Source organism: Shewanella sp. 4t3-1-2LB, assembly GCF_017368415.1.
In the GTDB taxonomy this organism is placed as follows: Bacteria; Pseudomonadota; Gammaproteobacteria; order Enterobacterales; family Shewanellaceae; genus Shewanella; species Shewanella fodinae.
Genome location: NZ_JAFNJD010000010.1, coordinates 1 through 57,671, shown reverse-complemented (window position 1 = coordinate 57,671; position 57,671 = coordinate 1). Strand labels below are relative to the sequence as shown.

Genomic DNA, 57,671 nt, shown 5'->3' with positions numbered 1-57,671 from the left:
AACGCTGCCATTTTAGTACGCAACTTTAATACTCATTATCAATCTTTTTCTTTGGTATGAGACTGTATTACTGTCCAACGCTACCGTGCGTTAAATTCTGCCAGCAGTGCTTGCATCCGTGCTAAACATTCTGGTGAGCGGGCGCTACGGCTCCAGAGTGTTGCTTCAACAAAAATGTTGAACCACAGCTGTAATGCCTCAGCATTGGCTTGTTCACCCCAAGCATTAAGTGTCATGGCAGCGACTTCCGCAGTGCCCAACTGAAACTCCCGTTGTCCTTTGCGCAGTTGATACGATGCTAATGTCTCTGGATGAAACGAAAGCACTGGAAGTTGCTGCAGATAGGGACTTTTGCGGAACATCTTTACCGCTTCACGCCAACAGCCATCCAGCAGCACAAACAGCGGAATACGCTCTTTGGCGAAACGCAACGCCAATGGCGGCATCTGCGGCTGCACTTCAATTATTTGCTGTCCAGGTAAAGCGTAATCACCGGGGAACACCAAAAATGGTTGATATCCGGGATGGTTAAGTAATGCCAACAGTTGTGGATCAGGCTGAGTGCGCGACCATAAAAACGCGTGGGTATCGGGAATAAGATCCGCAATAAGCCGTCCGCTGTTACTGGGTTTCAGCACTTCAGTGTCGTACATGACCAGCGCAAATGCTGTCTGTGACGATAACAGTTTGCGGCTAGAACAGGTACAAATCTGTTGTGGCAACAGACAACTGCCACAACGAACGACTTTCATGCCCCGAGCCGCATAAGGCCGAGTGGCAATCGATTGCCGATAAGCATGCAGACGATGCACCGCATGTTGCACGGGTATCTTGTCAGAAGATGGTGCCGCAATTGTCATCAGAGGATCCGGCGTAGCAAGAAATCAGCGCGCAATCGCCGGATCCTGGTCAGAATTTTTTTCACAGCAAGCGGATAACTCTGCAGTGTTTCTAACTGACTGTAATGGGAGATCTCGCGCGTATATTGCAGCAACTGCTGCTGCTCTTCGCGGAATTTGGAGGCCAGTACCTGTTGATCATCGTGCAGTAAAATGCCGTTTTCCAAATCCAGCGCCCAGGCGCGAGGATTCAGATTACTGCCGGTCAGCAGATGTTTACGCTCATCCATGCTGATCCCTTTCAGATGAAAGCTATTACGCTCGTGATGCCATAGATGAATTCTTAACAACCCACTGTCAATCGCCCACTGCTGCTGCTTGGCAAATTTTCGCAGCGACTGCTCATACAGGTAAGGCAAGGCACCAATGGTAGAAAACGGCTGATCGCTCGGGATAAAAAAGTCATTGGCGGTTTTGTCACCCACCACAATGTCCAAACCTCGACCACTGCGCAGATGCTTTGCTAACGCCCGCATCAACAAATAAGGCGGATTGAAATAAGGTGTACAAACAAACAACGACTGCCGTGACTCTTTCACTAATTGCAGTACGGTGTTATTCAGAAGATTCTGCTTGCGACCCAGCCCGACCATGGGCGTGAGCCGCAGTGGCGCATGACCATCACGGAACCGATAACGGGCACTGCAGAGTTGTTGTTTCAAGGCCTTAATTTCGTGTCGTTCAGGCAGTTGCTCCTGCAGGCTACTCAAGCTGACAACCGCGCTATTTGACAAAATGTATTCATCAATCATGTTGCGCATGCTGGCGGCCAATTCTGCAGATTTCAGTAAGTAGTAACGGTCGAGCCGATAACGCTCCTGCTGCTGCAAATAGACATTATTGAGGCTTGCACCGCTGTATATCACAGTGTCATCAATCACAAAGCCCTTGAGGTGTAGTACGCCCAAAAATTCGCGGGACTTCACCGGCACCCCATAAATAGTGAACGGCTGTGCTGCATTGGCCATTAACTTGCGATAAAGCTGATAGTTACCACTGTCACCTTTATGCCCAATAAGCCCACGGCGCGCCCGGTGAAAATCGACCAGTACCTTAATATCAAGTGCTGGCCGACGGGCTTTAGCATTAAGCAACGCTGCCAAGACTTCGCGCCCAGCTTCATCATCTTCCAGATATAACGCCGCAATATAGATCACCCGCTGCGCAGCGTTAATGCTATCAATAAGGGTTTCTTTGAAATTTTTGGGGGTCAACAGCCACTGTATCGAATCAGGGCTTATAGCAATGCCACCTAGCTGATCCAGCAAGGCATCCTCCTACAACTCTCTATCCCGAAATCCCGAACCGCATGGTCCCTGTACTTTTGTTCAGGACGCCACGTGAAAATAGCCGCGGTAAAGTTGCGGCTGATTTAAGGCCATAGAACTTACTCACTTGTGACCAACGGAGCAAGCGTTTTCTCCCATAACGAGAAGCAGATGCATTGAAATTGTGCCTATTTTGTACAATTAGTGTGCGCTTGTGTCACTGTTCACAGTAAAATGATTGCAAAGATGACAAATCATACCAAAGATCCTCGGTTTATCATGTCACTATGACGGGCTCACCGCTGCGACAAAACAGGACTCAACATGAAGCGTAATATCTGGATACCACTGTTACTTACTTTGGCTGCGGCCTGGGGAATTTTCCATTTTAAAGATTGGCTCGGACCGCTGGTTTTGCCACTGTATATTGCCTTGGTTATCTTTGTCACACTGAAATTTTATCGGCTGATGGAAAAGGATGACCAATAAATTAGCTGATGTTAAACACTGGCGACAAAGGCTGATAAGGCTTAGTTGCTTGCTGTTACCGTTAACCGCCAGTGCCGCACCGCTGCCACACTGGTTGCAACCGTTATTGCCAACAGGTTCACAAACCGCCTTATGGGTCCAGGACAGCCATAGCGGCGAAGTGCTGATCAGCCATAATGCCGATGTGCTGATGTTACCTGCCAGTACCCAGAAATTACTCACTGCGGTGACTGCCTGGCAAGTCCTTGGCGAAGATTTTCGCTTTCATACTCGCCTGTTTACCACAGGGAATATCAAAAACGGCGTTATCAACGGTGATATCTATTTGCAGTTCAGTGGCGATCCGCGCCTGACGCGGGCACAGTTGGCGCAAATGGCCACCAAATTGGCCGCAACCGGGGTTCAAAAAATCGCTGGCAAGGTTGTACTGGTGGGCAATAATGATAGCCAGTGGCAAGCTCCGGGATGGGTGTGGGACGACTTAGGCATCTGCTACGCAGCACCGGTATCCGCCTTTGTGATAGATCAAAATTGTGTTAAAGCCGTGTTGCTGCAACGCGATAAGATAACTCAGGTAAAACCACTATTACCGGCCCCGATTTCTATTCGTTCCAGTGCGTATTTTGATCCCCAAAAACAACAGCCGTTTTGCCAACTGACGCTGCAACGGCAACCCGATAATCATTATCTGCTTGATGGATGCTACGGCGGTAGTGCCCCGTTGCCACTGGCGATTGCGATTAATAATCCTCAGCGCTATGCCGCAGATATCGTTGCGGCGGTCTATCAACAACAGTTTGCCTTTAACGGCCAGATAAGCTTTGCCAACACTGTGCCAGCATCGGCCAAGTTATTGCTGGATAACACTTCCGCATCGTTGAGCGAGCTGATCAGTGAAATGCTACTCGATTCCGACAATTTGATTGCCGATACCCTGCTCAAACAAGCTGGTCAGCAACGCTTTGGCAACACGGCCGGATTTGCCGCCGGGGCCATGACTGTGAAGGAAACTCTGGAACAGTTAGGTATTTCAATGACTAGCAGTAACCTTGTGGACGGTTCAGGTTTGTCGCGTTACAACTTACTCAGCGCCAGACAACTCGCGCAGTTGTTGCAGCAGATCCAAACTCGCCCGTCACTGCAATGGTTGATAGGTGTATTGCCAAAGGCGGGCATCAGCGGCACCTTGCAATATAAGCGCCCGTTTAATCACGGTCCGCTACGGGGCTCAGTGATCGCTAAAACAGGCAGTATGAGTGGAGTGCAGAATCTTGCGGGGTTTCTTTCAGGAGATGCCACGCAGGATAAGAACCGCTATCTCTTTGTGGTGCTGGAAAACGGCCTTAACCCTCAGGCAGAAAAAAATAAGCGTAGTTTCATGGCAGCGGTGATGCCCGCGCTACAACAGCAATTGCAAACAGAAGCTAACACAGCGTTATCTCAGCAAAGCAGCGCCCGCTGATGCGGGCACTTTTTCAAACGCTTTCTGACACGTTAGTGAACGACCTTATTAAAACCAATCAGCAGCAGGTTGCATGACGCTGTCATCTCCGGCGGCAACTACCGCAAGATGGGACGCCACTCTAGGTAACAGTTTCGCAAAATAGTAACGACATAATTGCTGTTTTCCGCTGACAAAAGCCGCAGGTAATGTTGTCGCTTTAAGCGCACGGTCTGCCATCATCAGCCAAAAATGGCCGTACAGTAGATAACCGAATGCATCCAGCGCATCCACAGCAACCGCATTTATTAATGCGGGTTTATCATGTTTCTGTTGATTAATTGAGGCGATAACATCCAAAAATTGCTGTTGCAATGTCTGTAACTGTTGCAACTCCTGCGCAAAAGCTGGCGCACATGATTGTTGCTGTTGCCGCAACATGGCAAAAAACTCCGTCACAGTGACCAAGTTATCACCAGCCAATTTTCGGCCAAGGAAATCAATGGCCTGGATGCCGTTGGTGCCTTCATAAATCTGTGCGATGCGGGTGTCTCGAACCAACTGTTCGACACCAGTTTCGCTGATATAACCGTGACCGCCAAAGACCTGTTGCGCCATCACACAGGCATCAAAGCCGCGATCACTGAGAAATGCCTTAGCGACAGGTGTTAACAGTGCCGCAAAGCGAGTGGCTTGCTGCTTATCTGCATCGACTGCGGCGTATTTAGCGCGGTCGAGTTGCATCCCGGTCATCATGGCTAAGGCGCGCCCTGCTTCTGTTAGCGCTCTGATATTCAGCAGCATGCGCCTGACATCGCCATGCACTATGAGAGGATCGGCTTGCGCCCCGGTTGGCGACCCTCCGGCCGCCAATCCTTGTAGTCGTTCCTTGGCATATTCAGCCGCCATCTGGTAGGCACTCTGGGCGCTGCCCAATCCTTGAATACCAATCGACAAACGTTCGTAGTTCATCATGGTAAACATGCAGACCAACCCACGGTTAGCACGCCCAATCAAATAGCCTTGCGCATCATCATAATTCATCACACAGGTGGCAGAGCCTTTAAGCCCCATCTTGTGCTCTACTGCGCCAACAGTAACGCCGTTAGCATCACCAAGATCTCCAGCGGCATTGACTTTGAATTTTGGCACCAGGAATAGAGAAATACCGTCGCTGCCTTGGATTTTCGCCAGCACCAGATGAATAACATTACTGGTTAGATCATGATCGCCACCAGTAATGAACATCTTGCTGCCGTTAATACGATAACTGCCATCCGCCTGAGGTACGGCGCGAGTGGCAATATTACGCAAGTCCGAACCCGCCTGAGGTTCTGTCATATCCATCGCCCCGGCCCATTCACCGGAATACAACTTGGGTAGGTATAACGCTTTCAGCTCTTCTGTGCCGTGGGCATGAATACACAATGCGGCCCCCGCCGTCAGCGCGCCATAAAGAGTAAAAGCGTTACTGGCGCTGTAACCCATTTCATCCAGCAACACGCCTAGCATTTTTGGCATGCCCATGCCGCCATATTCAGGCTCACCACACAGTCCGACCCAGCCGCCTTCGGCATACTGACGGAACACGTCGGGATACCCATCAGGCGTTTTTACCTGTGTACCGTCAAAACGCACACCTTGTTCATCGCCTGCGCGATTCAGTGGCTGGATCTGTTCGCCACAGAATTTTGCGCCCTCTTCTAGGATTGCAGCGGCAGTATCTAGATCGAGTAACTCGGCAATGGCAGGTAACGTTTGCCAAACATGGTCGGCTTCAAAAACCTGCTGCAGCAGAAAGTTCATCTCTAATGTCGGGGCTTGAATTGGGTTCATCAGTCAACAGCCTTAATATTTCAAACAAGTGTTTTAATTTATCCTGAAGCCCGCCATTTGGCAAACACCAAAAGCAAAAATAAGCGCACGGCTCACATTCACTATGAACAGAAGTACATGCCCATAAAAAAGCCGACACTATGGTCGGCTTCTATATCATCGTAAAATTTAGCAGATGCTCACCAAGTCACTCTCTGTATAGGATTTGGGTAAGCGCTGCATAGTTTGCAGCAATAGCGGATTGCCTAAAATATATCCCAGTTCTTTGTTGTCTAGGTTAGCCAATAACGCTTCTTGTGTTTGCGCTTCTTGCACTTTTACTCGGGCAATGGCATCCATCGACTCAATTTTGCCGCCTGGAACATGGGTTGGCAGCTTATCCATAAGTTGCATATGCAGTGCCATCAACTCGGGCTTATCCAGCAACATACGTACATCCCATACCTCTTTGAGCGCTGCCTCATATTGTTCACGGGCAGCAGCGGCGGCGGTCAGAATTTGCGGAGGTTCAATCTCTTCTGGCGTTGATAGCAAACGTTTAGCCCGGAACCATTTGCCCACTTTTTGTGATGCAGTAAAAGCCGACAACGGCACCGCAATCCATAAGCCGATAAGTGCGGGTGACATCCACGCAAGCAACGTCCAAGAATCCAGATAGGCAGCATATCCCAGCAGAATACCGGCCAAGACGTGATAGCGATGACGATAAATCACATCTGACCAAGGCAGACTGCCGTCATCACGACGTTGCGGTGCCCAACCACTATCCTTTCCCGAAATAATCGCAAATACAGCGCCGCAATGGATAAACATCATGATGGGAGCTATCAACGCTGACACCAGCACTTCCAGCAAAATACTGGCGCCGATACGTAACCTGCCACCAAGCACCCTGACATATTGTTTATCGGTAAGCAGGAGCAGCGAACCAAAAATCTTTGGCCCAAACAGAATCCCCATCGTAATGTAGAACAACCGCAGTGCGCGGTCGGAGTCCATCACAGGCCATTTAGGAAACAGCGAAAATTGGTCGGTGAAATATTCCGGACGAATATAGTGTGCCTGCAATGCCAGCAGCAAACCGGACAAGATCAACAACAACCAAAAGGGCGATGACAGATATGACATAATGCCGGTAACCAGATGCAAGCGGCTGATCCAATGTAACCCTTTTGCCGGTAGCACTCGGCTGTGTTGTAGGTTTCCTTGACACCAACGGCGATCACGCACTGCCATATCGATGATTGACGGTGGACATTCTTCAAATGAGCCAGGCAGATCTGCAGCGATCTGTACACTCCAACCGGCACGACGGATCAGCGCCGCCTCGACAAAGTCATGGCTCATGATATGCCCACCAAAAGGCGGCTTACCTTTGAGCACCGGCAACCCTGCCGCCTGCATAAATGCCTGCGTACGAATAATGGCATTATGTCCCCAGAAGTTCCCTTCCTTCTGCACCCACCATGCCAATCCGGTCCCGATTACCGGGCCATAGAATCTGGCCGCAAATTGTTGCAGTCGAGCCAACAAGGTGACACCTTTTACCAGATAAGGAATGGTCTGGATCAGGCCAGCATCGGGATCGGCTTGCATGCGCCGCCCAAGTTCCATGATACATTGACTCTGCATCACACTGTCAGCGTCCAAAACCAACAAACTATCGTAGGCGCTCCCCCAACGGGTACAGAAGTCTTCTACGTTGCCCGATTTGCGTGCCGTATTTTTACGACGCCGTCGATAAAACACTCGAGCGCGGCCCGCGAGCCGACGACGTAACAGCCAGAACGCCTGTTCCTCCGCCAGTGCAATACTAGGGTCGGTGGTATCAGAAAGAATAAACCATGAAAAACATTGGTGTTCTTTGCTGTCTTTGGTGTAATTCACCAAATCCAATGCCATGGTTTCCACCGCAGAGAATACCCGATCAGGTTGTTCGTTATAGGTGGGCATCAGAATGGCAACACTGTCTGTCAGCAGTTTAATCTGTGGGGCTTTTGCCCTTACAAAACGTTGTTTTATCAGCTCGATAAAACCCGCGACCCCACTGCAAAAAGCCAGCGCAATCCAACAAAAATTGACTGCAAATAACAGCAATACCAAGTATTCCAATGGCGTTACTGCTGCCACACTAAAGACCTGCAACATCTCGTAAATGGCAAATGCTGACAGCAGCAATGCAGAACCGACCACCATCACCCTTGGCGGCAGTTTAGAGGTAACCCCGCCAGGATTAGTGCTTATACGCGGAAAGCCCACCGATAATTCGTTGAGGCTTTGCTGTGGCATGGCGGCTGGCCGCTCCGGCGGCATGGCACTGTCGCCTTCTAACTGAGGATGCTCCTGAGCCAGCAAATTATCCTGCAACATCGGTTTATCCTTGCGATTCATTAACGTGACCAACGATATAACCAGGTTTCAACTTTTCCTGGCGCTGCAGCATCAACACCGGCCGCAGCATCGAACTGCAGCTCAGCACGTAGTTCAGCGACCTGAGCATCTTTAGGATCGAACTGGAATGTCAGACGATAGCCACCGTTATGAGGATTTTCACGGATTTCAACATTGTCAACACTCCCTGATGAGCTCTGCACCTTAGGCACAGGCATCACCGCTGGACGCTTACCATCGTTTAGCTGGTAATCAATAACAAACAGGCGCTTAGCCGTAGGTTTGGAAATATCAGCCCGACCGCTGGCGGTACGAGCCACTGTCACCGTGCCTGGCTTCACTGCAGGTTCTTCACCCCAACTCAAACGATAAGCGAAACGGTATTGGCTACCGGCTCGAATTGGTTCTATTGGTCGCCAAAACACCACGATATTGTCATGGATCTCTGATTGAGTTGGAATTTCTGTGAGAATAACCGAACCCTGGCCCCAATTACCTACGGGTTCAACCCACAGACTGGGATGCGTCTGATAAGGGGTACGCAAGTCTTGGTAGGCACTATAGTTACGTTGCCGCTGAATCAAACCGAAACCTTGCGGGGCATTATCCATAAACGCACTGATCTGCAAAGTTTTCGGGTTAGCCAAGGGGCGCCACAGCCGTTCACTGCGACCATTCAACATCAACAGGCCATCGGAGTCATGCACTTCTGGCCGGAAGTCATCGGTATTTTGGCGACCATTGAGCGAATGCATATACATACTAGTGCCCGGTGCCAGTCCGACTTTGTCGAGATCTACGCGAGGAAATAATGTGGCTTCGACGTCAATCTGAGTATTATCACCAGGACGGACGGAGAAACGATAAGCCCCGGTGACACTGGGACTGTCCAGCAACGCGTGGATCACCAAAAGATTCGAATCATCATGAGGTTCTTCAATCCAAAACGCCTTGAAAAACGGAAATTCCTCCCCCATCGGATCGGCAGTTCTTAACGCTAAGCCACGAGCAGAAACACCGTAGTTATTGCCCTTTCCTAACGCACGGAAATAGGTCGCGCCCTGGAATACCAGTAATTCATCAAAATAATCCTTACGATTCAAAGGATAATGTAGACGAAACCCCGAATAGCCAATATCGCCTTGGGGTAAAGGTTGGGTAACCGACTTACCGGTCTCAAAATAGTCAGGGTTATAGGCTAAGTGACTCGCCTGATTGCCCCGTACCAACGCTAGCTCCACCAGTTGCTTGAAATAAAACCCGCGGTGAAACAACTGCAACTGGTAAGGTAAGTTCTGATTCTTCCAAATAGCCGCATCTGGCCGAAAACGGATATCTTTATACTGCTCTTGTGTCAGATTTTTAAGAGAATCAGGCAAAGATTCATCGGGGGCGACATAAGGTTTGTCCGCCAACTGTTTGGCCAGTTTAACCACAGAGTCCTGATCAAATATGCCACTTGTCGTAAATTTAGCATTGCTCGCTACCACCGGTTCCGGCGCTTTCTGCTGAGCTGCTGGCGGATTTTTATCCGCGAGTATGGCTTCGACTTTATTCTCTTGGTTTAGAGGTGTCTTAGGATCAGCTATCACGGCTGCAGATTGCACCAATGCAACTCCTAATAACACAGTCAGGCTAAGCGTTTTTCCAAATCGACTGAGCATGTAGAAACAACCTTATTTATCATTCAAGCAAGAAGCAGGGTTTATATTCAAAAGCTGAGCGCCGCTAAATTATAAACGTCTCTGGAAGGTAAGCTAATATGGATGAGGGCAATAAATTACTACTAAATTCATGACAAAGAAAGCCACTGTATCCATTGTTTTTGCAGCCATTGTTAGCTGTCTCGCGTATCGGATGAAAACTGCGCAGCAGCTTTCATATTTGCCATTGTATCTCTGCCGTTTTGGCCAGTAGACACTCCGCAGACATCGCTAATTTCCGTTCGACGATGAGGGTAAAGCCTATCGCGCTCAAACGTTTTGAACGTCACTTACCCTGTTGATAAAAATCATAATACAAGCATATGGTTACTTATGAAATATGGCAAAGGAAAGAGACTTGCCACGTGCCCACTGTAAGAAACCCAACCTTAATGGCACTTTAATGAGACTGCCTAAAGAATGGCGACTGCTCAATTATGCCGGACCAGGCTATTAAAAAACGCTAAGGATTAAACCCCATTATCAAAAAAGCCGGCAAATGCCGGCTTCAGATGAATCAAAAAATAGCTGTGATTACTGCGCAGCTTTACCCGTCCAACGATCCATCCAGCTTAACACCTTGCCATACCACTGTTGCAGGTTATCAGGATTGAGGATCCAATGGTTTTCATCTGGGAATACCAATAACTCAGAGGGAATATTGTTGCGTTGCATATAGGAAAATGCTGCCAGACCTTGATCATATGGCACGCGGAAATCCTGCTCACCGTGGATCACCAACATTGGCGTTTTCCAGTTTTGTACATAGTTAGCCGGATTGAATTTTTCATACAGATCTTTGGCTTGTTCATAAGTACCGCCAAACTCATGTTCTGGGAACCACAGCTCCTCTGTCACATGATACATTGAACGCATATCAAACAGCCCTGCGTGATCTACCAGACACTTGAAACCATCGTTCCAATTACCTTGGATCCAGTTCATCATGTAACCGCCGTATGAACCGCCCAACGCACAAGCATTTGACGCATCAATCCAAGGTTGCTGTTTGGCTACAGCAGCCAAGCCTTTTTGCAGATCTTCCAGCGGCTTACCACCCCAATCGAGGCTGATAGAATCGGTAAATGCCTGACCATAACCAGTAGAGCCATGGAAATCGACCATGACGACGGCATAGCCAGCACCGGCCCACAATTCAGGATTCCAGCGGGAACTGAATGAGTTACCAAATGAACCTTGTGGACCGCCATGCACCAAAAACGCTACCGGATACTTTTTACCTTCTTCAAAGTTAGCGGGCTTCAGCCAGTAACCGAACACCTCTTCGTTATTCCAGCCCTTAAAGCTGAACTGCTGGAAATCACCAAATTTGATTTTATTTAGCTTAGCCCGGTTAACGTCGGTCAGACGCTGCAGGTCCTGCCCATCCGCATTCATCGACCAAAGGTCACCAGGTTCCACCAATGAGGCATGTCTCACTATCAAGCGGTCACCGGCAAGGCCCACCAAGCTATTACTGCCATCATTGTAAAGGGTGCGTATATCACCAAATTGGGTGTTGATGGCAAACACCGACACTTGTCCGACATCTTGAGCGGTGACGTACAAAGTATTGTTATCTTTGCCAAAACTGAGCGATGACGGACTGCGATCCCATAAAGGTGCGACTTCTTTGGTCTGCCCGGTAACAGTATCGCGCAACATAATGCGGTAACGATCGGCTTCAAATCCCGGTTTCTTCATCGCCAAATAAGCGAGATAACGGCCATCGGCTGAATAGACAGGTTGGGCATCCCAAGCTTTGTTTTCCGCCGTTAGGTTAACGGTGTCACCGCCATTTACTGGCACTTGCCACAGATCATAGTTAGTCGTCCATGCTTGATCTTTGGCCGGAGCCTTGGCGCTATACACCACATATTTGCCATCGGGCGTAAAGGTAACTTCTTCCATACCGGAAAATGGTTTGGGTGGTGTTTCGGTATCCAGTCCTTTAGTGACATCGACTGTTTTACCCAACTGACCATGCTCAATAGGGGCAACAATCAGGTGATTACGAGCATGATCGAACCAAGTATCCCAATGTCTTACCATCAGTTGACTGTACTCACGCCCAGTGCTCTTGCGCGCTTTTTCCGCGTCAAATTTCTCCTTGGAGCACTCCAGTGTGTCACATTCAGGGAAAACCCGAATCGACATCACCACCTGTTTGCCATCCGCAGACAACTTATAGCCATCAATATCTAACGGCAGATGTGATACCTGCTGTGCTTCGCCACCGGTTAAGGACAAGCGGTACAATTGACTGCTGCCATCTCGGGCGGCCACGAAATAAATACTGCGGTCATCGGGGCTGAAGCTGACATCATGTTCGGTGCCTTTGGCGGTGGTCAGCTGCAGCGGCTTAGCGTCTTTATCTGTCAGATCTAGCAGATACAGATCGGAATCGGTTTTACCGTCTTCCGCAACGGTTTTAACCCCATAGACCAGTTTGCTGCCATCGTTAGACACTGCGGCAGAATGCAGCTTATTGAGTTTCACCAAATCCTGCACAGTAAACGGCTGCTGCTCGACCGCGAGCGCTGGAACGGCAATCCCTGTGGCCAACAGTGCCATACACAAAGTGTTTATTTTCATTTGTTGATCTTCTTTTGATATTGTTCGATGGTTCAGGTTGTCAATAACAAAGGGGCCATCACAGGCCCCTCTGGTAACGCTTACTCACGCTTCCTGCGCCTGCTGGATTTTCACTTTCCAGATTGCCGGACCGGTTTCGTGGGCATTCACCCCTTCGGAGTCAACCGCTACAGTAACAGGCATGTCCTTAACTTCAAACTCATAAATCGCTTCCATGCCCAAATCTTCGAAAGCGATCACTCGCGCTTTTTTGATGGCTTTTGAGACCAAATAAGCGGCACCGCCAACGGCCATCAGATATACCGCTTTATGTTGCTTAATAGAGGCAACTGCGGCTGGTCCCCGCTCCGCCTTGCCGATCATTCCCATCAGCCCGGTTTTTTCCAGCATCATGTCGGTGAATTTATCCATGCGGGTGGAGGTTGTGGGACCTGCCGGGCCAACCACTTCGTCGCCCACAGGATCTACTGGGCCAACGTAATAAATAAATTTTCCTTTAAAATCGACACCAGCAGGTAAGCCTTCACCACTTTCCAGCAAGCTTTGAATGCGTTTATGGGCGGCATCGCGACCAGTGAGCATCTTACCTGACAACAACAGGGTATCTCCGCTTTTCCACGTTTCGATCTCTGCCTGGGTCACAGTGTCCAGGTTAACCCGGCGGGTATTTTCACCGACGTCCCAAGTAATGGCTGGCCAGTCATCCAGTGAGGGAGGCACCAGCTCCGCTGGGCCTGTGCCGTCCAGATGAAAATGCACATGGCGGGTGGCGGCACAGTTGGGGATCATCACCACAGGTTTGGAAGCCGCGTGCGTTGGTGCAGTTTTAATTTTTACGTCAAGAACAGTCGTCAGACCACCTAGCCCCTGCGCGCCAATACCGAGATTATTCGCCCGGTTAAAAATATCTACTCGTAATTTTTCTTCTGTCGTTTCAGCTCCGCGAGCCAGCAACTCATGGATATCCACACTTTCCATCAATGCTTCTTTAGCCATCACCGCTGCTTTTTCTGCCGTACCACCGATACCGATCCCCAGCATTCCGGGAGGACACCAGCCCGCCCCCATCGTCGGTAAGGTTTTTTCCACCCAGGCGGCAATATCATCGGAAGGATTCAGCATCACCATCTTGGATTTATTTTCAGAGCCGCCGCCTTTAGCCGCGATTGCCACATCTACGCTATCGCCAGGGACAGAGACAATGTGCACCACAGCTGGGCTATTATCACGAGTATTTTTCCGCGTTCCAGCCGGATCCGCCACTATTGAGGCACGTAGCGTGTTAGTGGTATTGGTGTATGCACGGCGAGTACCTTCATCAACCATCTGCTGAATGGTCATATCGGTTTTATCCCATTGCACTCCCATACCAACATACACAAAGCAAGTCACAATCCCGGTATCTTGGCACAACGGGCGATGACCTTCAGCGGACATACGTGAGTTGATGAGGATCTGTGCGATGGCATCTTTAGCGGCCGGATTTTGCTCGCGCGCATAGGCCTCAGCCATAGCGTCGATGAAATCCTTAGGATGGTAATAAGAGATGTACTGCAGGGCATCTGCGATACTGTCGATAAAGTCAGCTTGCTTGATTACAGACATGTTTGCGCTCCAATTGCTCCCTGTCCCCGCGGTAGTGTTTAGCGCTTGTCAATTCACGCGAGATCCAACTACTGCGTCGATGCCCCCATGTGCACCGCAGAAAATCGCCATATTGCTCGATTTCACCTAAGGTCAGGCTGTTATGGTCATTTTTTGGTGGCAAATATGATAACCTTTCGCAGCTTTTGGGGCTACATCACATTTTTTGGAATAATTTGCTAAATGCACATTTCAAACTGCAGCCAGATTGCGCTGTGTGCGTTGGACTGGGACTACACGGTTCCGCAACTTTTTTCGCATTTTGCGGGGCTTCCTTGGGCCGTATTACTGGACTCTGCCGATGCAGCGCATCCCGATGCCAGATTTGACCTTATCAGTGCCTGGCCGTTAGCGACGCTGACAACTCATGGCGATACCAGTGAAATTTGTGATCGGCACGGGCAAAAGCAACTGTCAGCAGTTGAGCCTTTTCAATTGTTGCAGCAATTGCTGGCAGACTGTTTTCCCGATATCAGACCCACAACGCTGCCCTTTAGCGGAGGTGCCATCGGCTGCTTTGGCTATGACTTAGGACGCAAGCTGGAAAAATTACCGGCGCTCGCAGCAGACGATATTGCTTTTCCGCAGTTGGCGGTAGGTATTTACGATTGGGCGCTATTACGCGATAAGCAGACAGGACGCTGGCAGCTGATGCATTACGCTGGTGAGCAGGCGTTATCGGCCATGTTAGCGCGTCTGAATTCGCTGCTGGCAACACCTGCGGCTGCTGTCGGCCAATTTCGGCTTTGTAACGACTGGCAAGCGCAACTGACTAAACCGCAATATCTCGAAAAATTTCAGCGCATTCAGCAGTATTTGCATAGCGGTGATTGTTATCAAATTAATCTGACACAGCGATTCACTGCCGATTATCAAGGCGACGAATGGCAAGCGTATTGCGCGCTACGTCAAGCCAATGCGGCGCCATTCTCAGCATTTATACGGTTGCCTCAAGGTTGTGCTTTATCAATTTCACCAGAGCGCTTCATTAGCGTCAGCACCGATGGACAAATCCAGACAAAACCCATTAAAGGAACCGCGCCTCGCAGTGACAATACAGATGAAGATCTGCAATTGGCTGCGGAGCTACAACAGTCAGAAAAAAACCGTGCGGAAAATCTGATGATTGTTGACCTGCTGCGCAACGATATTGGCAAGGTTGCCGCGCCCGGTAGCGTTAAGGTGCCATCACTGTTTGCGTTGGAAAGCTTCCCGGCAGTGCATCATTTAGTGAGTACGGTGACCGGCCAATTACCGATAGACGTCCACCCCCTCACCTTGTTGCGGGCCGCCTTTCCTGGCGGTTCAATCACTGGCGCGCCCAAAATTAGGGCGATGGAGATCATTGAAGAGCTGGAGCCGTCAAGACGCAATCTCTATTGTGGAGCCATTGCCTATATCAGTCAGCATGGCACGATGGATAGTAACATTGCTATCAGAACACTTGTGGCGGCCGAAGGTAAACTGCATTGCTGGGCTGGTGGCGGTATTGTGGCAGATTCCGAAGGCACTGCCGAATATCAAGAGAGTTATGACAAAGTTAGCCGTATTCTACCGCTTTTGAGTCAATTCAAGGAGTGAACGTTGGATCTCACCGAACTGCGCTGGCGTTTTGAACTAGGCGTTGCCGCACCGCTACGGCAACCACCCGGAACACCGCCACGACTACGTAATGCGGCGGTGTTACTGGCCTTTCAGGCTGGCAGTAATGGTGTGGAGCTGTTGCTAACACAGCGTCCTCACCATCTTAAGGCGCATCCGGGCCAAGTTAGCTTTCCAGGTGGCAAGCAAGAGCCACAGGATCAAAGTCTATTGGATACCGCATTACGCGAAGCTTATGAAGAGATAGGTTTAGCGCCAACCAATGTGGAAATATTGGGAACATTGCCGCAACACCATACGATTACCGGCTTTAATATCATGCCGGTGGTGGGTATTGTGCAGAAACCTTTCAGAGCAATATTAGATCCTGGAGAAGTCAGCGCGCTGTTTACGGTACCACTAACGTTTTTATTGCAACAAAATAATCGGCACGTGATGCAAGTGCAGCGCCGTCAGCAGTCCCATCCGGTCACGTTTATTCCTTACGGTAACCGACTGATTTGGGGGGCCACCGCCGCCATTATCGATACCTTCTGCGCTATCGTCGGCAGCGACACTCAGAGAATCACAAAACGCAAATAAAGTCCGGCGGTAACCGAACTCAGTAACAACAAAGGGATGTTAAACCAGTAACCCATACGGTAATGATTGGCCAGATACCAGTTCAACGCCATACTGGCAAAACTCAGTCCGGCACATACCCAAATGATGTGTTCCAGCAACATGGTTTCTTGCAGATTCCAATTCATTCTTACCGGTGCACCGCGACTAAAGAAATAGCCAACGGCGCGATCCGGCCGTGCATCATGGAACACGGTCAGCGCGTACACGGCTAACGCCCACCCCGCAATTGATAAAATTGCCAAAACTATCTGTAAGAAACGCAGTTTTCTCATTTTTCCGCCTTTCCAATGCAGTCGAATAACAAGATTGGTTCCAGAATACCTTTTTCAACTTGAGAAAAGCCACCAGCAAGGTAATATAAACCTCCAAATTTTCTGTACGATCAATAGGGTCTGGCTGTTTAGGCCGACCAACTACCTTTACCTCTGGGTGTAAGTAGCAAAACGACGTTTCACTGGAGAACAAAGCAATAATGAGCATTGCATCTGTCGCATCTGTATTTAAAGGCGAATATGCGGTCGGTTCTGAAGTTACCGTCCGTGGCTGGGTCAGAACCCGCCGGGATTCCAAAGCCGGTATTTCTTTTCTTGCTGTCTATGACGGCTCCTGCTTCGACCCGATTCAGGGTGTAGTTCCCAATAATCTGCCCAATTACAATGATGAAGTGCTCAAGCTAACCGCTGGCTGTTCAGTGATTGTTACCGGTGACGTAGTTGAGAGTCCAGGTGCAGGTCAAGATTACGAATTGCAGGTCACTAAGGTGGAAGTGAGCGGTTGGGTAGAAGATCCTGAAACCTATCCAATGGCCGCTAAACGCCATTCTGTGGAATACCTGCGGGAGCTGGCGCATCTGCGCCCTCGTACCAACCTGATTGGTGCCGTCGCACGAGTCCGTAACTGCTTATCACAGGCTATTCACCGCTTTTATCATGAAAATGGTTTTGTGTGGGTATCAACCCCGCTGATCACCGCATCTGACACCGAAGGCGCTGGCGAAATGTTTCGGGTTTCCACGCTGGATCTGGAAAACTTGCCACGAACAGAAGCTGGCAAGGTGGATTACGATCAGGATTTCTTCGGTAAGGAAGCATTCCTAACCGTGTCAGGTCAATTAAACGGCGAAACCTACGCCTGTGCGCTATCAAAAATTTACACCTTTGGCCCCACATTCCGTGCCGAAAATTCCAATACCAGCCGCCACTTGGCAGAGTTTTGGATGGTAGAGCCAGAAGTTGCCTTTGCCGATCTGAATGATATCGCCGGGCTGGCGGAAGCAATGCTGAAGTATGCATTTAAAGCGGTATTGCAAGAACGTATGGATGATATGAAGTTCTTCGCCGAACGAGTGGATAGCGCTGTGATTGAACGTCTGCAGCGCTTTGTCGACAGCGATTTCGCTCAGGTAGATTACACCGATGCGGTTGAAATTCTGAAAAACTGCGGTAAAGAATTTGAATTCCCCGTTGAATGGGGCACAGATCTGCAGTCTGAACATGAACGTTATCTGGCGGAAGAACACTTTAACTCGCCCGTAGTTGTTAAAAACTACCCCAAAGACATCAAAGCCTTCTACATGCGCCTCAACGAAGACGGTAAAACCGTAGCGGCCATGGACGTGTTAGCACCTGGTATCGGTGAAATCATCGGCGGCTCACAACGTGAAGAGCGTCTGGACGTACTGGATCAGCGCATGGACGAGATGGGCTTGGCGAAAGAAGATTACTGGTGGTACCGTGATTTGCGTCGTTATGGCACAGTTCCTCACTCAGGCTTCGGTCTTGGGTTTGAACGACTGGTCTCGTACGTGACTGGGGTGTCCAATATCCGTGATGTTATTCCGTTCCCACGCTCACCTCGTTCAGCTAATTTCTAACTCAATACCCTTAAAAAACGCGCGATTAAGCGCGTTTTTTAACTGAATTTGAAGGCGGAACAGGCTTAAAGGGAGAGGACGCAGCGTCCGCGCTCACTTCCCCATGCTCCGCCATCGTTCCCCCGGGCTCACGTTCAATCAACACACTCAACGATGACAAGCAGATATGATGCGGCCGATATTTTTGTCACTAAAAGCAGCGGTTGCAGTTAAGCAATCTGAATATCAGTAAAATCTGAGAAAGCCGAGTTGGATCACGCCCAGATGAACAGTCATGGACAATTTGTAACAGGTTAATGTATAAGAATATTTATTCTGGCATTTGTTGTGAGGTTACATCATGAGCAATGATGAAACACTACGTTTTACCGTTTCCCTGCCCCAATCACTGTTTGAGGAAATTGAAGCCGACATTGAGGCTCGCGGTTATCAATCCCGTTCTGAATATATCCGCGATCTGTTTCGAGACCGTATTGTCGATAAACAGTGGAACAATAGTCTGGAAGATGTGGTAGGGGTACTTACCGTGATTTTTGACCATCACCAGCGCGGTTTATCTGAAAAGCTGATCGAGATCCAGCACGATCATCTCGTGCATATTCTGTGCAGCACCCATGTGCATATTGACCACCATCGCTGCCTCGAAACCATTATTCTCAAGGGACAGGCAAGTCAGGTGAATCAGTTGGTAAATAAAATTGCCGCACTAAAAGGTGTGAATCTGGCGCGGCTCAGCCGCGCAGGTATTGTTTGAGTAGTGCGGCCACGATTTAACGATGTTTGTTTGATTGTGGCAGTACTACCCGCACATCCAACCCCTTGGGTTTTCCCGGCTGAATAATCAAGCGCCCTTTGTGTAACCCCACAATATGGGCGCAGATAGACAGCCCCAACCCTGAGCCAGCAACATTTTCATTGGCGACCCGAAAGAAACGCTCTGTCAGCTGGCGACAATTCTCTTCATCCAAGCCCTCGCCGGAATCAATGATTTGCAATACCGCTTGACCTTGCTGTGGTTCTTCCCAGACATTAAGCTGGATTGGCCCTGCATTTCCCGAGTACTTGCAAGCGTTGTCGATAAGATTTTTTAGTACCAGTTTCAGATAAAACGCATCGGCATCCACCTGGATTTTTGCGGGTAGATGCAACTCCCACTGATAATCTGCAATCAGTGGCAGCATATCATTCAACACCTGCCGCACCAATTCACCTAAATCCACCTCGGCAACATTCAGTTGTTCTAGGGACTCAACGCGGGAGAGCAACAGCATTTGTTCAACTGTATGAGCGATTTGATCAATGCCTTTATCGATTGCCTGATGGTGTAATTGCAGCTCGGCAGGATTAGCTGATTCCAGCAGTCCCTGATGATGCAACTTGATCACCGCCAGTGGGGTTTTAAGTTCGTGTGCCGCGTCGCCACTGAATTTCCGTTCACGACTCATGGCGGCGGCAACTCTGGCAATATAGGCATTGATTGCATCTCTGACCGTCACTAGCTCTGATGGCAAGCGCATATGCAACGGGGTTAAATCACCGGGGTCGCGGCGTTTAAGTTTATCTGCCAGCGTTTGTAACGGCTCCAACAGCAAATAGGACAGAAAAATCATCAATAAAGCTACTAGCGGAAATACAATCGCGGGCGCAATCAAGCTGTTACCTATGATTTGATCCACCAGCTCTTTACGCACATCATCACGTTGTCCGGTGATGATCCACACCCCTTCCCCTTGTGAATAGTAGCTGTAAATATGCCACAGTCTGCCCTGATACACTTTACGGTGATACCCGACAACAAATTCAGCCATGGGTGCTTCAGCAGTATTAGCTGAACGTACCAATAAGTGACCGTCAGGTTTCCAGATCTGGAATGCCAGCTTTTGCTCATAGGCCAATTGCTCAGCATTGGCATCCTCATCAAAGGTTTCAACTTTGGCGGGTTTTATCTCCAGTAATAGCGGATGCTCAACCAGTAACTCCCGATGTTCCGGCGGTTGTGCGCCATAAAACATTTCAAGAATTTTGGCGCTCTGGAGCATCTGAGCGTCAAAGAGTTCTTCAATTTGCTTGTGGGAATCGTGAGTACTGAGCCAACTGGAAATACCGATTGATAGCGAGATGCCAAGCAGCATCACTCCCATCATTAACACCCGTAATGACATGGCTTACTCCACTTCCGCTAATGTATAGCCAATGCCACGCACAGTCTTGATAAGTTCCGACGCGGTTTTTCGTCGCAAATGATGGATATGGACTTCGATGGAGTTGCTGCCAACTTCATCCCAACCGTAGGTGAGTTGCTCTAGCTGCCCTCTTGTAAGTACCCGGCCATTTGACTGAGCCAGTTCCAACAGTAACTGAAACTCGCGCCGCGACAAGCTCACAGGTTCACCACGAAAACTCACCTCATGCACATTCAAATCCATGGTCAGTGCACCAACCACCAGCAGATTCTGGTTCAAACCATGATGACGACGAACAATCGCTTTAAGCCTAGCCACCAGTTCTCTGACATCAAAAGGTTTGGCCAGATAGTCATCTGCACCAAGATCCAAACAGGCAAGTTTGGTATCAAAATCCGTGTTAGCCGTTAGGACGATGGTGGGAATATCAATACCGCGCTGGCGCCACTGTTGCAATAAAGCACGGCCATTGCCGTCAGGTAACCCCAAATCCAACACGATGGCGCTAATGGTTTCATTGTGAATTGCCGCTTCTGCCTGTTTCACGGTAGCCACATGATCTACCTGAAAATCCAATTTCCCGAGGCTCAGTATGATGCCCTGTGCCAGTAGATCATTATCTTCAATTAAAAGTATGCGCATATAAACGTAATTTCTGCAGACCGCTGATAAGAGTCATATCCGGTAATGTGATAACTACAGGATCTTAATAGGTTGATTAATAATAACGTTTCTTTACTAACACTCGCTAGTGTTCTGACAGTATAGGTAGCATCTCAGTTCCTTTAGCGGCTAACCCTTTGAACAAAGTCAATATTTTGTTCATTTTTTGTACTGCGCACGCCACATATTGATTTAGATCAATTTTATGACCGCAATATTGCGTACGCTGTCACGATTTTCACCATTTAATGACAAACATCAATTTTTCAGCCTTTTTGGTAGACCACTCACACAAGGTGGCAGGGGTAGCGTTATCCGTTAACGCCCATATTTTAGGACACAACATTTAGGGTAAATCCATGGAGACTCATTCAGCTCTATATCAGCAAGGACAACAGCGGCTAGCTGCGTTACGACAACTACCCGCGCGCCAAGATCAATCATTGACGGAACGTATGCAGCAATATGGCATTAGTCGTCGTGATTTTATGAAGTGGAGCGCATCGGTCACGGCGTTACTGGCATTACCGCTGCCATTCAGCAATCTCGTGGCGGAAGCTGCCGAATTGGCGGATCGGGTGCCCTTGGTGTGGCTACATATGGCGGAATGCACCGGGTGTTCCGAGTCGCTAACACGGGCCGACACGCCCGATCTCGACACGCTGATTTTTGATCATATTTCGCTGGAATATCATGAAACCCTGATGGCCGCCGCAGGCTGGCAAGCAGATGAAAATCTTGAACACGCACTTGAGCACTATAAAGGCAATTATCTACTGGCGATTGAAGGCGCGGTACCTACCGCCAATAATGGTGCCTTTTTGACCGTAGGCTGCAAAGGCCACACCGGTTTGCAATCCGTGCGCGAAGCCGCCGCGGGCGCTGCCGCCATCATCTCTGTTGGTACCTGTGCTTCCTTCGGTGGTGTGCAAGCGGCGGCCCCTAACCCCACAGGGGCGAAAGGGGTTCATGAAGTGATTGATAAAACGGTTATCAATCTAGGCGGCTGCCCTCCCAGTGAGAAAAATATCGTCGGCACACTGATGTATTTTGTGATGTTCGGGCGGTTGCCAGCATTGGACATGTTTAACCGCCCCAAATGGGCCTACGGGGCTCGGGTACACGATAACTGTGAGCGTCGTGGCCATTTCGATTCTGGTGAATTTGTTGAGCAGTTTAGCGATGACAATGCCAAGAATGGTTACTGCCTATACAAAATGGGCTGTAAGGGCCCCTACACCTACAACAACTGTCCTACCGAACGTTTTAACAGCCATGTCAGTTGGCCGGTACTCGCCGGGCATGGCTGCATCGGTTGTTCTGAACCCAACTTCTGGGACGATATGGCGGATTTTGAGAAACCCCTTGGTCGCCAGTTATTACATGGGCTGGATGCCACCGCAGATACCGTTGGTGCCGTCATTTTAGGTGCGGCAGCCGTTGGTATTGGTGCCCATGCCGTTGCCAGTTTGTTTGTCGGTTCCAAGGAGGAGTAATCCATGAACCAACGTGTTGTTATTGACCCTATTACCCGTATTGAAGGCCATCTGCGTATTGAAGTGGAAGTGGATGAGCACAATGTGATTCAAAAAGCTTGGGCCTCCTCTACTTTATGGCGCGGTATTGAAGTGATCCTCAAAGGCCGTACTCCTATGGATGTCGGCTTATTGGTACAGCGGATCTGTGGTGTCTGTACCTTTTCTCATTACCGGTGCGGCACCGAAGCCGTCGAAAATGCCCTGGGTGTAAAAATTCCGTTGAATGCCCAGTATTTGCGGTCACTGATGATGACCGCCCTGCACTATCACGACCATATTGTCCATTTTTACCATCTGCATGCCCTGGACTGGGTGGATGTAGTATCAGCCCTGAGTGCCGACCCCGCCAAGGCGGCACAAGTGGCGATGAAATACAGTGATAAGCCACTGGCGGCAGGTGAAGGCGATTTGCGGGCAGTGCAGGAACGAGTTCAGGGATTTGTAAATAAAGGCAAGCTTGGCCCCTTTGCCAACGCATACTGGGGTAACAAGACCTATCGTTTCTCGCCGGAGCAAAACCTAATTGCACTGTCACACTATCTAAAAGCATTGGAAGTACAGCGTGTTGCCGCAGAGATGATGGCCATTTTTGGCGGTAAGCAACCACACCCGCAATCAGTCGTTGTGGGCGGTATGACAGCCGTGCGCGATCTGGTTAATCCAGCACGTTTGCAGGAATGGCAAGCCAAACACGACATCGTGACAGACTTTATTGAACGCGCCTATAAGGCTGATATCATCATGGCGGCTGATGCTTTTGGCAAAGAAGCTTCTGTGCTGGGTGGTGTTAATGTTCACAATTTTGTCTGCAGCAATGAATTTATGGGTGCTGATGGTCAATATATCTTTAAACAAGGTGTGGTTCTCAACGGTGATCTCAAGCAAGTCACCGATATTAATCCTGACTTGATTGCTGAGGACGTCACCCATTCCTGGTATAAAGCCGACAAGCCACAGCATCCTTACGTTGGCACGACCATCCCGGAATACACCGGCTTTGTTGAGCGCGATACTGTATACGGTAAATTACCGACAGTGGATGGTGACAAAAAATACAGTTGGGTGAAATCGCCTCGTTATAATGGTGAGCCAATGGAAGTCGGCCCACTGGCATGTCTGTTGGTCAACTATGCCAAGGGCAATCCATTGGTGGTAACTGCGGTTGACGATTTACTGAAACGCACCGGCTTACCGCTGGAGGCGCTGTATACTACCTTGGGACGCACGGCGGCCCGTATGTTACAGACATCAATCATCGCCAAAGAAAGCAACAATATCTTTAATGCACTGATCAACAACCTTAAAAGTGACGAATCTCTGTATCGTAAACCCGAGATAGACCCAAGCAAGGAATATGTCGGACACGCGATTATTGAGGCACCACGAGGCATGCTCAGTCACTGGGTACGTATTAAAGGCGGCGTCGTCGAAAATTATCAGGCAGTGGTGCCCACCACTTGGAATGCCGGGCCAATGGATGCTCAAGGCAAAATTGGTCCCTTTGAAGCATCACTGGTTGGCCTGCAACTGGAAGATCCCACCAAACCGCTAGAGGTCCTGCGGATCATCCATTCTTTTGACCCATGCATGGCTTGTTCAGTGCACATGATCGATTACAAAGGTCAGTCACTGGGTGAATTTCGTGTAGGTCCCAATGCCTGTTAAGGAGGGAAAACGATGACAACTGCCAATGTTGCCTACAAACAAGAGAAGGTCTTTAGTGCAGCGATCCGCGCTTTTCACTGGCTGAGAGCCTTGTCCATTGTGATATTGGTTGCCAGCGGATTTTATATCGCCTGGCCTTATCTGGTGGGCGCAGACTCAACCGATGTGCTGTTGCAAGGCTGGATCCGTTTCGTGCATCTTGCCTGCGGTTTTACCCTGTGTGCCATTACCATTTCTAGGGCATATCTGTTTTTTTTCGGCAAGAGTGATATTGAGCGTCGCTCTTTTCGGGATGTGATACGGCCTCAAAGCTGGATGGCACAGATTAAAACTTATCTGTGGATGGGCCATCTGGACAAAGCTGGCGTTTATGGCCCCCTGCAATTTATGACGTATTTTGCCATTTCTCTGATGGCAGCTTTGATGTGTATCACCGGTCTGGTGATGTATGCCAATGTCTTCCACCAAGGACTGGGAGGGGCGCTATGGAGTGCTGCCAGTTGGATAACTGAGTCCATGGGTGGATTGGCGATGGTGCGCCTCTGGCACCATTACATCACTTGGGGCTTTGTTATTTTCTTAGTGATCCATATATACATGGCCGTTTGGTATGGCATTCGCTTCAAACACAATGCAGTAGATGCCATTGTCTCTGGATATGACTATCATCCAGAAAAACACTAAATAGTATTGGTAGTATTGGGAAAGAGTATTGGGGTCTGTTTTACAGGCCCCTTCAAACGTGACGCAGATCTGATTTTATTGTTTGATTTAGTTGCCATTACACCAAGAAAAAAACGAAAAGCGGTATTTGTTAATGGTTTGTATCACCCACAGACGAAATATCGCTATCATTCATCATCATAAGTATTGAGAAGGTCACAAAACAGTAGCGAAAGATGCAGTTAAAATACCCTAAAATCTGAGCATTATAGAAATTTCAGGACAAATAGACAATTTGTCCAAGTCTTGGATTCAATATTTGATCGTCATCATATTGTGAAAAACTAATTAACTCCGGCTTCTCATCTTTCATTGAAAATTGATACACCTCAACATTTCAACCTTTCTATGACCCTACACTAGCGCTGTTAACTGTGTGAGCTTTAACGCAAATCGCCTTTTAAAAACAACATTAAGGTAAACCCATGGACACACATTCAGCCCTCTATGAACAGGGACGGAAACGGTTGGAGGAACTGCGCCAACTGCCCCCCCGTCAGGACAAATCACTGCAGGAACGCATGTTGGAACACGGCATCAGCCGTCGTGACTTCATGAAGTGGAGCGCATCGGTCACAGCTTTACTGGCTTTACCGCTGCCGTTCAGCAATTTGGTGGCAGAAGCCGCAGAACTGGCTGACCGGGTACCATTAATTTGGTTACACCTGGCCGAGTGTACTGGTTGTTCCGAATCTTTGGTTCGAGCCGACACCCCTAATTTAGATTCATTGATCTTTGATCACATCTCTCTGGAATATCATGAAACCCTGATGGCCGCTGCTGGCTGGCAGGCAGAAGAAAATCTGGAACATGCGCTGAAAACCTATAAAGGCAACTATCTGCTAGCGGTTGAAGGGGCTGTCCCTACCGCTAACAATGGCGCCTTCCTGACTGTTGGCTGTAAAGGTCATACCGGTCTAGAGATCGTTAAAGAAGCTGCTGAAGGTGCTGCTGCCATCATTTCTGTTGGTACTTGTGCCTCCTTCGGTGGTGTGCAAGCTGCGGCACCTAACCCAACCGGTGCTAAAGGCATCTATGAAGTGGTTGATAAAGCCGTGGTCAACTTGGGTGGTTGCCCACCTAGCGAAAAGAACATCGTTGGTACATTAATGTACTTCATCATGTTCGGTCGCTTACCAGCACTGGATATGTATAACCGTCCAAAATGGGCCTACGGTGCCCGTGTTCATGATAACTGTGAACGTCGTGGCCGTTTCGATTCTGGTGAATTCGTAGAACAGTTTGGTGATGAAGGTGCTAAACAGGGTTACTGCCTGTACAAAGTGGGTTGTAAAGGCCCTTACACCTACAACAACTGCCCAACCGAACGCTTCAACCACCATGTAAGCTGGCCAGTTTTGGCAGGTCACGGCTGCATGGGTTGCTCTGAACCCAACTTCTGGGACGATATGGCAGACTTTGAAAAACCACTTGGCCGCCAGTTACTGCATGGTCTGGATGCCACCGCCGACACTATCGGTGCTGTCATTCTCGGTGCTACCGTCGTAGGTATCGGTGCCCACGCTGTCGCCAGTCTGTTTGCCGGTTCTTCCAAGGAGGACTAATCAATGAATCAACGTGTCGTTATCGACCCTATCACCCGTATTGAGGGTCACCTCCGCATTGAAGTGGAAGTGGATGAAAACAATGTAATTAAAAAGGCATGGTCTGCCTCTACGCTGTGGCGCGGGATCGAAGTGATCCTCAAAGGCCGTACCCCAATGGACGTAGGTCTGATCGTGCAGCGTATCTGCGGTGTATGTACCTATTCTCACTATCGTTGCGGTACTGAAGCAGTTGAAAATGCACTTGGGATCAAAATTCCACTGAATGCCCGTTATCTGCGGTCACTGATGCATACTTCGCTGTTTATGCATGACCACGTGGTGCATTTCTATCACTTGCATGGTTTGGACTGGGTGGATGTGGTATCTGCACTGAGCGCTGATCCTGCAAAAGCTGCACAAGTTGCGCTGAAATACTCAGATAAGCCAATTGCAGCAGGTGAAGGTGAATTGCGTGCCGTACAGGAACGCGTTAAAGGCTTTGTGGAAACCGGTAAACTCGGCCCATTTGCTAACGCTTACTGGGGCAACAAAACTTACAAGTTTACACCTGAGCAAAACCTGATCGCGCTATCCCACTACCTGAAAGCTCTTGAAATTCAGCGTGTTGCTGCTGAAATGCTGGCCATTTTCGGCGGTAAACAGCCACACCCACAGTCTCTGGTGGTCGGCGGTGTTACTTCTGTACGCGACATGCTGAGTCCAGTACGTCTGCAGGAATGGAAGCAGAAACACGATATCGTAACCGACTTCATTGAACGCGGATATAAAGCTGACATAGTGATGGCGGCTGAAGCCTTCGGTGGCGAAGCCTCTGTGCTGGGCGGTGTTAACGTTCACAACTTCATGGCAACTAATGACTTTGTCACTGCTGATGGTGAGTACATCTTCCAGCAGGGCGTCATCATGAATGGCGATCTGAAGAATGTGACCGATATCAATCCTGATCTGATTGCCGAAGACGTTACTCACGCTTGGTATAAGGCGGATAAACCACAACATCCTTACGATGGCACCACTGTACCTGATTACACCGGTATGGTTGAGCGTGATACCGTCTATGGCAAACTGCCAACACTGGATGGTGACAACAAGTACAGCTGGGTGAAATCACCACGTTACAACGGCGAACCTGTTGAAGTAGGTCCATTGTCCTGCTTGCTGGTGAACTACGCCAAAGGCAATAAGGTTGTGGTTGATGCTGTTAACGGTCTGCTGCAACGCACTGGTCTGCCAATTGAAGCTTTGTTTACAACACTGGGTCGCACTGCCGCCCGTATGTTGCAGACATCTATTGTGGCTCAGGAAGGGGTTAAAACCTTCAACGCACTGCTGAGTAACATCCTGAGTGACGAGGCCACTTATGTGAAGCCTGTTATTGACCCTAATAAAGAATATGTGGGTCACGCCATGATTGAAGCACCACGCGGTATGTTGAGCCACTGGATCCGCATCAAAGGCAGTCTAGTAGAAAACTATCAGGCAGTGGTCCCCACTACCTGGAACGCAGGTCCTGTGGATGCCAATGGCAAAGTAGGTCCGTACGAAGCATCATTGCTGGGTCTGAAATTGGAAGATCCAACTAAACCGCTGGAAGTCATCCGTATTATCCACTCATTTGACCCATGTATGGCCTGTGCTGTGCACGTTATGGACTACAAAGGTCAATCACTGGGTGAATTTCGCGTTGATCCCAACGGCCTGTAAGGAGGAAGTGTTATGGCAGCAAGTATTGCCTATAAACAGGTAAAGATCTTCAGTGCCGCAATACGTATCTTTCACTGGCTGAGAGCGCTGGCGATTGTAATGCTAGTGGCCACAGGGCTTTATATCTCCTGGCCATATTTAGTAGGGGCTGACTCTACTGACGTATTGGTTCAGGGCTGGATCCGCTTTACTCATCTGATTTTCGGATTTGTGTTATGTGCGGTAACTCTCGCACGTGCCTATCTGTTCTTCTTTGGGAAAAGCGACATCGAGCGACGGTCCTTCAAGGATGTGATGAGCTTTAAAAGCTGGATAGCTCAGATCAAATCCTATCTGTGGATGGGCCATCTGGATAAAGCAGGGATATATGGACCGTTGCAGTTTATGACCTATTTTGCGATTTCGGTTGTAGCTGCTTTGATCTGTGTTACCGGACTGATATTGTATGCCAACGTTTATCACGAAGGCTTGGGTGGCGCGCTGTGGAGCACCGCATCCTGGTTGACTGAAGCAATGGGTGGCCTGGCCATGGTGCGTATCTGGCACCACTACATGACCTGGGTATTCATTATCTTCGTGGTAATCCACGTGTATATGGCCGTTTGGTATGGCATTCGCTTCAAGCACAATGCTGTGGATGCGATAGTATCAGGGTACGATTACCACCCAGAAAAGCACTAGGAGTCCAATGCGCCCAATGAAAGTATTATTATTGGGAATTGGCAATGTACTGTACGCCGATGAAGGTATCGGCGTACATTTTGTCAATTATATTCACGAGAACTACCGCTTCTTCCATCCTGAGCATGAGCTAGTTATGCTCGATGGCGGCACGCTGGCACAAGGTCTCACCCCTATTATTAGTCAATTTGATTCACTGATAGTGGTCGACACCATCAACGCCGCAGGCTGCGAACCAGGGGAAGTTTACTTTTTCGACTTTGATCGGGCTCCGCCTGAAGTTGACTGGCAAGGCAGCGCCCACGAAGTGGAAATGCTGCAAACATTGACAATGATGGAAATGTTAGGCGACCGTCCGCACACGATGGTGCTAGGGGTAACGCCAACCGTCATTGAACCTATGACACTGGGATTGACCGAGCGTATTGCCGCCGCTGTACCTCTGATGGAAACTGCGCTTCTCAAACATCTTGAAAATCAGGGATGGCAATGTGAGCGTATTTCCTATACCGACATCGCCGATCTTATTCCGCAATCCTACAAACCCCGTCTGTCCATGGGCGACAGAACCAGCGGCCACGCCCCGCGCCGGCAGGAAACGCAGGACACCGATTAATAATGAAATTGCTGAGATTCGAGTTTGACTGTTCTAAACAGGTGCCTTGGTATGGTTACTTATGCAATCAATACCTTAATTACCAAAAACTGAATTTAACCATAGGCTTGCTGGCTATCCGCCACCAGGCCGATAGCCATTTGGAGCAACAGAAAAAGCCGGTCATCACCTGGCGCTATTTGCTGGAAGCGGAAGGCGAGCAGGCACAACTGGAACAGTTAGCTGAGCAGATAGCCGCTGATTTTCTGATTAGCGTTAACCTGCTAGATTCTCGGATATTGCTCGCTACTGAACGTCTTGGTGATAACAAGCCTATTGACGTTACCTCGGCACAACTGCCCTTCTGCCAACACTGTCAGCCTCGTTTAGGTGATAACCAACATGCTGATTTTGCCAACCTGACATTGACATGTGAACACTGCCACGGTGAACAGGCGACAAAATCGCTCGCTAAAGTTGCGGGATTACAGCGTCAGGACATACAGCAACTGGCAATGCGTTTATTGGAAGGTGAAACGCTGTTCCTTGACGATGTCAACGGAAAGCTGGTTGTCAGTCGTCAAGCTATTGGCTCAGGACGGCAACAACTGTTGGTATGTAACCCCAATACGCTCAATAGTTTGTTCCAAGTCAGCGATAACGAAGTGCTGGCGTTATCTTCTATTGAAAAACCGCTGCTACTATTGCGTCCTACCGCAGCGGCCAAACTGCCAGCACCTTTGTATGAAGTGGGTTTCGCAGCATCGCGTCTGCAATTGGTGCTGACAGAGTTTCTCCGGGTCAAAGGCGTTGATGCTATCTATTGTCATCGGGAAAATCAGCAGGCGTTATATGCTCATATGCTTGGCATGGATATCCCTGTCCGCGCGCCGATGGTAATACTCAATCAAGCCAAACTAGGGCAACCGTTGCCAGAAACCCTGCATGACAGTGCCAGATTTGGCCAATATGTGGCAAAAGCAAGTGGTAAACGCCAACAGCAGTTGACCGTTAGCTTGAGTGACGATGAATCGATTTGGGATTCCACTGAAGCCAGCAACGCTGCACAGTGCGCATTGTTAGGTATTGCCGCTGAAGATGGCAGCAGTAACAATCTAGGATTACTCTATTTCAGTGACGAATATTGCTCTCAGTTGCTCACCTCTGACGATAAAGGCAATGTTAGCTGTTTTATGCAGATCCCCGAGTTACCAGTACATGGACGGGAAATTGTGGCGGCGTTAGAAGCCAGTCCACAACAAGGGGTATTTGCCAAATTTGCCGAGCAGTATCCAGAACTGTACCAACGGCTAATGCAGCTAGATCTCAGTGATTGCCCGAAACAGAGCCTTAAAACTTTATGGGTAGTGGCCGCGGTGATCATCGGTATTCAAGCTGATAGCAATGCGCAACTTGCTGATGCATTTGTGGCTGCCGCGATGAGCAATACCAGTGCCAATGCACCACGTATTGACTATCCACTGGTGTCCGGTGACAGCGCCAGTTTCAATTGGTGTAAGACTTTTGGCACCTTAATCAGTTTCCGTCTTGCCGGGGATGAAGATGCCGCCAAACTGGCTTTTGCCATGAATGACTCACTGGCGGATTTTATCGCAAACTGGATTGAACGGCTGGATCTTAATACCGCAATTCGCCGTGTTTATCTGGCTGGTAGTAGCTTTGCCAACCCAGTACTGGGCCGCCGCATTGCATTGAGGTTAGGGAAAAACTTCGCGCTTGGCGTTAGTCAAATGCAGGATCTCGACGGTGCGCTGTTAGCTGCTGGGGCACTTTACCTACGTCAACGCCGGAGATAGCTCATGAATGAAGCCGTCACATGTTCATCGGAAAACACTAACAGCAACATGCTGCTGGCCCGGTGTTACCATGTGACGGGGATTGTCCAGGGAGTGGGATTCCGCCCCTGGATTTATCAACTTGCTAAACGCTATGGTCTGTGCGGGCATGTACTGAATAACGGTGAGGGTGTAACCATTGCGGTGCAGGCGGATATGGCCGCACTGCAAGCGTTTGATCATGCTCTGCAGTCAGAACGTCCACCATTGGCACGTATCGATAGCCTGCATTTTGAGCCAGCCGCCGTAGATGCAGCGCTTAACGATTTCAGCATTCATAAAAGCACCGCCACCACCCAGGCGCTGGTTGCTGTGGGTACTGATAAAAGCTGTTGCCCGGAGTGTCTGAAAGAGATCCGCGATCCCAATAATCGTCATTACCACTACCCTTTTACCAACTGCACCCATTGCGGGCCGCGTTATACCATTATCAATAATCTGCCCTACGACCGCCATAACACTTCAATGGCCGCATTTGCGATGTGTGATGATTGCCGTCGAGCATATGAAGACCCCATGGACCGCCGCTATCATGCGCAGCCAGTCAGTTGCCCTAAATGTGGCCCGCAACTGCGCTTTGTCGATAATCAAGGCCATGAACTGGCGACACGAGAACAGGCATTTACCGCCGCCGTAGCCGCCATTCAGTCGGGAAAGATTCTCGCCATAAAAGGGCTGGGTGGTTTTCATCTAGTGTGTGATGCCACCAATCATCAGGCAGTCACAACACTCAGACAACGCAAACATCGACCCGCCAAGCCGCTGGCAGTGATGGTGGCTGACTTGTCTATGGCGCGGCAATATGCCGTTGCAACCGATGCCGAATGGCAACTGCTAAGCAGCCAGGAGCGGCCGATTGTCCTGCTGCAAAAATCAGTTTCTGCTGAGATCCCGCTAAGTGCCGCGGTGGCACCAGATATCGACCGCATCGGGCTGTTTATGCCTTACACACCACTGCACACATTATTGCTCGATGCCGTGAAAACGCCATTAGTGGCAACCAGTGCCAATCTTTCCGGTGAACCAATAATCACCGACGGTGAAGCAATTCTCGCACAGTTGGCTAATGAACATTTTAGGGTGATCGACGCCATGCTGGATCACAACCGGCCAATCCTCAACGGCTGTGATGATTCTGTGGTACAAATGTGCGGCGGTGAATTGCAAGTGTTGCGACTCGCGCGCGGTTATGCGCCGCTGAGTCTCCCCAGTAAAGTGTTAGCCAAACAAGCGTTGCCGTCAGTGCTGGCGGTAGGTCCACAGCAGAAAAACACTTTAGCACTGAATATTGGCAACACCCTGTACCTGAGTCCGCATATTGGCGATCTGTTCAGCATAGGTGCCGAAGGTTATTTCCAGCGCACACTGGCCAGCTTCAAGCGGATGTACCATGTTAATGCCGACTTAATCGTGCGTGATCTGCACCCAGATTACGCCTCTAGCCGTTGGGCACAGGAACAAATACAACCTGTCACCGCAGTGCAACATCATTATGCCCATGTATTAGCGACACTGGCGGCCAACGATTTTGATGGTAAGGTGTTGGGGTTCAGCTTTGACGGTACCGGTTTAGGCGCTGATGGCGAACTGTGGGGCGGCGAGTTGTTATTGGCCGATAGCAACGGTTACCAGCGCCTTGCCAGTATCAGTCCGTTTGCCTTGCTTGGCAATGAACTCGCCATCAAATCTCCGTTTCGCTTAATGCTGGCGCTATTGCTGCAGCAATTTAGTATTGACGAGATTATCGCCATGGAATTGCCAGCGTTGCGTGGTCACAGCCACGCGTTGCTGCGCAATCTGGCAAAAATTTTTGCCGCTGGCAAAATGCCAAAGTCCCACTCAGTTGGCAGACTTTTCGATGCACTGGCGGTATTGTTGGGCCAAATGCAAGATACGCAGTATGAAGGCCAGGCCGGAATTATTATCGAAACATTGGCTCGGCGTGCAGAAGCTGAGGGTAAAACCGAAGAAGCAAGCGCACTGCTGCTGCAGTTACCATTACGGCAGCACCCAGGGTTATTACTGGGACAATGGGATACAGTGGCGCTATTCAGTCAGTTGCTGCAAGCCAAGCAACAGCAACGGGATAACGGCGTTATTGCCATTGCCTTTATGCAGGCACTTGGCGATGCCATCTGCCACAGTGCTGTAAAAGCGCAGCAGCTTTTAGGAAGCGCACTACCCGTGGTATTGACCGGTGGTGTATTTCAAAACCGTTTTTTAACAGAGTATTGCTATCAACAACTGCAGGCGCGTGGCATACAAAGGTTGCCGCAACACTTGGTGCCAGTTAATGATGGCGGTATTGCCTTAGGACAGTTGTGGTATGGTCTCAAGCACGCCACACCGCTGCCCGACCCAATTTAAATCGGCTGACGCTATTGGCGCAGCCCACAGTCAAACCGGAGTTTGCTATGTGTAAAGATTGCGGTTGTTCTATTGCAGGACATGAACACAGCCATGATCACCACCATCATCATGAACTGTCTACTAACCCACAACTCAACGACAAGAAAACCTTGTCAGTGATCCATAAAATTCTCGACAAGAATGATGTTGAAGCCGCCCATAACCGTGAGCATTTCGAAGAACACGGCGTGATGGCGTTCAATCTGATGAGCAGTCCAGGTTCAGGTAAAACCACGTTGCTGGAGCATCTTGGCGACTACACCAGCAAGAAATTCTGTGTGATTGAAGGCGACTTGGAAACCTCACGCGATGCTGACCGCTTGAAGGCAAAAGGCATCAGCGCGGTGCAGATCCAAACCGGCAGCGCCTGCCACCTAGATGCCTTTATGGTGCATGGTGCCCTGCATCAGCAGCCACTGGATAACATGGATATCTGCTTTGTTGAAAACGTGGGCAATCTGGTGTGTCCAGCCAGTTACGATGTTGGCACCCATAAGAATGTAGTGCTGGTTTCTGTACCAGAAGGCGAAGATAAGATTGAAAAATATCCGGTCATGTTTCGTAAGGCCGATGTCGTCCTGATCACCAAATGTGACCTGCTGCCCTACTTCGACTTCAGTACCGAAGAGGCTAAAAGCCAAGTGCAGAAACTCAATCCTAATGCCAAGGTGATCTGCGTTTCCATCAAAGAAAAAGAAAGCATGCAGGAAGTTGCCCACTGGTTTGAACAGGAACTGGCGGCATTCAACGCAACTTTGGAGACTGTCTAATGTGTCTGTCTATCCCTTCGCAAGTTGTTGAGCTGCATCCAGAGACACAAAGTGTCACCGTTGATACGCTTGGCGTAAAACGCACTGTCAGCTGTCATCTGCTGGAAGAGCCATTAGCCATAGGTGACTATGTATTGATCCACATAGGTTTTGTGATGAATAAAATCGATGCTGCATCAGCAATGGAAAGCCTAACGCTGTATAAAGAGATCGTGGATAAAATGGAGGCTGCCGATGTCTGAGCTGCAACTCAAGCAGCTCTATGATGGTTTTCGCGACCCCCGTACTGTTGCAGAGCTAGCCTCACAAATCAAAGAGTTAGCAGCAAAGTTGACGGAGCCGGTAAACGTCATGGAGGTGTGTGGTGGTCATACTCACACCATCATGAAATACGGTCTATTACAGCTGCTGCCAGATAATATCGAATTTATTCACGGCCCCGGCTGCCCTGTGTGCATTATGCCCAAAGAGCGTATCGACCAGGCTGCCGCACTAGCACAGTTACCAGATGTCATTTTAGTCACACTGGGCGATATGATCCGAGTACCGGGCTCCGAAGGCTCCTTAGCGCAGTTCCGTGCTAAAGGCTGCGATATTCGTCCTGTGTATATGCCATTGGATGCTTTGAAAATTGCACAGGAAAACCCGGATAAAACCGTGGTGTATTTCGCCATTGGCTTTGAAACCTCCACACCCATGACTGCGGTGCTGCTGGAACAAGCTGAAAAACTCGGCATCCACAACCTGCTATTCCATATCAACCATGTACTGGTACCGCCCGCTATTGATGCGGTGATGGCTGATCCCGAAACTCGGGTAAATGCGTTTATCGGCCCATCCCATGTGAGCGTGATCACTGGCAGTCAGATTTATCAGCCAACAGTAGATAAATATCACACGCCGGTTGTAGTTTCAGGGTTTGAACCCGTCGATGTGATGCAGTCAATCCTGTCGATTGTCAAACAAAAGGTCGAAGGTCGTTGTGAGCTGGAAAACCAGTACGAACGTGCCGTTAGCTACAAAGGCAATGAAGCCGCACAGCGTAAGGTGGCTCAATATTTCACCGTGCGCCCTAGCTTCCGCTGGCGAGGGCTGGGGCCTATTCCTAACTCAGCACTCATGCTCAGGCCAGAATACCGTCACCGCGATGCCGAACTCAAATACGGCGAACGCTTACCAGTAAAAGAAATTGACGATCACAAAGCCTGCCAGTGCGGTGATATTCTGCGGGGCAAAGCCAAACCTCAGGACTGCAAAGTTTTTGGCCGTGGCTGCACGCCTCAAACACCACTAGGTAGCTGCATGGTAAGTTCCGAAGGTGCGTGTAATGCCTACTACCGCTATGCAGGAGTAAAATAACCATGTCGACCCCTAAACAGATCCAACTCAGTCACGGTGGCGGTGGCCGCGAGATGGCCGAATTGATTGGTAAACTCTTTTTTGAAGCCTTTGATAATCAGATCCTGCGCCAAGAAGAAGATGCCGCCAGCCTTAACATGACTGGTCCGATTGCCTTTACTACCGATTCTTTTGTGGTTTCGCCCCTGTTTTTCAAAGGTGGCAATATCGGCAAACTGGCCATTGCAGGCACGGTAAATGATCTGGCAATGATGGGCGCAGAACCGCAGTACCTCAGTTGTGGTTTTATCATTGAAGAAGGCTTTGAAATCGCGAGGCTCAAAGAGATAGTGCAAACCATGGCGGCTGAGCTGAAAAAAAGCGGCGCCAAAATTGTCTGCGGCGATACCAAAGTCGTTCCCAAGGGCTGCGCTGATGGGGTGTTTATTAATACCTCTGGCGTTGGCCGCATCCTCAAGCCGGGAATTTCGGTACACGCGGTACAGCCTGGCGATGCCATTATTCTGTCCCGCGACATTGGTTGTCACGGTGCCGCGATTCTGGCAGCACGTGAAGGACTGGAATTGGAAAGCGAACTGCAATCCGATTGCGCCACGCTGTGGCCTATGGTCGAACAACTGATTGCCGCCAATCTGCCGCTGCACGCTATGCGCGACGCCACCCGCGGCGGTATTGCTGCGGTACTCAATGAATGGGCTAAAGCTGCCAATGTTGGGATTGAGCTCAGCGAAGAAGCGATTCCAGTGCGCGATGAAGTGCGTGGTGTTTGTGAACTCTACGGTTTTGAACCTTGGGACTTAGCAAACGAAGGCACCTTTGTGATCGCCCTGCCCCAAGAAATTGCCGCTGAAGCGATCAACGTCATGCACCAGTTCTGCAATTGCGATCAGGCGCGGATTGTCGGTACCGTCACCGAAGCCAATGCTGAGAAAGTGATCCTGCATTCGCCTTGGGGCAGCAAACGCTACCTAGAACTGCCCGCGGGTGAACTGTTACCGAGGATCTGCTGATGCATGAGTTTTCCATTGTTAGCGCATTAATTGAACAGTGTGAACAGCTTGCGCTAGAGCATCAAGCCAAAGGTATAGCCAGAGTAGCGGTTAAAATTGGCGCGCTCAGTGGCGTTGAACCGCAACTGGTCAAAACCGCTTTTGATACTTTCCGAGAAGATGGCATGTGCAAAGGTGCTGAACTGGAAATGGATGTCGCACCGCTGGAGCTAGACTGCAAAGCCTGCGGCGCTCACTCGATTCCGGACGAAATCGCCTATCTGTGCCCGGTTTGCCAAAGTCGTGACATCAAAGTCAGCGGCGGCGAAGAGATGCTGCTGATGCAGTTGGAACTGATTTACGATTGAGCTTAAATAGTTAACGTCAAAACGGACTGTCGATCCCCGATCCACAGTCCGTTTTTTATGGCGTAAGCCGCTGTTGGCTCGTTATCTGCTAGAGTTAACAAGCGCTCATAAAATCCATAAAAGTGTTTTAAATATATTAATAATCAATAGGTAAGTTGATTTATGCGTTAAGTTATTTAGTATGTATCCAACTCACGTAACACACTTTAGCGGAATAAAAATCGGCTAAGAAGTGTAACCAATGACTTTGATGATCGGCCAGCTTATCGCCTGGACCTTTAACTTCCACAAACTGCGGCGCACCATCGGCCGCGAATAACAGCAGATCGGGGTGACCACTACGATAATGGGCGGGATCCCGCAATATCCGTTGAAATAACGCCAGTAAAAATTCTGTAGAAAAGGTGGTGATACAGCGTTTGAACAGTGGTTCGGTAAAAACTTGCCAATTGACCCAATCGTTCACCAACCCTTGTTTACAGACAAAATGCTGTTGCAGTATGTGCTTATCACCGCTAGCCAGCTGCGCCATCCGCTGGGTAATCAAAGTTTGTCGGCGCGTGACAAAGTCTGGCTGATACATATCCCGGGGCGCTCGCTGATACGGATTATCAAACACACCCGCGACTGGCGCGAAGATAATATCCCAAAATGCCAAGCCGAACAGGCCACATAACACACTGTTTTCACTGAACCAGGCATCATAACCTTGAGCTGCAAAATAATCTGCAGTCAGACGTTCCACACGCATTTCTGGCACTTGAGCTAATTCCAAATGGATTTCATCGGGTTTATACGGTTTTGTTATATCGAAAAGCGCCTGCAATGCCCCCGGTTCAGCGACGGTAAATCGTCTATTAAGTCGATTGCCGATCCTCACCACGGTTTGCTGCTGCGTTTCATTCTGGGCTTGTTGTGCAAGCGAGGTTAATACCGCCAGCGCTTGTGGTGGATTAACCTTTTCCAGACAGCGGCATAGACGTTCTGCGGCAACCCAACCGTGACATTGTTGATACAGTGACATTGCCAACGCTAGCTGTTGCTGCCGTTCGGCTTCTCGTCCCAATTGCAGCAGCAGTTTCTGCCTCCGCCGCTCCAAGAGCGGATTGTCTTGTGGCGCGGGTAATTGTGCCAACCAATCTGCCAGCACAATCGGCTCTTTTTGTTGGGTGGTTTGCTCCCAGTTATCGGCTAACGCCGCCAAGGATAAAGCCGTTTGTAGTTCTATTGATGACTGATAAGTTCGCCCTTCCCGGGTTAATGGGTAACTCTCAAACCGCTGCAAGCCAAGATCGCTTAACACAAACTGACTTAGATCTTGATAGCGATTGCCAAAATACAGCAACAACAGTAGATCCAGTAGCGGCTGACAATTGAGTTGCAGCCAAACCAGCCCCTGTTGTTGCTGCCATTGTGGCAGTTGCGTTTGCAACTCTGGTGTTGCCTGCAACAGCTGCCACAACTGTTGTTTGCTGTGCCAAGGACTAAGCTGTGGGTCATTGATATCATGCAGTAGGGTTTTCAGCTCCGCTAGCGTGACGGCGCTAAACCAGATCTCTAACGGCGGCAACGTTTGTTGCAACAGTTCCGTGTGAAGCAGGGGCTGCGCCGCATCCGCGATATCGCCGATTTCACTGTAATGCAGTTTATCCAGGCGAAACCACTCGCCTTTGCGGGATAATAACCGCACCAGCAACATTTTGCTTTTGTCTGGCAACGACCGATAACACTGTAATGCCCCTTGCTGCTCAGCGGGGAAAATATCCAGATAACGCTCTGCTACGCTCGCCAGCATCTTTTCAAAGTTTTGCAGATAATAATCGGCGGGCAATAGCGCTGTCGTAGCAGGTGTTTCAGCCATCAACTGCGATAAAGCGTCTGGATAAGATGAAACCCGAAGCGGGTTTTTACTGGGCCATGAATCGTAAGTAATGATTTTTTAAACACCACGTCATCAAAGGCTTTGACCATCTGGCCGGGACTAAATTCGCCCAGATCGCCACCTTGTTTTTTGGAGGGACACAGCGAATACTTTTTCGCTAATACCGCAAAATCTTCACCTTTTTCCAAGCGTTGTTTTAGCTTTTCCGCTTCTTCACGGGTCTTGACTAAAATATGGCGGGCACTGGCGCGGGCCATGATATTTCTCTCTTAATTGACACTATGATGACTGGCCGTCAGTTTATCACAGCCGCAGATAACGCTCATCTGCGGTTAATCTAATAGCACGATTTTGGGGTTATGCTATCCCCGCTATCATCAATCACGGCAAGAAACAGCGCAGAGGAATAGACATATGTGGCAACAGCAACTATTGCAGTTACGGGAAAGAAGCCGCGGCTTTCATCTTATCACTACCGACATTGCTGCCGCATTGGCACAGTTCAAGCCGATCAATATAGGGTTGCTGCATCTACAGTTACAACACACCTCAGCATCACTGACGCTCAATGAAAATGCCGATCCCACCGTGCGCGATGACTTTGAGGCTTGGTGCAATCATGCTGTAGCAGAAGACAGCGGTTATTTTCGTCATATCGATGAAGGTGGTGATGTACACTGTAGTTAATTCATTTTCTCCAATATTTGTAGTTCAAAAAATGGACATTTCTATAAGCTCGACTAAACTCTTTTTATAAACAGACCAATATGTGGGTTTCCAATGCCCGAAACATCAAAGTTTATAATCCGTAATCTAGAACTATACACACCCATCGTTAGCAAAAATCGCGATAGTGGAACATATTCAATTAGCAAACAAGAATCTGATCGTTTCCCCATAGACAATTTCTCACACTTCCCAGTGCTGATTGATGAAAAAGGTTTGCCTTGGCCCCCTGCAAATCTATATTTACTGAGTAAACTGGAAAATATAAATACACCAAACCCTAAAACTCTAGAGTCAATCGCTAATGATTTAGTGACTTTTCAAAGGTTTTTACTTTTTGAAAACCTTGCGTATGACTGTTTTCCTAAAAGAAAATTGAGCAGACCGACTTATCGTTATCGGGCATACTTAGTTGCGAAGGTAAAAAATGGAACGATGTCAGCTAATACGGCTAAAAGGAAGATTAGTAGTGTTGTTGGCTTCTATCGTTGGTTGCAAAATCAACCAAATATTAAACTGGGATATCCTGCATGGAATGAGTCAGAAAGGTTTATATCATTTCAAGATGAGTATGGTTTCACACAAGCTAAGCGGGTGCGACAAACAGACATATCATTAAATTTAATGTCCCCAAAAAACATTGAGGAAATAAACGATGGTGGCAAACTAAAACCGTTGACTAAAAATGAACAGCAACAATTGGCCTATGCGTTGAAAGCTATTGGCAACACTGAGATGACCTTAATTTTTTTAGTAGCCTTGACTAGTGGTGCAAGAATTCAAACCGTATGTACCCTTCGGTTCAGTATCCTAAACTCACATCAATGTCAGTCTGGACTATACATTATCCATGCTGGTGGAAAGACTCTAATAGATACCAAGCTCAATAAACCAATAATTCTCTTATTACCTGTTTGGGTAATGGATAAATTGAAAGTATATGCAAATTCACTCAGGTCAAAAAGAAGATGTGACCTATCTTCTCACTATCCAGACGACAAGCAGTCGCAGTATTTATTCTTAACAAAAAGTGGAAAGCCATATTATGTTTCAGAAAAAGACCCACAAATCAAAAGTTACCGCCACCCTCCTAAAGGCGATGCCGTAAGACAATTTATTAAAACCTCTATAGCTAGGGAGATGTCAAAATCAAAGCGAACATTTCAATTTCGATTTCATGATCTTAGAGCTACCTTTGGTTTGAATCTAATAGAAGACCTATTGAATCAATTAAATGGAGGCGATATTTCAAGGTTTGATTTGCTAATGATCGTTAAAGAGCGAATGGGACACAGCAGGCTTGAAACAACGGAGGGTTATTTAAATTATCGAATACATAACAAGTTGCTTATAGAAACTCAAAGTGAATACGAGTTGTTTCTGAAAGGACTGATTGATGGGTGAAAATTTACTCGTAAATAGAAAAACCATTCAAGTTGAAGTTGACTCCCTTTTAGAAGGTTTTCCAAAGGACAAACTTGAGCTTTTCGATCACTCATTGGTGACAGTCAAGTTTAATGAGCGCGTTTCGCCACTAGATATAGGCTCATGGTGCTACCTAAAAAGAGAACCTTCTGGTTATCGGGGGCAAAGAATTGTTCAACTAAGCAGTATTTTGGTAAAAAGAAAAAAAGCGGTTTCGAATGCTCTTGAACACATTGTATTAGAGCTTTCAACTGGTAAATCTGAGCCCTCTTTGCTTTTAGAACTAACTATCTTTGAACGTTTTCTGTCATGGTGTGATAAAAATGATGAAAGCAAAGTTCTTAACAGCCCCGTTGACGCAAGAAATAGTATCGTTTCATATATTTCGACACTAAAAAGTGAGATCAGGTCTCAATCTACAAGTACTCTTACCGCTGTATCTAAACAGAACTACAGCTTGAAATGGCTTGCATTATGTCTTGGCATCGACCAATCTCTGCTAATTGAGGGTATTTCTTTACTCAAGAAAAACATGAGCGCTGTTAATTCAGCGATTACGCCTCTGAACACAGAAGCAGAGTTACAGCTTAAATGTTACAATCAAATTTTCTCTCAAATCACCGATTTATTGACCAACTGTAGGCCTCTCCCTCATAAGTTACATATGCCACAACAAGATATTTGGCTTATGCCACAAAAAAGGGTTTTCGCGACCCCTAAAATGTTAAAGGAAAGAAGTGAGTGGAAGTGGCAATATCGAGCATTAGACTACAAAAACGGGAAAATTTATGATCCCAGTGAAATAGAGCAATTTTATAATGGTAAAACAAGCCATAACTCAGCAAACTCGGCCGTTATAAATGCTTTAAAACTTCAAGCAAAAGTGAACAAGAATCCAAGACATTTTATACGTATCTTTCTTTTCAACTATGCCCAAGCTGCGTTTTATAATCTCTTTCTAGCTAACACGGGCATGAACTCGAAACAAGCCTTTGAATTAGATTGGAATGACGATTTTAAAATAGATAAAGATATCCAAGGGATAAAAGTAATTAAATATCGAGCAAAAGGGAGATTACAGAAATTTCAAATATCCACAACCTTTCTACTAACCTTCAAGTTATTTTTAAAATTAAGAGAGTTTATATTAAACGGAGAAAGTTTCCCAAAACTATTTATTAGTCATCATAATGGAAAATTAAATATACAAACTCTTAGGCGGGATTATCTGACCGGATTAACTCGGAAACACTTGGGTCCTTTAATGGATCGAGTTCCCATTAGCCCGCGTGAATGGCGAGCTTATAAAGCAACAAAAATATTAGAGCAAACAAAAGGTGATATCCAAATCACTGCCGACCTTCTTCAAAACTCTACAACGACATTAAAGAAATCTTATGGGAATATTTCTCTAGAGATTGCTACTTCAGAGTTCAATTCATTTTTTGAACGGCTCAAGGAGCGATCCGAAATAGGAGTATCTAGCACTCCAGCCGGAGGCTGCGTTGATTTAGGTCAACCTATAACTAAACACTCTTCAGTGTCACCTAATTGTAGCATTTATGAACACTGCTTATTTTGTGAAAAATATGCATTCCATGCGGATAAAGAAGATGTCTGGAAGATACTCAGCATGAAATACGTAATCCTAGAAACGCAGTGTTTAGCTAGCTCTATTGAACACTTTAATCAGTTGTTTTCAGAAGTCCTAGGCAGGATTGAACATCTCATTAAGCTCGCTGTTGAAACAAATAAAATGACTATGAATGAAGTTAATAAGATAGAGAAGGAAGTTCAAGAAGAGGAACTTTCACCATATTGGAAAAATAAACTAAATTTGCTTGTAAACATAGGAGCATTGTAATGATAACCTATGAATCTGGAGTCTATCTGAACGGTTTTTCTCCTGATAAATATTCACCAGATAATTTTAATGATACTTTTCACGCGCCAGATGATAGTTTTGTTATAAGTAGAAACATACATGGTCAGCCTCTTTCTCTATATGGCAATGAAATATGGGATCTATCACCTTATAAACTCACCATAGTCGGCAATAGTAGAATTAATTTTTGCTCATGGATAAAAAATAAAAATAGAAACGATGAGGCTAATACCAAGATTTTTAAATGGATAATTTTCATAATTATTTATATAACCCCCAACAATGGTTATGATAGTGTTAAATCTGTAGGAACTATAATATCTTATTCAGTAATGATACGCCATTTATTGAAGAAAATTTCCAATGAAGAATACTCACTGAAAGAGTTCTTAGAATCTCAAACACTTATAAATTCAAAACTGAACCTTCTTTCAAAAGAGGCAATTAGAATTTTACCCTCACTACTAAGCTATTTTCTCTTACTAGGCAAGAAAAAAACTGGATTAACACCTGTTAATAAAAATTTTATTTATTCATTGTCACACTATATTTCAGGTGCTCAATTTACCTATGACCAGACTCCCGTCATTCCAACAAGAATTTACTCATCTATCATAAAAGTGTTACAAACAAATATTAGCTCCGTTCTAGCATGTAAAAGTATGTTGATTAAATTTTTAGAGCGGGTTCAAAAAAGTAAGACCTATGCAAGATCGCCTTATTCACAGAGAAACTACTGGAAATTAACTAACAAAAAACAGTTTGATAGTTATGATACTTTTTTCCCCGATGCTATAGATGAATTTGGTTTAACAGACCTATTTAACAAGTTTGAAATTAGATCAATAGTTAACTTACCTTCATTCTTAAAACTGATTCAAAATCTAGTAAGAGTCCAAATCCATCTGTATTCAGGGATGAGACGAAGCGAGGTGCTTAGTCTGAAGCTTGATTGCTTAAAAATTGACACATCAGCAGGTAAATCAATATATTACATTGATGGTGTTACAACAAAATTGACAAAATCAAAGAAGCCTTGCCGATGGATAATCGGTCCTGAAGCAGTGTCAGGAATCGAGCTATGTCAAGACATTGTATCAGTTATTGCTAAAACTCATAGTTTCAAAAGCCCCAATAATTTTTATCTATTTAGTAACATTGCACACATAGCCAAGGCAAACTTCAAACCCCAACCTGAATCAATTAGCAATTTTTTTATGGCATTCGATAACAATAAACTATTAAAGCTATTTGACTGTGAAACTCGCATCGATGAATGTGACCTTGAAGAACTGAGGATGTTATGCCCTGAACGAAATTGGGACGAAGAGCAAAAGTTTCAAAAGGGAAATGCTTGGCCAATTGCAACACATCAGTTTAGGCGCTCATTGGCATTCTATGTAGCACAGTCAGGACTCGTCTCTCTACCTTCGCTGAAACAACAACTTAAGCATACCACTAACTATATGTCTCTTTACTATGCTAAAGGTTCTGGAATGCAGCTAAACTTTTTTATGCAAGGTAATAAGGAACACTTTATATCGGAGTTGAATAAAGTTAAACCTGTTGCAGACGCTCTTGCTTTTATTAAATCAATTCTAGAATCTAATACCCTCCTTGAAGGTACCGGTGGGCGATATATTGAAAAATATACCAAGCCTCGAAATGACATGAATGTAAACCTAATTAGTAGAGAAGATATAATTAAAAAATTTAGAAATGGTGAGATTGCATATACGGAAACGCCTTTGGGGGCATGCCTTTCGGTAAAGCCTTGTGATAAAAAAGCGTTAAGAGCAGTTTCAGCATGCATTGATTGTGATAAGGCGGTGATCAAAACCCACAAACTAGACCATGTCATCCAATCAATGGAAATTTTCGTCCAGAAATTAGAACCTACCTCCATAGAGCATAAATTTGAAAATGAGCAGCTTCAAGACTTGATACGCATGCAGTGCAAGATAAGGAGACGTGATGAGTAATATTCTAGAATATTTTGAAGCATTAGAACGCCTTAAAAATGGTACTTCGGTCAATGTACCTAAAGGCACTAAAATTACCAATGATTCCGTAGCATTGGAGGCCGGAAGGAAGAAAGGAAGCATTAAGAAATCTCGTAAAGTATTTGCAAGCTTAATTGAAGAGATTGAAAAGTCGAAAGAGTTAAAATTCTCGCAAGTGCAAATATTTGAAGCTAAGCTACGCATAGAAAAGCAAAAAACTGAAGAATACAGAGATAAATACGAAGCTGTACTAGCAGAAAATCTAATGTTAATTAGTAAACTTAATAAGCTTATTTGAACCAGTCTCGGCTAATGTAATCCTTACGTCATATAACTTAGTTCATCATGCCAAGCGGAAAGTCTATCTGGTTGTAGTAACGCTTCAGCTAATACACTAAGAACTTCATATTGCGGTTCTCTTGCATTCAGATCGTCTTTCCATTGTTCAATATAAGAATGAATATCTTCGATCGTATGGCGATTTTGTCCATTATTTATTTTTTTTTGCTCTCTCCTTCTTAAAGTATCTTGGTGAGAGGTATATTTCGCCTTAAATGATCTCGTCCAGCGACTTGTTAAATTTAACAGCGAATCCAAATTATCTGCTTTTGATTGATCTGCTGTGTTTATTGTTGTGCATTTTACTGAGAGTGAAGGTAAATCGTAGGTAAGTTGTATCGTTCCATTTCCAGGTCTTAGATATGGGTGAAACCAATCTGCGAAATTGCCGACAGTATGGACTGGCTTGTCACCTTTGTTTGGCGATTCGTTACATACACTACAGATAAGAGTTAGGTTGTCTTGACACATACTCAGCAGAGGATAGGCGCTTTTAATAATCCAATGATCAACATGTGGAGTGTCTCCAAGTCTATCACCGCAGAGTACGCAAATTTCATATGCATCGGAGTGAGGATTTATACGGTGGGCATCACGGAAATCCTTTACATATTTAGCATACGTGACTCCCCCTGTCACAGTTGGTGCGCCATTGGGCAAAAAGGGTAACCCGCTGCGAAACCCTTTTTCATAAAAAGCTTCCAATAATACTTTAAATGCTTTCCATTCTGCTTCAGGAATTGGCTTAGTAGTTGGCCAAAGTCCAGGTACGGCAGAAAATTGATTTGTAAGTAAAGCAACTGAATTTACCCAATTAGTCAGTGCCGCCTTATTTTGACCAGACATGTTTGCGACAATTTGCGCTCGCTCTAACAGAGTGCTTTGCTTTTCAACGCGTTGAAGAAAGTTCCACAACCAATTAGCTTCAATAGCTGTTGCTAAAATAGGTGGTTGCAAACCTTGCTGAGTCACACTTACTGAAGTAATCGCAGGATCACAAAGCCAAAGTGCGAACTTTTTCATCAATTGCTGGCAAGCAGCCAGTGCAGGCGAACAGGTAACGCGATGAATAGGTTTAAGCATTTTCACCTCGCCAGGAATTCAATAAAGTTCGTAACTCACTACGATAAAAACCGGAGCCCATGCGTGATATTAGTTGCTCAAGATCTGATATTTCTTCTGGCGTACCTTTGACTTGTTTCAGTTTTTCCTCAATATATTCCTGTGCACGCTTCCCGATACTATCTTCTGCTTCAAATACTGTCATCATCAATGCACTTGGGTCAGTGGCGAAGGTAGGTTCATTAACTGGTATAACATGAGATCCTTTATCAGTTTTCTGCACCATAACAATTTCGTTATTAAACACGTCAGAGAGAACAATCGCTGAATGCGTCGAAATTAGAACATCATTAGATGTTCGACCTATTGCATCATCAATTATATCGACAATTTCCCGTTTCCATCTGTCATTAAAATGTGTTTCCGGCTCATCCAACAATAAAAGAGTATCCTGCTGGCCGTGAAACAAGTGAAACAAGGCCATTCGTCCCAGCACCATCTGTTCACCATCAGATAATTCTTCATAACGCAGAATACCAATGTCATCGTTTATGTCTTCATCATTAGGCTCTGGTGCAGTGTTGCGGCGTATACGCAATAAAACATCCTCAAATAAACCTGCTCGCTTGAGTTCTAACAAGTGAGTAAACACGTCAAATGGTTTCGTATTTTCGCCCGCACTACCGCCCAGCAAACTTAACAATGCTTCACCATGAGAGTCGCTATTTTTCAGTTCTCTTTGTGAAGCAGATACAAATGACACCCCTTGATTGTTAAAGGAATTATTAATATCAAAGTACAGTGTGCGACGTTGCTCAAACGGATGTGGTTCAGATACAACATCACTTGCACATAACCACCAATCATGAGCTGTCTCGCACAGAGATTCACTCCAATTATCTGTCTGAAGATGGCTACGGAATGCTACAGATATCAGCTTATGCCATCCGCCACTAGTGAGCAGGGTATCTAGGGAATTTTTGACATCACTTTGTACTTTGAAGGATTGGGAAAGTGATACGGCCAACAAGGCGCATTTAAGCAATGTGGTATCCAACAAAATGGGTCGTCGGAACTGTACAGTGTCTGCACGAATGCTACCAAATTGATCTCGGGCACTATCTTCAGAAGCTTGTTGAGATAGTTGAAAGCTTTTCTCTTGTTCTATCGTCCAACCTGCTGGTCGCTCATCGTTTAGTACATCCTCGCTGTTTTCTAAGAAGTCTTCGGAGTCTTGATTGCGGTTCCAAACTGAACGCCAGGGGCGTAAATCACCGGTAGTATATGCAAGTACTGCCGTCGGCAAAGCAATTTGTGGAGGGGTACTATCCCGTAGCGGCCAGTTTCCCGGTTCAATTAATGGGATGAATGCAGAGTCATTTGGTTTACCAGCTTTGCTCAGTTGTTCAAAGAAAACATCAAAAATATCTTGTTTTGTGTGATCTTCAAAAAAGAAACGTTCACGAATCCATAGGCTGGCCTTTTTTCGTCCGCCAGGACAATGTAACAGCAAGGTTCGATGATTCGTTTTACCTCGAATCCCTAGTTCATATACCAAATTGACAGGAAATGCAGATACACGTAAATCAGACAAAGCTAAAAATACCTCTGCCACAGCGCGTAATAAGTTGGATTTACCACTGCCATTAACACCAACAACAAAGCGAATAGCGCATTCACGAGCCAGTGGAGAACCACTGGCAAAGCAAACTTTAATATCATTAATTGGCGGGTAATTTTTGAGGTGTAAGTACCGTAAACGCATTATGCCACCTCCAGTTCAATTAATTTTGCGCTTACACTAAGCTTATCGGCGATATCACTTCTCAGATCATCAAGCGACTCATAATGCATCCCTTGGTCGATTAGGTGGGTAGTGTCTTTTCCGCTACTATCGGTGAGAGAAATAACCTGAAACATACCATCAGCGCCTGCGTTAGAAGAGGTTTCGTAATCAAGTTCAACCTCAAAATAAAGCGTATTTCCTTCGCTGTTTGAAAGGGATTTACGCAACTGTTGTAAATCCTTCATGCGAGTCAATTCTTCGGCACGCAAGGGGCGAAACGCTTTGAGGTATTCACGCTCGTCAGTTTCAGCATTTTGCTTAGGCAAAGTAATTTTGGCGATTAAACCGAGTGACGCCAGTTGGCTGAGTGTGCGCCGAATACGGTTACCGAGTGATTCTCCGAATTCCTGTAAGCTTTCGGAGACTGAATCGTCATCCAAAAATCGCGCAAAGACTTCAGGATCTTCGACTATCAATGATTGTCCGCTCTCTTGGCAATATCCTGTAAACAAAGTCAAAACTTTGCACTGAAACTTGCTGAGTTCAGCTTGTAGTCGGTGCTGAACTTTTCGCGCAGGGATTTCATTCTGAATACTATAAGTCGATGATATTTTGGGGCTGACACTAAATATTTTGGCGCCTTGTGCGCGAAGTAACGCATCTCGCGCAAATGCTTCTTCGGCAAGTTCTCGTGCATGCACTTCACGCCAACGGCTCGTTAACTGACCAATTAACGCCTGCCTTAAAATTAGATTACTTAATTCTGAATATCTATCCATCTTCGCAAGTATTTGAGTGCGAAGCTCTTCAAGCGACTGCACCAAATTTGCGAACTTCTCCTGTAACTCTAAAGGAGGCAAAGGAACCGTGATTCGACCTAAATCCGTAGGACTGACATTGGCCATACTCACTGCCTGTTTCGCAGAATTGAATAGGCGATATTTACCGTAAGCACTATTCAGTGTTGCCCAGAGATATTCTGACAAAATTTTTGGCTTAAGACGCAAGCGAACAAGATATGAGGCGTAACTGTATTGGCCATCAACTGGCCGCCAGATCGCACACTTTCCAACTAGCTCTTTGGAATTTGTTCGATTAAATAATAGATCACCATCCATTAGTTTGGTTGCCTGAATGTCTTTCTCAGACAAACTGGCGTATTTCAAATCGGATAAATCTATCCAACCGCTAGTAGTAATGCTGTTCATACGCAGCACAGCATGTGTACCGGTTTCTTCCATTGCCTCTGAGACACCATATTGAAAATCAGCTATGCAATCTTTAATTCTTATCGGGTCAACAAGACCATCATTTTGATACCAATCACTAAAGTATTGCCAATATGCTGTTTTTACAAGCTCATCAATCTTGTCACTGATTGATTGTTTGGTTTTATCTATTGACCTCACTTGTTGCAAAATCTGAACGATTTGCTGCTGTTCAGAAATTACAGGAAGCGGTAGTTTGAAAGACGCAAGCGTATTACTCTCAATCCCCGCCTGACTTACCCATCTTTTCGCACGAGTTTTTGAATAACCCATTGACCACAAAAAGTGAAGATTGCTTGCGAGATATTCGGGTGAAATTAGCTTGGAATTTACTTGTAAACGAGTCATGTGATTAGAAAAAACGAACTCACCTTCTTGATCAAAGACGGCCGATTTACCTACCCACTCCTCGCTATTGGTGTTGTTAAAAATAACATCACCAATCGATAGAGAATAGCGAGCTGTTTCTTTATCACTCGCAGTTATGTGCTTTATCCCTTCTAGGCTAATGTCCCCTTCTGGGGTGATATTGTGGGTGCGAATTTGTGGCGTTGTCCCTTCATCTTCCTCACCTGGCTTTTGTGCAAAGCCAGGTTGGATATCTAGAACTACTGCTCCTACCGTTGTTTGTACCCATGATTTAGGAAGGCTCATTCACGCCCCTCCACCATCGTCAGCAATCTATCCAAACCTTTGATAATATCTTGCTCGGTAGCTTTTAGTTCACCTATTAACTCAACGACACTTTTGTCACTTTTGATCTGGGTAAAATCAAACGGTTTGTATTGCCCAGCGGAGAGGTTCCAATCCCGAGCTTCAATGCAGTCAGGCTCCAGCAAGTCGTCTTTTAACTTGCCCTTATCGTCATAAAGGCCTTGCGCCAACATCTCTTCTATATAGGCGCTACGAACTAGTCCATCTGCATCGTGTGAGCCGACAAGCATACCGTCATCGCTGTGCCACTTTTCGTCGACTGCCCAAGCTCTTACCGGCACGACCCAATGTTTGGCATCTTTTAACTCTGTTTGTTGGTCAATGGCCAAACTGCGTAGTGTGACATCAAAGCCATCTATCTTCGCCAGCTCTCGGGCAATCGGCAGCATTTCAGCATCCAGATCACTGACCATGTTAGATTCGGTAATTTGTAGATTTTGCGCATCACGAATAATATGCTCGTAGAAGTTCAGAGATGCATTAAGTATGTCTTTAACAATATCTTTCCATAGAGGCAGTGCTGCGCCGTCTTCTGGTTCAAAAAATTTGTGTAACTCTCGAGCGCTGCGATTAAACGCCTGCTGTCTAGGTTTTATGGCTTTTAGCCATTCGCTGAGTGCTTTTTCTGAGTCAAATTTTTTCTTACCTTTACCGAATTCTCGCCATTTTTCCCATACAGGTATACTTGCCTGAGCAAAATAACGATTTGCCAACTCGCCTAATGCTTTACTGACAGTATTGCGAACTTGTTTTTCAGCTTCTTTTGGGTCTGAGGGCAGTTCTGGGAATAATTCGTGAATGGGCCATACCTGTCCATCCCACATGCCAGTATCTGGCAATGAAGTAAACGCTTCTCCTGCAGGAGTCAATTTGTCGGCGGTATCTCGTAGCAAAGCTTGGCGCCATCGCTCAGTGTGGAATTTTGGCTGGAAGTGTATTTTCTCGTTTTGTTTTGCGCCGGAGCGGCCCTGCTCGATCCAGGCTTTAAATTTAACCAATGCATCCCACAGGTCATTCTGCTGACCTGGGCGCTCATTCCGCTTAGCATCTTTGGTGTAGCCGTCTTCGTCAACTTCGTAAAACCAAATGTACTCACTGAGTGGGGCCGCATTGCTCGGCAGAGTTTGCTTATTGTCTCTGCGAGTTACTTTCCTGAAAATTAATATCGACGTTTTAACACCTGTATAAGGTTGAAATACGCCACCAGGGAGTGAGATAACACCTTCGACCACATGCTCAGCTAACAGCTCACGGCGTAAGCGCACGTGGGCATCGGTATTACCAAATAAAACACCTTCCGGGATGACGACCGCACAGCGCCCACCTATATCCAGTAGGTCTAGCATTAACCATAAAAAGAGCAGCTCGCTTTTATTGGTCACAGCGTCATCTTTTTTCTTGCCGCCCCCCCCCACGCGAGGAAAAAGCACAGAATTTGGTTCCAAATCACCGCTATCAACAGTGCCAGTGAAGGGGGGGTTAGCTAATACAAAGTTATAGGTTTCGGGTTCAAGCAGTTCTTTAAGGTTTTTCTTTCCTTCACGCTTACTGAGAGAGTCCCCTTGTATTAGATGCGGATCGGTAACGTCATGTAGAACGAGGTTCATCCAACCGATACGCGCCATAGTGCGGTCATTATCTAAACCGACAAAGTTGGCACCATTATGGATGGCGGTATATTGATCTGTTGTTGCCGCTGCACCGTCAGTATGGTGAGGAGTGCCATCCCACTCCAGAACAAGGTTTTCTTGTGTGGAGTATTTGCGCATTAAATGCTGTTGTGTACTAAACAAAAAGCCGCCTGTCCCTGCTGCAGGATCTATAACCCGCTGACCAGGCTCTGGGTCAAGTAACTCAACAATGAATCGAATTATATGCCTTGGGGTACGGAATTGACCGTTCTTCCCTGCCGTTGCCACTTCGCTGAGTAAATACTCAAAAGTGTCACCCATAATATCTTGTGCAGCTGAACCATCACCAGCACGGGCAAAAAGTTGGTCAATTGAGTCTATCGTATCTGAAAGAACTTTGCCTTTGTTAGGATCTAGCTGAAAATAAGCGTCGGCCATACGATTGTTTAAGCTGGCCAGTTCCGTGTCATCTTCGGTATTGCTGCTGAAGTGTTTTTCAAGTTCACGTAGCCACGGGAATACAACATCTATAAGGTGCGATGGATTGGTCTTTTCCTGGCGAATGTAGCTCCACTTGCAAGTCTCATGACCTGTGTAAATAGATGTGAAGCCACGTTGTTGACGTTTGAGATCGATATCTTCTAACCGCTTTAGGAAAAGAAGATAAGTAATTTGTTCAACGGCAACTAATGGGTTGGTAAGCCCTGCTGCCCAAAAACGGTTCCAAAGCTCATTGACTTTTTTCTTTATGTGTGGAACTAGCATTTAATATGTCCTGTTCGTTCTTAAACCGCTTCATCCAACAAATTGTTGGTAAAATTGATTAATTCTTCGATATTTTGAGATGGAAAGAGTGCCTCTACACGGCCAACCCTTGAGAGTGGTGGCTCGCTGAGTGTGGCACGAGTGATACGGCCGTGGCGCAACACTGCCGTTTTTACTGCGCGCAGAAAATAAAGTTGGTTGGCTCGAAAATATCCATGTTCGGCAATAAAAGCATCAAAGGCTTCATTGATACGCTGTTCTCTATTGGGTAGTTGAGCATCTTGGCAAAGTATATGCCTCAGAAAGTCAGCCAAGGACGCAGCAGGTGCTTCAAACGCTTTTCGTAATGAGTCTTCCGTGACAAATAGATCTGACTGGTTTAGCGTGTTACTGATTTGTTCAAGCTCTGTATCATTTAATGGCTCGCCTTGCTTGAGTTTTGCTAATTCTGGCAACTGGTCAGCTAAACGTTTAACCATTGCCTCGACTTGCTCGCGATAACTTTCAGCAAATGCACCTTCACCTGTTGGACCATAAATAATCCAGCTACGTTGGGTAATACTGTCTGGCAGATTTATCTCCACTGCTTTGTTTGGTGTGCTGGTGCGATAACGCATCAATGGAGCAAAAAGGGATTGAAGATTTTCCAAACGCTCCAGATTAATGTGTAACCAAAAGCCTTCGGTTAGAACCCAGGCTCGCTGCTCGGCTACTTCTTGAACTTCTGGAATATTCTCAGCAAGGGTTTTAATTACTTCCTGAATGCGTTCGCAGACTCTTGTCTGATCTACTGTATCGCTTTTGAGCCAAGCAATGACAAAGCGTTCACACCAGATCCGAAACTGGAGTTCATCCAACCCAGCCAATGGTGCTAGACTCATTAATGGTGCAATGGTTTTTGCAAGATATTCAATTGATTCATCGCTCGGATCTGGCCATTGTTTCACAAGTACATCAAGTTCATCCCAGTGCGGCCGTACGTTGATGCTTTGCCTTGGGAGTGCTTGTACCATTACCAATAGTTCTTTAACCGTAGTTCGTGAGTCATGCTGCTGGGCATGCAATAACTGCCATTTTTCTAAACGCAACCGAAACAGACGAACAGGAAGCGGTTCACTAGGATGATCTATCTCGCCATCTGGTTTTAGTTTGAAGTAAGCAAAGTTTTTCCAGTGGTCGATAATGAGAAAATCTTTTTTAATCGTGCCCGTGGATTTGTCGGTATAAAGGCGTGTTCCGCGTCCAATCATTTGCCAAAATTTAATCTTACTAAATACTGGCTTAGCAAAGACGAGATTTTGTATAGCGGGGACATCAACACCTGTATCTAGCATATCTACCGAAATTGCCACTCGTGGCATCGTCCGATATTTGAAGTCTTCTAGTGTGGAGTCCGCACGTTCCATATGACTATCTATAATTTCCGCGACACCCTGACGTTGTAACTCTGGATAAAGGCGATTAAACGCCTCGTAAAGACCTTTTGCATGAGCATGACTCACGGCGAAAATAATCGATTTGTGTGGCAGGCCACGAATATCTTTACGGCATTTTTCCAGGAACTCACGAACCATGGCATCATTAGTTCCCTGATTAATAATGCTTTTTTCTATATCGCTGCCATCAAAGTTGAGTTCATCTAATTCTACACCTTGGTCAGACGCCATTTGTTTTAGTGGCTCAGGAAGAGCATCACCTTGAATGCCTTTCAGTTGGAAATTTGTCTGTGCATCCAATACGCGATAGTTAACGAGATTATTATCGGCTATAGCTTGTGCATAGCTGTAGTAATAACTAGGAGCGCCATTTCCACAGTCAAATAGTTCGAAAGTGTTGTGATCGATATAATCGGTTGGTGTTGCTGTGAGACCTAGCTGTATAGTGTCAAAATGATCAAATATTGCTTTGTAACGATTATATATAGAGCGATGGCTTTCATCCGCCACAATCATGTCGTAATACCCAACAGACAGGCGTGAATACACCTGCATCATACTCGGGTAGGTTGAAAATTGGATTCGTGCCCCCGAGGTTTGACCGGACTCAATTCGATCTAGGCTCTCATTTGGCAGATGCGCTTTAAATTCCGACATGGCTTGGCGAACAAGTTCCCGTCTGTCCGCTAGAAATAGTACTCGCTGAACTCGTTTGGATCGCAGCAGAGCATCGACGAGAGCAATGGTAGTTCTTGTTTTACCGGTTCCGGTAGCCATAATCAGCAAGAATTTTCGTTTAGCTTCATCCATGCCTTCTGTTACACGACGTATTGCTTCGTTTTGATAGTCACGTCCTGCAATATCTGCATTAATAGAAATGCTATTCAGTGGTTGCGCATATTGACGTTGATGGCGTAAACGCTCTAGGTCATCTCTAGTATAAAAGCCCGATATTTTTCTGGGTGCGTATCGTTCCCGATCCCAAAATTGAATTTCTTTGCCGTTGGTAAGAAAAATAAATGGATCGCTATCGAACTTTGCTTTGATTAAGTCCGCATAGTCTGCCGCCTGTCGTTTTCCTGCAAGCTCATCACGTGAAGACTTCTTTGCCTCTACTATGGCAATTGGATTTCCATCTGAGCCTAAAAGGACATAGTCGGCAAATTGTTGGACAAAACCTTTGCTTTCTGGCTCGCTAGTTTTGAGCAGAAACTCTTCAATTAAGGTCCGGCGACTATTCGACCAGCCTGCATAAGCTAACTGTGAATCAATCAAGTCAATACGAGTTTGTGCTTCAGTTTGAAGTTCAGTCATGACATCCATTGTCCCCGTGATAAGCCGCACCTCCTTCGCGCACCCATTCATCTACTTCTGATAACTGAAACTTCCAAAGCCTTCCGATTTTGTGTGCCGGTAAATTCTTTCTCTCACGCCAGCGATAAACAGTATCTTTCGCTACACCTAAATGATGCGCCACTTCACTTGCGGTAACCCATTGTTCGGAGCTCATGAAAATTGAAATTCCAAAAGTCTAAAGTCGTCTAAAGTCGTCTAAAGTCGTCTAAAGTCGTCTATGATATTCAAAAGTCTACCTTATAAATTCAAAGTTGTCATTTTAACCTACAAGGAAATTACGGAAGATGGCTAGTAAAAGTGGTGTGCTGATTGAACAATTTAAGGTGCAGAGATTGAATAAAACTTGCGATTAACACATTGAAAAATTTAGTTTATTCTTTAAATTTTCCGGCTTATTAGTATTTACAGTATTAGACTCCGTTCATAGTTATGAACAATTTTCTATTTCCCCCATTATTACGGTGTTCCCCTAGATATATGCCTTGCCAACAACCTAGTTTAAGCTGACCATTTTGAATTGGAATATTAACACTGCAGCCTATAACACTGCTTTTAACGTGAGCGGAAAGATCATCGGGACCTTCATATGTATGCAAATAGTATGGCTCGTATTCAGGAACCAAACGTGAAAAATAACTTTCAAAATCATGTCTAACTGTTGGGTCAGCGTTCTCGTTAACACTAAGCGACGCGGAAGTATGTAGTAAAAACATATTACACATACCCATCTTGAATGAGGTGATATCATATAATTGTTTTAAAATCTCATCCGTGACCAAGTGGAAGCCTCTTGACTTGGCTTTCAACGTAATTTCTTTCTGAACCCATTTTGACATGATGCTGATCTCATTAACTTTTATGGTTTTCTTTCTTAACCTTTTCTATGAGTTCACGCTGCTTCTCTTCGCTAAGTGAATCGAAAAGAAGAACAAACTCTGCCATTATGTCAGTTTCACAAAAAAAATAGTTTAATGGAACGTCGAGTTCCTCAGCCAAGCGCTTCAACGTTGACACATCTGGAACGTGCCGACCTTTCTCATAGTGATTCATGCGTCCACTCGCTGAACTTGGTTCCATCCCAATTCTAATGCCAAGTTCTTTTTGAGAGATTCCAGCTCTAGTTCGAGCACTTTTAAGACGCTCTGGAAAAGGGTTTGAAAATTGCAAAATTTGCTAATCATCATCAAGCTCTATCATACTTAGATTGTCTAAGTTTTATAGTAACATGTATACTTAGGAATACTAAGCATCATTGCTAAAGTCATAAGTTTGAAAGCCATATGTATAAGCTATATAACGATAAAGAAAAGCAAAAGTTGATACGCGAAGTTATTGCAAAGGGTAAGTCAGTAGCTGATGTAGCAACTTCCAATGGAGTCTCAGTTAGCACTATTCATAGATGGGTAAAGGATGCGCAATCATTTAAGCAAGAACAGAACTCCGATAAGGTTTGCAATCAACTTGAATCAGAAATAAAGGTTCTTACTAAAGAAAGAGAAACCCTCATGCAAGCGATGGCCATTTACATAAGGGAATTCAACAAATAGATTTTGCATTTATTAGTGCACCAAGAAAAATTTTAGATGGGCTTAGGAAAGCAAAATGTCAATTTTTTCACAAATAGATGGACATCCCGAATTTTAACTGTTCAATATTAATCAATAAGATACATGTCCATTTTTCTTCAACTTGTGTGTACTGATGATATGCCGGCACACATCAAGTCCAGTCTGCTCGGCACCAGTTTACTGTTGCCGATACGCAATGGGCAGTTGGCGTTAGGCACTTGGCAAGGCATCTATCTGGGCGAACACCGCAATCACGGCGGTAACCAGGGTCGGAGCACACTTTGAGCAATTTCTAACCAAAGAACACTTTTTCACGGTAGTCATCGCTCCAGCTAGCTTGTTTTAGTTTGTTCCGCTGGCTCGGTGAGCCGCAATCACACTGCCGCAGT

46 protein-coding genes and 1 pseudogene are annotated in these 57,671 nt (G+C 46.6%); 27 read left to right on the top strand and 20 right to left on the bottom strand.

Features of this window, described 5'->3' with window-relative positions; translation table 11 throughout:
* Positions 1 to 80 precede the first annotated feature (80 nt).
* Both J3L11_RS05810 and pssA read right to left on the bottom strand, forming a co-directional pair.
* Entirely contained in the window at positions 81 to 860 is a 780-nt protein-coding gene (locus J3L11_RS05810; protein ID WP_133039501.1) for a tRNA-uridine aminocarboxypropyltransferase, read from the bottom strand.
* The gene (gene pssA / locus J3L11_RS05805) at positions 860 to 2,167 is read right to left on the bottom strand and encodes a CDP-diacylglycerol--serine O-phosphatidyltransferase (protein WP_207570436.1); all 1,308 of its coding nucleotides are present in this window, start codon (positions 2,165 to 2,167) and stop codon (positions 860 to 862) included. Before pssA ends, J3L11_RS05810 begins: the two co-directional genes overlap by 1 nt.
* A gap of 324 nt (positions 2,168 to 2,491) precedes the next feature.
* Between pssA and J3L11_RS05800 the strand changes: the two genes are divergently transcribed.
* Together J3L11_RS05800 and dacB are read left to right on the top strand one after the other, a co-directional pair.
* Positions 2,492 to 2,656 (top strand): hypothetical protein, encoded by a 165-nt coding sequence (locus J3L11_RS05800; RefSeq protein ID WP_165900134.1) that lies wholly within the window; start codon positions 2,492 to 2,494, stop codon positions 2,654 to 2,656.
* Positions 2,646 to 4,118 carry a D-alanyl-D-alanine carboxypeptidase/D-alanyl-D-alanine-endopeptidase gene (gene dacB, locus J3L11_RS05795; protein ID WP_207570435.1) on the top strand — a complete coding sequence of 491 codons (1,473 nt, stop codon included), beginning with the start codon at positions 2,646 to 2,648 and terminating at the stop codon, positions 4,116 to 4,118. Before J3L11_RS05800 ends, dacB begins: the two co-directional genes overlap by 11 nt.
* A 48-nt stretch (positions 4,119 to 4,166) precedes the next feature.
* On the opposite strand, the gene J3L11_RS05790 is transcribed toward dacB, so the two are convergent.
* The 5 genes from J3L11_RS05790 to J3L11_RS05770 form a co-directional block, all read right to left on the bottom strand.
* Positions 4,167 to 5,933, bottom strand: coding sequence for an acyl-CoA dehydrogenase C-terminal domain-containing protein (locus J3L11_RS05790; protein ID WP_207570434.1), 1,767 nt, complete (start codon positions 5,931 to 5,933; stop codon positions 4,167 to 4,169).
* Positions 5,934 to 6,101: 168 nt separating this feature from the next.
* Entirely contained in the window at positions 6,102 to 8,303 is a 2,202-nt protein-coding gene (gene mdoH, locus J3L11_RS05785) for a glucans biosynthesis glucosyltransferase MdoH (protein ID WP_207570433.1), read from the bottom strand.
* Positions 8,304 to 8,323: 20 nt separating this feature from the next.
* The gene (locus tag J3L11_RS05780; protein ID WP_347566499.1) at positions 8,324 to 9,931 is read right to left on the bottom strand and encodes a glucan biosynthesis protein G; all 1,608 of its coding nucleotides are present in this window, start codon (positions 9,929 to 9,931) and stop codon (positions 8,324 to 8,326) included.
* A 630-nt stretch (positions 9,932 to 10,561) separates the two neighbouring features.
* Positions 10,562 to 12,622, bottom strand: a complete 2,061-nt coding sequence (locus tag J3L11_RS05775) for a S9 family peptidase (RefSeq protein ID WP_207570431.1) — start codon at positions 12,620 to 12,622, stop codon at positions 10,562 to 10,564.
* 84 nt (positions 12,623 to 12,706) lie between these two features.
* Complete coding sequence (locus J3L11_RS05770) at positions 12,707 to 14,227, bottom strand: fumarate hydratase (protein ID WP_133039494.1); 1,521 nt, start codon at positions 14,225 to 14,227, stop codon at positions 12,707 to 12,709.
* Positions 14,228 to 14,449: 222 nt separating this feature from the next.
* On the opposite strand from J3L11_RS05770, the gene pabB reads away from it, so the two are divergent.
* Both pabB and J3L11_RS05760 read left to right on the top strand, forming a co-directional pair.
* A complete protein-coding gene (gene pabB, locus J3L11_RS05765; protein ID WP_207570430.1) occupies positions 14,450 to 15,847 on the top strand; it encodes an aminodeoxychorismate synthase component I in 1,398 nt (465 codons plus the stop codon).
* Between the two features lie 3 nt (positions 15,848 to 15,850).
* Positions 15,851 to 16,450 carry a CoA pyrophosphatase gene (locus J3L11_RS05760; protein ID WP_189616290.1) on the top strand — a complete coding sequence of 200 codons (600 nt, stop codon included), beginning with the start codon at positions 15,851 to 15,853 and terminating at the stop codon, positions 16,448 to 16,450.
* Here the strand turns inward: J3L11_RS05760 and J3L11_RS05755 are convergent.
* Positions 16,426 to 16,764, bottom strand: coding sequence for a hypothetical protein (locus J3L11_RS05755; protein WP_133039491.1), 339 nt, complete (start codon positions 16,762 to 16,764; stop codon positions 16,426 to 16,428). The genes J3L11_RS05760 and J3L11_RS05755 overlap by 25 nt on opposite strands.
* Before the next feature lie 200 nt (positions 16,765 to 16,964).
* Here J3L11_RS05755 and asnS point away from each other — a divergent pair, with 200 nt between their 5' ends.
* Positions 16,965 to 18,365: an asparagine--tRNA ligase gene (gene asnS / locus J3L11_RS05750; RefSeq protein WP_189616288.1), complete on the top strand. Its 1,401-nt coding sequence runs from the start codon at positions 16,965 to 16,967 to the stop codon at positions 18,363 to 18,365.
* 340 nt (positions 18,366 to 18,705) lie between these two features.
* Positions 18,706 to 19,119 (top strand): nickel-responsive transcriptional regulator NikR, encoded by a 414-nt coding sequence (gene nikR, locus J3L11_RS05745; RefSeq protein WP_189616286.1) that lies wholly within the window; start codon positions 18,706 to 18,708, stop codon positions 19,117 to 19,119.
* Between the two features lie 16 nt (positions 19,120 to 19,135).
* On the opposite strand, the gene J3L11_RS05740 is transcribed toward nikR, so the two are convergent.
* Positions 19,136 to 20,527 (bottom strand): ATP-binding protein, encoded by a 1,392-nt coding sequence (locus J3L11_RS05740; protein WP_133039488.1) that lies wholly within the window; start codon positions 20,525 to 20,527, stop codon positions 19,136 to 19,138.
* A gap of 3 nt (positions 20,528 to 20,530) precedes the next feature.
* Positions 20,531 to 21,190: a response regulator gene (locus J3L11_RS05735; protein WP_133039487.1), complete on the bottom strand. Its 660-nt coding sequence runs from the start codon at positions 21,188 to 21,190 to the stop codon at positions 20,531 to 20,533.
* A 380-nt stretch (positions 21,191 to 21,570) separates the two neighbouring features.
* Between J3L11_RS05735 and hyaA (J3L11_RS05730) the strand changes: the two genes are divergently transcribed.
* The 14 genes from hyaA (J3L11_RS05730) (at position 21,571) to hypA (ending at position 37,436) form a co-directional block, all read left to right on the top strand.
* Positions 21,571 to 22,707, top strand: a complete 1,137-nt coding sequence (hyaA, locus tag J3L11_RS05730; protein WP_133039486.1) for a nickel-dependent hydrogenase small subunit — start codon at positions 21,571 to 21,573, stop codon at positions 22,705 to 22,707.
* Between the two features lie 3 nt (positions 22,708 to 22,710).
* The gene (gene hyaB, locus J3L11_RS05725; RefSeq protein ID WP_189616280.1) at positions 22,711 to 24,414 is read left to right on the top strand and encodes a nickel-dependent hydrogenase large subunit; all 1,704 of its coding nucleotides are present in this window, start codon (positions 22,711 to 22,713) and stop codon (positions 24,412 to 24,414) included.
* A gap of 12 nt (positions 24,415 to 24,426) precedes the next feature.
* Positions 24,427 to 25,098, top strand: a complete 672-nt coding sequence (gene cybH, locus J3L11_RS05720; protein WP_207570429.1) for a Ni/Fe-hydrogenase, b-type cytochrome subunit — start codon at positions 24,427 to 24,429, stop codon at positions 25,096 to 25,098.
* A gap of 464 nt (positions 25,099 to 25,562) precedes the next feature.
* The gene (gene hyaA / locus J3L11_RS05715; RefSeq protein WP_133039483.1) at positions 25,563 to 26,702 is read left to right on the top strand and encodes a nickel-dependent hydrogenase small subunit; all 1,140 of its coding nucleotides are present in this window, start codon (positions 25,563 to 25,565) and stop codon (positions 26,700 to 26,702) included.
* 3 nt (positions 26,703 to 26,705) lie between these two features.
* Positions 26,706 to 28,409 (top strand): nickel-dependent hydrogenase large subunit, encoded by a 1,704-nt coding sequence (hyaB, locus tag J3L11_RS05710; protein WP_207570428.1) that lies wholly within the window; start codon positions 26,706 to 26,708, stop codon positions 28,407 to 28,409.
* A gap of 12 nt (positions 28,410 to 28,421) precedes the next feature.
* Positions 28,422 to 29,090 carry a Ni/Fe-hydrogenase, b-type cytochrome subunit gene (cybH, locus tag J3L11_RS05705; RefSeq protein WP_189616276.1) on the top strand — a complete coding sequence of 223 codons (669 nt, stop codon included), beginning with the start codon at positions 28,422 to 28,424 and terminating at the stop codon, positions 29,088 to 29,090.
* A 16-nt stretch (positions 29,091 to 29,106) separates the two neighbouring features.
* The gene (locus tag J3L11_RS05700; protein ID WP_189616274.1) at positions 29,107 to 29,706 is read left to right on the top strand and encodes a HyaD/HybD family hydrogenase maturation endopeptidase; all 600 of its coding nucleotides are present in this window, start codon (positions 29,107 to 29,109) and stop codon (positions 29,704 to 29,706) included.
* A 2-nt stretch (positions 29,707 to 29,708) separates the two neighbouring features.
* Complete coding sequence (locus J3L11_RS05695) at positions 29,709 to 31,502, top strand: NiFe hydrogenase (protein ID WP_207570427.1); 1,794 nt, start codon at positions 29,709 to 29,711, stop codon at positions 31,500 to 31,502.
* Between the two features lie 3 nt (positions 31,503 to 31,505).
* Positions 31,506 to 33,908, top strand: coding sequence for a carbamoyltransferase HypF (gene hypF, locus J3L11_RS05690; protein WP_242695113.1), 2,403 nt, complete (start codon positions 31,506 to 31,508; stop codon positions 33,906 to 33,908).
* Positions 33,909 to 33,955: 47 nt separating this feature from the next.
* Complete coding sequence (gene hypB / locus J3L11_RS05685; protein WP_189616270.1) at positions 33,956 to 34,720, top strand: hydrogenase nickel incorporation protein HypB; 765 nt, start codon at positions 33,956 to 33,958, stop codon at positions 34,718 to 34,720.
* Positions 34,720 to 34,962 (top strand): HypC/HybG/HupF family hydrogenase formation chaperone, encoded by a 243-nt coding sequence (locus tag J3L11_RS05680; RefSeq protein WP_189616268.1) that lies wholly within the window; start codon positions 34,720 to 34,722, stop codon positions 34,960 to 34,962. Before hypB ends, J3L11_RS05680 begins: the two co-directional genes overlap by 1 nt.
* Positions 34,955 to 36,079: a hydrogenase formation protein HypD gene (gene hypD, locus J3L11_RS05675; protein WP_189616266.1), complete on the top strand. Its 1,125-nt coding sequence runs from the start codon at positions 34,955 to 34,957 to the stop codon at positions 36,077 to 36,079. Before J3L11_RS05680 ends, hypD begins: the two co-directional genes overlap by 8 nt.
* Positions 36,080 to 36,081: 2 nt before the next feature.
* Positions 36,082 to 37,089, top strand: a complete 1,008-nt coding sequence (gene hypE, locus J3L11_RS05670) for a hydrogenase expression/formation protein HypE (RefSeq protein ID WP_189616264.1) — start codon at positions 36,082 to 36,084, stop codon at positions 37,087 to 37,089.
* Positions 37,089 to 37,436 carry a hydrogenase/urease nickel incorporation protein HypA gene (gene hypA, locus J3L11_RS05665; RefSeq protein WP_133039475.1) on the top strand — a complete coding sequence of 116 codons (348 nt, stop codon included), beginning with the start codon at positions 37,089 to 37,091 and terminating at the stop codon, positions 37,434 to 37,436. Before hypE ends, hypA begins: the two co-directional genes overlap by 1 nt.
* Before the next feature lie 172 nt (positions 37,437 to 37,608).
* Here hypA and J3L11_RS05660 read toward each other — a convergent pair whose 3' ends face one another.
* On the bottom strand, positions 37,609 to 39,297 hold the full coding sequence (locus J3L11_RS05660; protein WP_207570426.1) for a VRR-NUC domain-containing protein: 1,689 nt from the start codon (positions 39,295 to 39,297) through the stop codon (positions 37,609 to 37,611).
* The gene (locus J3L11_RS05655) at positions 39,297 to 39,575 is read right to left on the bottom strand and encodes a peptidylprolyl isomerase (protein WP_189616260.1); all 279 of its coding nucleotides are present in this window, start codon (positions 39,573 to 39,575) and stop codon (positions 39,297 to 39,299) included. Before J3L11_RS05655 ends, J3L11_RS05660 begins: the two co-directional genes overlap by 1 nt.
* 157 nt (positions 39,576 to 39,732) lie before the next feature.
* Here J3L11_RS05655 and J3L11_RS05650 point away from each other — a divergent pair, with 157 nt between their 5' ends.
* From J3L11_RS05650 to J3L11_RS05630, 5 genes are all read left to right on the top strand, one after another.
* The gene (locus J3L11_RS05650; protein ID WP_207570425.1) at positions 39,733 to 40,005 is read left to right on the top strand and encodes a YjbQ family protein; all 273 of its coding nucleotides are present in this window, start codon (positions 39,733 to 39,735) and stop codon (positions 40,003 to 40,005) included.
* A gap of 93 nt (positions 40,006 to 40,098) precedes the next feature.
* Positions 40,099 to 41,448, top strand: coding sequence for a site-specific integrase (locus J3L11_RS05645; protein WP_207570424.1), 1,350 nt, complete (start codon positions 40,099 to 40,101; stop codon positions 41,446 to 41,448).
* Positions 41,441 to 43,333 carry a hypothetical protein gene (locus J3L11_RS05640; protein ID WP_207570423.1) on the top strand — a complete coding sequence of 631 codons (1,893 nt, stop codon included), beginning with the start codon at positions 41,441 to 41,443 and terminating at the stop codon, positions 43,331 to 43,333. Before J3L11_RS05645 ends, J3L11_RS05640 begins: the two co-directional genes overlap by 8 nt.
* Positions 43,333 to 45,336, top strand: coding sequence for a hypothetical protein (locus J3L11_RS05635; RefSeq protein WP_207570422.1), 2,004 nt, complete (start codon positions 43,333 to 43,335; stop codon positions 45,334 to 45,336). Before J3L11_RS05640 ends, J3L11_RS05635 begins: the two co-directional genes overlap by 1 nt.
* The gene (locus tag J3L11_RS05630; RefSeq protein ID WP_207570421.1) at positions 45,329 to 45,655 is read left to right on the top strand and encodes a hypothetical protein; all 327 of its coding nucleotides are present in this window, start codon (positions 45,329 to 45,331) and stop codon (positions 45,653 to 45,655) included. The genes J3L11_RS05635 and J3L11_RS05630 overlap by 8 nt, the downstream gene beginning before the upstream one ends.
* Positions 45,656 to 45,678: 23 nt before the next feature.
* Here J3L11_RS05630 and J3L11_RS05625 read toward each other — a convergent pair whose 3' ends face one another.
* The 8 genes from J3L11_RS05625 to J3L11_RS05590 form a co-directional block, all read right to left on the bottom strand.
* The gene (locus J3L11_RS05625; protein WP_207570420.1) at positions 45,679 to 46,779 is read right to left on the bottom strand and encodes a hypothetical protein; all 1,101 of its coding nucleotides are present in this window, start codon (positions 46,777 to 46,779) and stop codon (positions 45,679 to 45,681) included.
* Positions 46,772 to 48,523 (bottom strand): AAA family ATPase, encoded by a 1,752-nt coding sequence (locus tag J3L11_RS05620; RefSeq protein ID WP_207570419.1) that lies wholly within the window; start codon positions 48,521 to 48,523, stop codon positions 46,772 to 46,774. Before J3L11_RS05620 ends, J3L11_RS05625 begins: the two co-directional genes overlap by 8 nt.
* Positions 48,523 to 50,466, bottom strand: a complete 1,944-nt coding sequence (locus tag J3L11_RS05615; protein WP_207570418.1) for a restriction endonuclease subunit S — start codon at positions 50,464 to 50,466, stop codon at positions 48,523 to 48,525. Before J3L11_RS05615 ends, J3L11_RS05620 begins: the two co-directional genes overlap by 1 nt.
* Positions 50,463 to 52,922, bottom strand: a complete 2,460-nt coding sequence (locus J3L11_RS05610) for a class I SAM-dependent DNA methyltransferase (protein WP_207570417.1) — start codon at positions 52,920 to 52,922, stop codon at positions 50,463 to 50,465. The genes J3L11_RS05615 and J3L11_RS05610 overlap by 4 nt, the downstream gene beginning before the upstream one ends.
* 20 nt (positions 52,923 to 52,942) lie before the next feature.
* Positions 52,943 to 55,672 (bottom strand): DEAD/DEAH box helicase family protein, encoded by a 2,730-nt coding sequence (locus J3L11_RS05605; protein WP_207570416.1) that lies wholly within the window; start codon positions 55,670 to 55,672, stop codon positions 52,943 to 52,945.
* Positions 55,665 to 55,868: a helix-turn-helix domain-containing protein gene (locus J3L11_RS05600; RefSeq protein ID WP_207570415.1), complete on the bottom strand. Its 204-nt coding sequence runs from the start codon at positions 55,866 to 55,868 to the stop codon at positions 55,665 to 55,667. The genes J3L11_RS05605 and J3L11_RS05600 overlap by 8 nt, the downstream gene beginning before the upstream one ends.
* Positions 55,869 to 56,124: 256 nt before the next feature.
* Entirely contained in the window at positions 56,125 to 56,550 is a 426-nt protein-coding gene (locus tag J3L11_RS05595; RefSeq protein ID WP_207570414.1) for a secondary thiamine-phosphate synthase enzyme YjbQ, read from the bottom strand.
* Positions 56,551 to 56,563: 13 nt separating this feature from the next.
* On the bottom strand, positions 56,564 to 56,881 hold the full coding sequence (locus J3L11_RS05590; RefSeq protein WP_207570413.1) for a helix-turn-helix transcriptional regulator: 318 nt from the start codon (positions 56,879 to 56,881) through the stop codon (positions 56,564 to 56,566).
* 113 nt (positions 56,882 to 56,994) lie between these two features.
* On the opposite strand from J3L11_RS05590, the gene J3L11_RS05585 reads away from it, so the two are divergent.
* Positions 56,995 to 57,261, top strand: a complete 267-nt coding sequence (locus J3L11_RS05585; RefSeq protein ID WP_207570412.1) for a transposase — start codon at positions 56,995 to 56,997, stop codon at positions 57,259 to 57,261.
* A 153-nt stretch (positions 57,262 to 57,414) separates the two neighbouring features.
* A pseudogene (locus tag J3L11_RS05580) lies at positions 57,415 to 57,567 on the top strand (YjbQ family protein); the annotation flags it as partial.
* Positions 57,568 to 57,671: the final 104 nt, after the last annotated feature.

Coding starts and splice junctions, on each gene's coding strand:
- J3L11_RS05810 (WP_133039501.1), bottom strand. CDS start 860: ATGACAATTGCGGCACCATCTTCTGACAAGATACCCGTGCAACATGCG.
- J3L11_RS05800 (WP_165900134.1), top strand. CDS start 2,492: ATGAAGCGTAATATCTGGATACCACTGTTACTTACTTTGGCTGCGGCC.
- dacB (WP_207570435.1), top strand. CDS start 2,646: ATGACCAATAAATTAGCTGATGTTAAACACTGGCGACAAAGGCTGATA.
- J3L11_RS05790 (WP_207570434.1), bottom strand. CDS start 5,933: ATGAACCCAATTCAAGCCCCGACATTAGAGATGAACTTTCTGCTGCAG.
- mdoH (WP_207570433.1), bottom strand. CDS start 8,303: ATGTTGCAGGATAATTTGCTGGCTCAGGAGCATCCTCAGTTAGAAGGC.
- J3L11_RS05775 (WP_207570431.1), bottom strand. CDS start 12,622: ATGAAAATAAACACTTTGTGTATGGCACTGTTGGCCACAGGGATTGCC.
- J3L11_RS05770 (WP_133039494.1), bottom strand. CDS start 14,227: ATGTCTGTAATCAAGCAAGCTGACTTTATCGACAGTATCGCAGATGCC.
- pabB (WP_207570430.1), top strand. CDS start 14,450: ATGCACATTTCAAACTGCAGCCAGATTGCGCTGTGTGCGTTGGACTGG.
- J3L11_RS05755 (WP_133039491.1), bottom strand. CDS start 16,764: ATGAGAAAACTGCGTTTCTTACAGATAGTTTTGGCAATTTTATCAATT.
- asnS (WP_189616288.1), top strand. CDS start 16,965: ATGAGCATTGCATCTGTCGCATCTGTATTTAAAGGCGAATATGCGGTC.
- nikR (WP_189616286.1), top strand. CDS start 18,706: ATGAGCAATGATGAAACACTACGTTTTACCGTTTCCCTGCCCCAATCA.
- J3L11_RS05740 (WP_133039488.1), bottom strand. CDS start 20,527: ATGTCATTACGGGTGTTAATGATGGGAGTGATGCTGCTTGGCATCTCG.
- J3L11_RS05735 (WP_133039487.1), bottom strand. CDS start 21,190: ATGCGCATACTTTTAATTGAAGATAATGATCTACTGGCACAGGGCATC.
- hyaA (WP_133039486.1), top strand. CDS start 21,571: ATGGAGACTCATTCAGCTCTATATCAGCAAGGACAACAGCGGCTAGCT.
- hyaB (WP_189616280.1), top strand. CDS start 22,711: ATGAACCAACGTGTTGTTATTGACCCTATTACCCGTATTGAAGGCCAT.
- cybH (WP_207570429.1), top strand. CDS start 24,427: ATGACAACTGCCAATGTTGCCTACAAACAAGAGAAGGTCTTTAGTGCA.
- hyaA (WP_133039483.1), top strand. CDS start 25,563: ATGGACACACATTCAGCCCTCTATGAACAGGGACGGAAACGGTTGGAG.
- hyaB (WP_207570428.1), top strand. CDS start 26,706: ATGAATCAACGTGTCGTTATCGACCCTATCACCCGTATTGAGGGTCAC.
- cybH (WP_189616276.1), top strand. CDS start 28,422: ATGGCAGCAAGTATTGCCTATAAACAGGTAAAGATCTTCAGTGCCGCA.
- J3L11_RS05700 (WP_189616274.1), top strand. CDS start 29,107: ATGAAAGTATTATTATTGGGAATTGGCAATGTACTGTACGCCGATGAA.
- J3L11_RS05695 (WP_207570427.1), top strand. CDS start 29,709: ATGAAATTGCTGAGATTCGAGTTTGACTGTTCTAAACAGGTGCCTTGG.
- hypF (WP_242695113.1), top strand. CDS start 31,506: ATGAATGAAGCCGTCACATGTTCATCGGAAAACACTAACAGCAACATG.
- hypB (WP_189616270.1), top strand. CDS start 33,956: ATGTGTAAAGATTGCGGTTGTTCTATTGCAGGACATGAACACAGCCAT.
- J3L11_RS05680 (WP_189616268.1), top strand. CDS start 34,720: ATGTGTCTGTCTATCCCTTCGCAAGTTGTTGAGCTGCATCCAGAGACA.
- hypD (WP_189616266.1), top strand. CDS start 34,955: ATGTCTGAGCTGCAACTCAAGCAGCTCTATGATGGTTTTCGCGACCCC.
- hypE (WP_189616264.1), top strand. CDS start 36,082: ATGTCGACCCCTAAACAGATCCAACTCAGTCACGGTGGCGGTGGCCGC.
- hypA (WP_133039475.1), top strand. CDS start 37,089: ATGCATGAGTTTTCCATTGTTAGCGCATTAATTGAACAGTGTGAACAG.
- J3L11_RS05660 (WP_207570426.1), bottom strand. CDS start 39,297: ATGGCTGAAACACCTGCTACGACAGCGCTATTGCCCGCCGATTATTAT.
- J3L11_RS05655 (WP_189616260.1), bottom strand. CDS start 39,575: ATGGCCCGCGCCAGTGCCCGCCATATTTTAGTCAAGACCCGTGAAGAA.
- J3L11_RS05650 (WP_207570425.1), top strand. CDS start 39,733: ATGTGGCAACAGCAACTATTGCAGTTACGGGAAAGAAGCCGCGGCTTT.
- J3L11_RS05645 (WP_207570424.1), top strand. CDS start 40,099: ATGCCCGAAACATCAAAGTTTATAATCCGTAATCTAGAACTATACACA.
- J3L11_RS05640 (WP_207570423.1), top strand. CDS start 41,441: ATGGGTGAAAATTTACTCGTAAATAGAAAAACCATTCAAGTTGAAGTT.
- J3L11_RS05635 (WP_207570422.1), top strand. CDS start 43,333: ATGATAACCTATGAATCTGGAGTCTATCTGAACGGTTTTTCTCCTGAT.
- J3L11_RS05630 (WP_207570421.1), top strand. CDS start 45,329: ATGAGTAATATTCTAGAATATTTTGAAGCATTAGAACGCCTTAAAAAT.
- J3L11_RS05625 (WP_207570420.1), bottom strand. CDS start 46,779: ATGCTTAAACCTATTCATCGCGTTACCTGTTCGCCTGCACTGGCTGCT.
- J3L11_RS05620 (WP_207570419.1), bottom strand. CDS start 48,523: ATGCGTTTACGGTACTTACACCTCAAAAATTACCCGCCAATTAATGAT.
- J3L11_RS05615 (WP_207570418.1), bottom strand. CDS start 50,466: ATGAGCCTTCCTAAATCATGGGTACAAACAACGGTAGGAGCAGTAGTT.
- J3L11_RS05610 (WP_207570417.1), bottom strand. CDS start 52,922: ATGCTAGTTCCACACATAAAGAAAAAAGTCAATGAGCTTTGGAACCGT.
- J3L11_RS05605 (WP_207570416.1), bottom strand. CDS start 55,672: ATGACTGAACTTCAAACTGAAGCACAAACTCGTATTGACTTGATTGAT.
- J3L11_RS05600 (WP_207570415.1), bottom strand. CDS start 55,868: ATGAGCTCCGAACAATGGGTTACCGCAAGTGAAGTGGCGCATCATTTA.
- J3L11_RS05595 (WP_207570414.1), bottom strand. CDS start 56,550: ATGTCAAAATGGGTTCAGAAAGAAATTACGTTGAAAGCCAAGTCAAGA.
- J3L11_RS05585 (WP_207570412.1), top strand. CDS start 56,995: ATGTATAAGCTATATAACGATAAAGAAAAGCAAAAGTTGATACGCGAA.